Annotated in this window: 39 protein-coding genes (2 of these 39 running past the window's edge); 27 read left to right on the forward strand and 12 right to left on the reverse strand. The window is 65.7% G+C overall.

The features are described from left to right. Positions 1-820, forward strand: partial view of a selenium-binding protein SBP56-related protein gene (locus ACQPYR_RS18455; RefSeq protein WP_433633808.1) — the 3' portion only. It extends 587 nt beyond the left edge of the window; 820 of the gene's 1,407 nt are visible here — the last part of the coding sequence; its start codon lies beyond the left edge, outside the window; its stop codon occupies positions 818-820. Between the two features lie 189 nt (positions 821-1,009). Here ACQPYR_RS18455 and ACQPYR_RS18460 read toward each other — a convergent pair whose 3' ends face one another. Then, positions 1,010-1,783 carry a TIGR03084 family metal-binding protein gene (locus tag ACQPYR_RS18460; RefSeq protein ID WP_433633810.1) on the reverse strand — a complete coding sequence of 258 codons (774 nt, stop codon included), beginning with the start codon at positions 1,781-1,783 and terminating at the stop codon, positions 1,010-1,012. Between the two features lie 353 nt (positions 1,784-2,136). Between ACQPYR_RS18460 and ACQPYR_RS18465 the strand changes: the two genes are divergently transcribed. From ACQPYR_RS18465 to frdD, 7 genes are all read left to right on the forward strand, one after another. After that, positions 2,137-2,754 (forward strand): TetR family transcriptional regulator, encoded by a 618-nt coding sequence (locus tag ACQPYR_RS18465; RefSeq protein ID WP_433633812.1) that lies wholly within the window; start codon positions 2,137-2,139, stop codon positions 2,752-2,754. A gap of 270 nt (positions 2,755-3,024) precedes the next feature. Then, on the forward strand, positions 3,025-4,743 hold the full coding sequence (locus tag ACQPYR_RS18470; RefSeq protein WP_433633814.1) for a CocE/NonD family hydrolase: 1,719 nt from the start codon (positions 3,025-3,027) through the stop codon (positions 4,741-4,743). An 842-nt stretch (positions 4,744-5,585) separates the two neighbouring features. Then, entirely contained in the window at positions 5,586-5,819 is a 234-nt protein-coding gene (locus ACQPYR_RS18475) for a hypothetical protein (protein WP_433633816.1), read from the forward strand. A 23-nt stretch (positions 5,820-5,842) separates the two neighbouring features. Further along, the gene (gene frdA, locus ACQPYR_RS18480; RefSeq protein ID WP_433633818.1) at positions 5,843-7,585 is read left to right on the forward strand and encodes a fumarate reductase (quinol) flavoprotein subunit; all 1,743 of its coding nucleotides are present in this window, start codon (positions 5,843-5,845) and stop codon (positions 7,583-7,585) included. Between the two features lie 5 nt (positions 7,586-7,590). Next, on the forward strand, positions 7,591-8,334 hold the full coding sequence (sdhB, locus tag ACQPYR_RS18485; RefSeq protein WP_433633820.1) for a succinate dehydrogenase iron-sulfur subunit: 744 nt from the start codon (positions 7,591-7,593) through the stop codon (positions 8,332-8,334). Further along, positions 8,331-8,723 carry a fumarate reductase subunit C gene (locus ACQPYR_RS18490; RefSeq protein WP_433633822.1) on the forward strand — a complete coding sequence of 131 codons (393 nt, stop codon included), beginning with the start codon at positions 8,331-8,333 and terminating at the stop codon, positions 8,721-8,723. The genes sdhB and ACQPYR_RS18490 overlap by 4 nt, the downstream gene beginning before the upstream one ends. Beyond that, positions 8,720-9,073: a fumarate reductase subunit FrdD gene (gene frdD / locus ACQPYR_RS18495; protein WP_433633824.1), complete on the forward strand. Its 354-nt coding sequence runs from the start codon at positions 8,720-8,722 to the stop codon at positions 9,071-9,073. The genes ACQPYR_RS18490 and frdD overlap by 4 nt, the downstream gene beginning before the upstream one ends. Here the strand turns inward: frdD and ACQPYR_RS18500 are convergent. The 3 genes from ACQPYR_RS18500 to ACQPYR_RS18510 form a co-directional block, all read right to left on the reverse strand. Next, positions 9,030-10,895 carry a phospholipase D-like domain-containing protein gene (locus tag ACQPYR_RS18500; protein ID WP_433633826.1) on the reverse strand — a complete coding sequence of 622 codons (1,866 nt, stop codon included), beginning with the start codon at positions 10,893-10,895 and terminating at the stop codon, positions 9,030-9,032. The genes frdD and ACQPYR_RS18500 overlap by 44 nt on opposite strands. Positions 10,896-10,994: 99 nt before the next feature. Continuing rightward, positions 10,995-12,353, reverse strand: a complete 1,359-nt coding sequence (locus tag ACQPYR_RS18505) for an alpha/beta fold hydrolase (protein WP_433633828.1) — start codon at positions 12,351-12,353, stop codon at positions 10,995-10,997. Between the two features lie 24 nt (positions 12,354-12,377). After that, positions 12,378-14,252, reverse strand: a complete 1,875-nt coding sequence (locus tag ACQPYR_RS18510) for a S8 family peptidase (RefSeq protein ID WP_433633830.1) — start codon at positions 14,250-14,252, stop codon at positions 12,378-12,380. A gap of 178 nt (positions 14,253-14,430) precedes the next feature. Here ACQPYR_RS18510 and ACQPYR_RS18515 point away from each other — a divergent pair, with 178 nt between their 5' ends. The 3 genes from ACQPYR_RS18515 (at position 14,431) to ACQPYR_RS18525 (ending at position 16,559) form a co-directional block, all read left to right on the forward strand. Further along, on the forward strand, positions 14,431-15,486 hold the full coding sequence (locus ACQPYR_RS18515) for an endonuclease/exonuclease/phosphatase family protein (protein ID WP_433633832.1): 1,056 nt from the start codon (positions 14,431-14,433) through the stop codon (positions 15,484-15,486). Between the two features lie 168 nt (positions 15,487-15,654). Then, positions 15,655-16,116 carry an SRPBCC family protein gene (locus ACQPYR_RS18520; protein WP_387283901.1) on the forward strand — a complete coding sequence of 154 codons (462 nt, stop codon included), beginning with the start codon at positions 15,655-15,657 and terminating at the stop codon, positions 16,114-16,116. A gap of 287 nt (positions 16,117-16,403) precedes the next feature. After that, a complete protein-coding gene (locus ACQPYR_RS18525) occupies positions 16,404-16,559 on the forward strand; it encodes a DUF6131 family protein (RefSeq protein WP_387283899.1) in 156 nt (51 codons plus the stop codon). Positions 16,560-16,631: 72 nt separating this feature from the next. Here ACQPYR_RS18525 and ACQPYR_RS18530 read toward each other — a convergent pair whose 3' ends face one another. The 3 genes from ACQPYR_RS18530 to ACQPYR_RS18540 form a co-directional block, all read right to left on the reverse strand. Continuing rightward, the gene (locus ACQPYR_RS18530; protein WP_433633834.1) at positions 16,632-17,036 is read right to left on the reverse strand and encodes a hypothetical protein; all 405 of its coding nucleotides are present in this window, start codon (positions 17,034-17,036) and stop codon (positions 16,632-16,634) included. A 123-nt stretch (positions 17,037-17,159) separates the two neighbouring features. After that, positions 17,160-18,524, reverse strand: coding sequence for a flavin monoamine oxidase family protein (locus ACQPYR_RS18535; protein WP_433633836.1), 1,365 nt, complete (start codon positions 18,522-18,524; stop codon positions 17,160-17,162). 155 nt (positions 18,525-18,679) lie between these two features. Further along, positions 18,680-19,666 (reverse strand): hypothetical protein, encoded by a 987-nt coding sequence (locus ACQPYR_RS18540; protein WP_433633838.1) that lies wholly within the window; start codon positions 19,664-19,666, stop codon positions 18,680-18,682. Between the two features lie 577 nt (positions 19,667-20,243). On the opposite strand from ACQPYR_RS18540, the gene ACQPYR_RS18545 reads away from it, so the two are divergent. From ACQPYR_RS18545 to ACQPYR_RS18610, 14 genes are all read left to right on the forward strand, one after another. Further along, complete coding sequence (locus ACQPYR_RS18545) at positions 20,244-21,647, forward strand: cellulase family glycosylhydrolase (RefSeq protein ID WP_433633840.1); 1,404 nt, start codon at positions 20,244-20,246, stop codon at positions 21,645-21,647. A 521-nt stretch (positions 21,648-22,168) separates the two neighbouring features. Next, the gene (locus ACQPYR_RS18550; protein WP_433633842.1) at positions 22,169-23,146 is read left to right on the forward strand and encodes an acyl-CoA desaturase; all 978 of its coding nucleotides are present in this window, start codon (positions 22,169-22,171) and stop codon (positions 23,144-23,146) included. 12 nt (positions 23,147-23,158) lie between these two features. Further along, positions 23,159-23,416, forward strand: a complete 258-nt coding sequence (locus ACQPYR_RS18555) for an acyl carrier protein (RefSeq protein WP_433633844.1) — start codon at positions 23,159-23,161, stop codon at positions 23,414-23,416. 2 nt (positions 23,417-23,418) lie between these two features. Further along, positions 23,419-24,318 (forward strand): class I SAM-dependent methyltransferase, encoded by a 900-nt coding sequence (locus ACQPYR_RS18560; RefSeq protein ID WP_433633846.1) that lies wholly within the window; start codon positions 23,419-23,421, stop codon positions 24,316-24,318. After that, the gene (locus ACQPYR_RS18565) at positions 24,315-25,574 is read left to right on the forward strand and encodes a cytochrome P450 (RefSeq protein ID WP_433633848.1); all 1,260 of its coding nucleotides are present in this window, start codon (positions 24,315-24,317) and stop codon (positions 25,572-25,574) included. Before ACQPYR_RS18560 ends, ACQPYR_RS18565 begins: the two co-directional genes overlap by 4 nt. Then, positions 25,571-26,308, forward strand: a complete 738-nt coding sequence (locus ACQPYR_RS18570; RefSeq protein ID WP_433633850.1) for a thioesterase II family protein — start codon at positions 25,571-25,573, stop codon at positions 26,306-26,308. The genes ACQPYR_RS18565 and ACQPYR_RS18570 overlap by 4 nt, the downstream gene beginning before the upstream one ends. An 8-nt stretch (positions 26,309-26,316) precedes the next feature. Next, complete coding sequence (locus tag ACQPYR_RS18575) at positions 26,317-28,044, forward strand: fatty acyl-AMP ligase (protein ID WP_433633852.1); 1,728 nt, start codon at positions 26,317-26,319, stop codon at positions 28,042-28,044. Positions 28,045-28,048: 4 nt separating this feature from the next. Continuing rightward, on the forward strand, positions 28,049-28,504 hold the full coding sequence (locus ACQPYR_RS18580) for a PaaI family thioesterase (RefSeq protein ID WP_433633854.1): 456 nt from the start codon (positions 28,049-28,051) through the stop codon (positions 28,502-28,504). Positions 28,505-28,509: 5 nt separating this feature from the next. Next, a complete protein-coding gene (locus ACQPYR_RS18585) occupies positions 28,510-29,718 on the forward strand; it encodes a cytochrome P450 (protein WP_433633856.1) in 1,209 nt (402 codons plus the stop codon). A gap of 30 nt (positions 29,719-29,748) precedes the next feature. Then, on the forward strand, positions 29,749-30,564 hold the full coding sequence (locus tag ACQPYR_RS18590; protein WP_433633858.1) for an alpha/beta fold hydrolase: 816 nt from the start codon (positions 29,749-29,751) through the stop codon (positions 30,562-30,564). Between the two features lie 141 nt (positions 30,565-30,705). Continuing rightward, a complete protein-coding gene (locus ACQPYR_RS18595) occupies positions 30,706-30,927 on the forward strand; it encodes a hypothetical protein (RefSeq protein WP_433633860.1) in 222 nt (73 codons plus the stop codon). Positions 30,928-31,143: 216 nt separating this feature from the next. Further along, positions 31,144-31,845, forward strand: coding sequence for an SDR family oxidoreductase (locus tag ACQPYR_RS18600; RefSeq protein ID WP_433633862.1), 702 nt, complete (start codon positions 31,144-31,146; stop codon positions 31,843-31,845). A 28-nt stretch (positions 31,846-31,873) separates the two neighbouring features. Continuing rightward, the gene (locus ACQPYR_RS18605; protein ID WP_433633864.1) at positions 31,874-32,296 is read left to right on the forward strand and encodes a tautomerase family protein; all 423 of its coding nucleotides are present in this window, start codon (positions 31,874-31,876) and stop codon (positions 32,294-32,296) included. 262 nt (positions 32,297-32,558) lie between these two features. After that, entirely contained in the window at positions 32,559-33,035 is a 477-nt protein-coding gene (locus ACQPYR_RS18610) for a hypothetical protein (RefSeq protein ID WP_433633868.1), read from the forward strand. A 14-nt stretch (positions 33,036-33,049) separates the two neighbouring features. Here ACQPYR_RS18610 and ACQPYR_RS18615 read toward each other — a convergent pair whose 3' ends face one another. The 3 genes from ACQPYR_RS18615 to ACQPYR_RS18625 all read right to left on the reverse strand — a co-directional run bounded on the left by ACQPYR_RS18615 (position 33,050) and on the right by ACQPYR_RS18625 (position 51,484). After that, positions 33,050-34,117, reverse strand: coding sequence for a serine hydrolase domain-containing protein (locus ACQPYR_RS18615; protein WP_433633870.1), 1,068 nt, complete (start codon positions 34,115-34,117; stop codon positions 33,050-33,052). Positions 34,118-34,382: 265 nt separating this feature from the next. Beyond that, positions 34,383-50,804, reverse strand: a complete 16,422-nt coding sequence (locus tag ACQPYR_RS18620) for an amino acid adenylation domain-containing protein (RefSeq protein ID WP_433633872.1) — start codon at positions 50,802-50,804, stop codon at positions 34,383-34,385. A gap of 269 nt (positions 50,805-51,073) precedes the next feature. Further along, a complete protein-coding gene (locus ACQPYR_RS18625) occupies positions 51,074-51,484 on the reverse strand; it encodes a hypothetical protein (protein ID WP_433633874.1) in 411 nt (136 codons plus the stop codon). Positions 51,485-51,707: 223 nt separating this feature from the next. On the opposite strand from ACQPYR_RS18625, the gene ACQPYR_RS18630 reads away from it, so the two are divergent. Further along, a complete protein-coding gene (locus ACQPYR_RS18630) occupies positions 51,708-53,873 on the forward strand; it encodes an acyltransferase family protein (RefSeq protein WP_433633876.1) in 2,166 nt (721 codons plus the stop codon). A gap of 21 nt (positions 53,874-53,894) precedes the next feature. Here the strand turns inward: ACQPYR_RS18630 and ACQPYR_RS18635 are convergent, their stop codons facing one another. Next, complete coding sequence (locus tag ACQPYR_RS18635; RefSeq protein WP_433633878.1) at positions 53,895-54,797, reverse strand: class I SAM-dependent methyltransferase; 903 nt, start codon at positions 54,795-54,797, stop codon at positions 53,895-53,897. A gap of 47 nt (positions 54,798-54,844) precedes the next feature. Continuing rightward, the gene (locus tag ACQPYR_RS18640) at positions 54,845-57,100 is read right to left on the reverse strand and encodes a serine/threonine-protein kinase (protein ID WP_433633880.1); all 2,256 of its coding nucleotides are present in this window, start codon (positions 57,098-57,100) and stop codon (positions 54,845-54,847) included. Positions 57,101-57,348: 248 nt separating this feature from the next. Between ACQPYR_RS18640 and ACQPYR_RS18645 the strand changes: the two genes are divergently transcribed. Next, positions 57,349-57,671: the start of a protein kinase domain-containing protein gene (locus ACQPYR_RS18645; protein ID WP_433633882.1), read on the forward strand. The gene runs 2,971 nt beyond the window's last position; 323 of the gene's 3,294 nt are visible here — the first part of the coding sequence; its start codon is at positions 57,349-57,351; its stop codon lies beyond the right edge, outside the window.

Here is a 57,671-nt window from a genome sequence, read left to right on the forward strand (position 1 = left end):
CAACCAGAACACCCTGATCAGCAGCGAGTGGGGCACGCCGTCCATGATCGAGGACGGGCTGCAGCCGGAGTTGCTGCTGGCCAACAAGTACGGCCACGCGATCCACTTCTGGGACCTCACCGCCGGTCGGCACCAGCAGCGGGTCGATCTCGGGGAACACAACCAGATGCCACTAGAGCTGCGCCCTGCGCACGATCCGGACGCCACCTGGGGTTTCGTCGGCGTGGTGATCTCGACCGAGGATTTGTCGGCCTCCGTGTGGCGTTGGCACCACGACGGGGGTGTGTGGGCGGTCGACAAGGTGATCACCATCCCGGCCGAGCCGGCTGATCCCGACCTGCTGCCGCCGGCGCTGAAACCGTTCGGCGCGGTGCCGCCGCTGGTCAGCGACATCGACCTGTCGGTTGATGACGCATACCTCTACGTCTCGTGCTGGGGCACCGGGGAGCTCAAGCAGTTCGACGTGCACGATCCGGCCAGCCCGAAAGAGACCGGGTCCGTCCGGCTCGGCGGGATCGTGGGTCGCGCCGCCCACCCGGCCGCGCCGAACCAGCCGCTTGCGGGTGGCCCCCAGATGGTCGAGATCAGCCGTAACGGTCAGCGGGTCTACCTCACCAACTCGCTCTACAGCGCGTGGGACGACCAGTTCTACCCGGATGGGGTCGGCGCCTGGATGGCCGTGATGCACACCGATCCCGACGGCGGCATGACCATCGACGAGTCGTTCTTCCCACACGACGAGGACTTTCGAGGTCTGCGGGTGCACCAGGTGCGCCTCCAGGGCGGCGACGCCTCCTCCGATTCCTACTGCTACCGGTAGTCGGGCGTTCGCCGCACCGTCGGCGCCGATCCCTCCGAGCCTGGCGGTCCACGGGGTCGCCGAGTTGCACGGCGCTTGCGAATGCTCCACTGCTGCAACGCCGTTCGCCCGGTACGGCCCATGGCTTGTCAGCCGGCACCGTGAACGTTTGCGGCACGTTGATCTTTCGCCACCCGCTCGCTGGTCCGGTCAGAGGAATACTCGAGCGATATCGAGCCACTTGTGCGCGTCCTGCCCGACCGCCGTGAGGTCGGTCTCGGCTCGGGACCTGCGTTGGGTGACTCGAAGACAGAAGTCGAGGGCACTGCCTTGAACCCGTTGCACGGCATCTTCTGGGCCCCATACCCAGGTTCGGCCGTCGGGGCCGGTCAGCTCGATACGGAACGGCTCTGCCGGAGTAGGTAATCGGGCGGCATAGAACGACAGCTCCCGTCCTATCACTCCCAACGTGGCCACATGCTGGAGGCGACTCGTCGGACGGCGCGTGACACCCAGTGCATCGAAAATGTCCTGCCCGTGAGCCCACGTTTCCATCAGTCGAAGCGGCACCATGAGCGCTGCGGTCAGCTGCGAGCCGTACCACGGAAACCCATGGCCCAGTGGAACATCACGTAGCGCCGCCGCTACCTCGGTTCGGCCGGCGCGCCATTGTTCCAGCAGTACTGATCGTGGTTTGGCTGCACCCGCGGCGGCGTCGAGATCAGCGTATCGACTGCCTGCGGCTTCTGCCTGCTTCAGCACGGCGTCGAACGCCTCCGGGGTCCGGATAGCGATGAGAACGTTCGCATCAGCTGAGGCAAGGTGCGCGATCTGGTGGGCGATAGTCCACCCCGCTGCCGGCGTGGGCTCCGACCAGTCGGTCTGCGCTGCTACCAGGGCGTCGAGCTCATCTCCTTCAGCCACCAAGTCGGGCAGCGCAAGGTCGCGTTCTACACCGGACATGTCGAGGCCGTAGTCCAGCATCGGTATCACCTTTACGCGCATTGACAGCAACGGGCTTACCCCGTTCGGAGGGGTAGTTGATCTCAGGCCAGGGTACCCGAGCCTGCTTGTCGGCAAGTCGAACTGGTTCTGGCACAAGGTTTTTGGCGGCATCGGGGATCGAGTTGTGCGTTGAAAAGGAGTCGTCGCCGTTCGGCGCAGCGCAATCCGTATCAGGCGTGTCGCGAGCGCCGAGTCCGCGAGCGCCCGGCGTGCGCATGTCGGCCGCCTGGTTGCAATTTCACGGTATGCTGAAAATGTTTCAGTGGGTGCTGAAGCGTCATCGGCGGGCAATCGCGCGCGCCTATGGAATGGGCAGAAGGGGGACAGCGGGCATGGTGACACGAGCAGGGAGGGGTCCGCGTGGGGAACGTGGCGCGCAGGCGGACCGCATCCTGACGGCGGCCCGCAAGTCCTTCGCCGAGCGGGGCTATGCCGGGACCTCATTGCGGTCGGTGGCTCAGGCCGCCGATGTGGATCCCACCCTGGTGAACTACTACTTCTCCAACAAGACGGGACTTCTGAAGGCGGCGCTGGAGCCGCCGGCCGCCTTCGGTGCGGCCATTGCCGAGGCCGCCCAGGTGCCGATGGAGGAGCGCGGGCGAGCCTTCGTGGAGGCGGCGCTGCGCATGTGGGACGACCCGGCCACCTCGGAGGTTCTGCGCTCGATCATCCTCGCGGCAAGTCACGAGCCCTTCGCCATGGAGCGCCTCCGCTCCGTCTTCTCCGCGCTCGTCCTGCAGGTCGTGTCGGCGAGCCTTCCCCGCGACGAGGCCGAACTGCGCGCAAATCTGATCTCCACGCAGATCGTGGGTCTGGCGATGACGCGTTACGTCTGGGCGATCGACCGCATCGCCGACATTCCCTCGGAGCAGGTCATCCGCTTGATCGCGCCGACTGTCCAGCACTACCTCACGGGCGCCATGGGCGGGGACATCCCGGGGAACGCCTGACCGCAAGCAACTGCCTCGGGCGGATCGCCCGTCGGTCCGCCTATCCAAAGCAGACCGCCGGTCGCCATTGCCTCAAATCCTGCCCGCTCCATCGGATGACCGGTGAGGGCGACGGACCCTGGTCCCCCTGGGCGATACACGTACGACCGGGGTCACCGCGCGCCGATCCATCATATTTTCACGACATATGGAAATTACCCTTGTTCACGACGAGCCGGTGCGCGTACGGTGAGGACAGTTAATTTCTGTATACGTGGAAATGAAGGTGCCATGGTCAGAATCAAGGCCGCTGGAGTGGAGCCAGGTCAGCGTCGGCTCAACGGACCGCAGACCACCGGTCGTCAGTACCGCAACCTGTCCCCGGCCCTCCACGGGACGACCCGCGAGGACAACGTGACCGTCCCGGTCCGCGACGGCACCCAACTCCTGGCCGACATTCACCGGCCCGATGCGGAGGGCAGATTCCCCGCGCTCATCGCGGCGGCACCCTATCCCCGCCAACTGCAGGACCTGGGTGCCCCTGCGGCCATCATCGAGGCCGGCACCAGTGACTTCTGGGTGCCCCGCGGTTACGCCCATGTCATTGCCAACCTTCGCGGCACGGTCGGCTCGGGCGGCACCTACACCTTCTTCGACGAGCAGGAGCGCAAGGACCTGTTCGACCTGATCGAGTGGGTCGCCGGGCAGCCGTGGTGCGACGGGAACGTAGGCATGATCGGCATCAGCTACTACGCCATGACCCAGATGGAGGCGGCCACCCAACGCCCGCCGCACCTCAAAGCCCTGTTTCCCTTCAACGTCACTATCGAGGCGTGGGGAGCCAGCTACCACAACGGCCTGTTGAGCGAGTCTTTCATTACCCCTTGGTTCCGTGCGCTGGGCGTCCTGTCCGCCCACGGCGACCGTCTCTACCGCAAGGGCCTGTCCCGTCTGCTGCGCAAAGTTCTCGCCATTCCCGCCGTCCACCGCCGGTTCGATCACACCGACGCCGTTCAGGTGACCGCCGGCCTGCGGCTGGTCAGCCGCTTCCGACACGATGCCCACCCATGGGAGACCCTGCTGAACGCGGTGGCCACCGAGCACCCCATCCGGGACGCGTGGTGGGACGACCGTGACCTGACCGAATTGCTCGCTCGTATCGACATTCCCGTTTACCTCGGCGGCGAGTGGTCCAATGTCGCTCTCCATCTGCCCAGCCTCTTCAAAGCCTGGCAGGCCCTCGCCCACAATCCGCACGTGCGCATGTCCATGCTCGGGGAGCACAGCTTGCCCTGGCCATGGGAAAGCATGCACATCGAGGCCCTCGCCTGGTTCGACCACTGGCTCAAGGGACGAGACACCGGCATTCTCGAAGGCCCCGCCATCCGCTACTGGCTGCCCGGGGCCGAACAGTGGCGCACCGCCGATTCCTGGCCCCCGCCGGCCACTCACACCGCCCTGGCCCTCAATGCCGACGGCTCCCTTGCGGCCGACGAGCGGCCGGGCGAGCGCAGCTACGCCACCGACGGCGCGAACGCGATGCCCGCACAGCTGAGTTGGACCAGCGACCCCCTTCCCTGCGACATCGACATGGTCGGCCACCCCGAACTACGGCTCACCGCCACCAGCAGCGCGACCGACACGGCATGGATCCTGCTCCTGCAAGATATCGGCCCGGACGGTGAGGCCACCGACATCACCCAGGGCTGGCTGCGCGCCGGCATGCGTCACGTCGACGAGGACGCGAGTGAGACGGGCCGACCCGTCCTTCCCGCGCGGGCTCAGGTCCCTATCCCTGCGGGCGAGCCGGTCGACTACCGCATCCCGCTGGTCGCCAACGCCCGCCGGTTCCAGCGCGGGCACCGCATCCGGCTGATCCTCACCAGCGACGACAATCGCAAGGACTTTCGGCCCATGCTGCTGTTCAGTCACGCCCCCGTCGGCACGGTGGGCGTAAACACCGTGCACTCCAGCTCACGCCTGCTCCTTCCGATCCTGGACGGCGAATGAACGGGACGCATACGCGGTCCGCGGCGCCGGGTTCTGGAAACAATCGTGCGGCAAGGCTCGACCGACGGCCGGATGTCAGTGTGCGACAGACGAAATGCCGGATTCTCGATCATCGCAGTACCGAGCGGTCCGCCCCTGACCGCGCCGTAGGACCAAAGTAATGCAGTGCCATGTCACGGTCCGATTCCCGGGTTGGCCGCCGATGCACTACCACGCCGACTCCGTAGCCGCGCACACTTTTGCGAGGGCAGCGTATGAAATGGGACTGGCAACAATTCAGATCGATCACGATATGCGCGAAGCATCGGAGCCCATGCCTTATCAGCGGCTCTGGCGATGAACAAATATTGCTGAGCATCTGATGGGCTCGGTCGCATTCCTTGGCGTGTCCACCAGCTCGAGATCCAGCCGAACTCGATTCGAACTCGACCATGCTGATCGCCAACCGCGCCCTGGGGGGCGCTGGAGTCACGGCACCGTCCGGTAGTCGCATTGTGCTTCGATACCCGAGCAGCGGCGAGTCCCTCGACGAGTAATCGAGGTCGGGTTCGGCGGCTGACCGGACCGTCGCGGCTCTTCGATGCTCCGCATTCGGCCCACTCTCAGCAAACCTGTGATCGGCTCGGCCTGGCACCGAACTCGATCTGACGCTCATGGCGTGCTACCTCGATGACGGGCGTTGAAAGTTTGGATGGTCTTGTCGCGCAAGGAGATTCGACTGACGTGGCGGATAGCTACGTCCGGCGGGCCGAAATGCCTCCTGCGGCCTCGGTGCGATGCGCGTAAACTTATGTGCCTACGCCTATCAATCAGGTGTGCCACCGGGTTGCCGGGAGGTGGAAATGCTCAGCGCCACCGAGCAGTTCAGCAAGGAACGCGCCCCGTGCGGGAAACTGAGGGGCGGGGCTCGCCACCGCGAAGACGACGACGCGGGCTTGGTCATCGACGATATGACTTACGACTGTGGCTGCCGCCGGATTCGGCACGAATTCCACGACGGCAGCGTTCGGATCAGAACGGTCCGCCATGACGGCAAGATCCTGATGGACGAGCAAAGCGCCGACTTCGAGGCCTGACCGACCACATCCCGGGTGGCACCATGACCGCTTTTCACGATGTCGTGATCGTTGGCGGAGGCGGCGCGGGTTTGCGTGCGGCGATCGCCATCGCCGAACACAACCCGCAGTTGAGCATCGCGATCGTTTCCAAGGTCTATCCGATGCGCAGCCATACCGTCTCCGCCGAGGGTGGCGCCGCCGCAGTCGCCGGTCGCGACGACACCCTCGACGAGCACGCATACGACACGATCTCCGGCAGCGATTGGCTCTGCGACCAAGACGCTGTCGAGGCCTTCGTCGAGGAGGCACCGCGGGAGCTGCTCCAACTCGAGCATTGGGGCTGCCCTTGGAGCCGCCGGTCGGATGGACACATCGCGGTACGGGCGTTCGGCGGCATGAAGAATCTCCGCACCTGGTTCGCAGCCGACAAGACCGGTTTTCACTTGCTGCACACTCTGTTCCAGACCACGCTGTCCTATCCGGACATCGTCAGGTACGACGAGTGGTTCGCGACAACATTGCTCGTCGACGACGAAAAGGTGGGCGGCATCGTGGCCATAGAACTGGCCACCGGACGCATCGAAACCATTCACGCCAACGCGGTCATCGTATGCACCGGTGGCTGCGGCCGGGTATATCCGTTCACCACCAACGCCAATATCAAGACCGGCGACGGTATGGCGCTGGCATACCGGGCAGGCGCGCCGCTCAAGGACATGGAGTTCGTCCAGTACCACCCGACCGGGCTTCCGTTCACAGGCATTCTGATCACCGAGGCAACGCGCGCTGAGGGCGGCTGGCTGCTCAATAAAGACGGTTACCGCTACTTGCAGGATTACGACCTCGGGACACCATCACCGGTGCCGGTGTTGCGAAGTATGGAACTGGGGCCACGCGACCGGCTGTCACAGGCCTTCGTGCACGAACTCGACAAGGGCCGGACCATCGCCACGCCGTACGGACCGGTCGTGCATCTCGACATACGCCACCTCGGTGCGGATCTCATCGACACGAAGCTGCCGTTCGTGCGCGAGCTGTGCTCGAAATACCAGAACATCGACCCGGTCCGGGAGCTGATCCCGGTGCGACCCGTCGTCCACTACATGATGGGCGGCGTCCACACCGACATCCATGGCGCGACACCACTGGCGGGGCTGTACGCCGCTGGGGAGGTTGCCTGCGTCAGTATCAACGGCGCGAACCGGCTCGGGTCGAACTCCCTTCCCGAGTTGCTGGTCTTCGGTGCGCGAGCCGGTCGCGCCGCCGCCGAGTACGCCAGCTCGGCCACGGCCACCCGGACGCCGGCGGTCATGGCGCGAGGTCGCGCCGAACAGGACCGGCTGGAACGGGAGCTCACGCGCCACACCGAGGGATCCGAACGCATCGCGCGCATCCGCACCGAGATGCAGGAGACGATGGAGACAAGTGCTGGGATCTACCGCGACGGCGACTCTCTCGCCGCGGCTGTCGACAAACTGCGCGAGCTTCGCGATCGGTTCGGCAGTGCTTGCCTCGATGACCACAGCCGGGCGTTCAACACCGAGTTGGTGGCGATGCTGGAGTTGTCGTGCATGCTCGATGTGGCGGAGTGCATCATCGGCTGCGCGCTGGCGCGGGAGGAATCCCGGGGTGCGCACCAACGAACCGATTTCCCCGCCAGAAACGACCAGCGTTTCCTGGCCCATTCGGTGATCCATCGGGAGCCGGACGGTTCGGGCCGAGTCTCGCACCTCCCGGTAACGATCACCCGCTGGCCTCCTGGCGAACGCGTATATGGGAGGTGATGGCGATGGAGGACCGGATAACCCTGCAGGTCGCGCGCTACCGACCGGATCGAGACGACGAACCGGTACTGCAGTCGTATGAGGTTCCGCTGCGCAGAGATTGGACCGTGCTCGACGGCCTCAATTACATCAAGGACTACCTCGACGGAACGGTGTCCTACCGCTGGTCCTGCCGGATGGGCATCTGCGGTAGTTGCGGCATGACGGTCAACGGCGAGCCACAACTGAGCTGCGCCACCTTCCTGACCGATTACGCACCGGGGCCGGTGCGAGTCGAGCCATTGCGCAACTTCCCGGTGATCCGGGATCTGGTCGTAGAGATCGGCGACTTCATGCACAAGCTGACCGCGGTGAAGCCATGGCTGATCAGGGAGGAACCCGGTCGACTCGAAGACGGCGAGTACCTGCAAACGCCGCTCGAAATGGACGACTACAAGAAGTACAGCATGTGTATCAACTGCATGCTCTGCTACTCGGCTTGTCCCGTCTACGCGCTCGATCCTGTGTTCCTCGGTCCGGCGGCGATCGCACTGGCCCAAAGGTACAACCTCGACTCGCGCGATGAGGGAGCCGGAGATCGGCGCGACGTTCTCGCGTCGGCCGAGGGAGTTTGGTCCTGCACCTTTGTCGGCGAGTGCACTACCGCGTGCCCGAAGGGGGTCGACCCGGCTGGGGCGATCCAACGCTACAAGCTCACCGCGGCAACGCAATCGCTGCGCGACTTCCTCATGCCTTGGCGGGCACGATGACCACGACACCCCGGTTGTATCGAAAGCCGATCTCCAGGTTCTGGTGGCTGCGACGCCGCTCGTACCTGATCTTCGTCCTGCGCGAACTCAGCAGTTTGTTCGTCGCCTGGTTCGTGGTGTATCTCCTGCTTCTGGTCAACGCGGTGAGTTCAGGAAGCGAGCAGTACCAGCGGTTCCTGAACTGGAGTGCCTGCCCGGGGGTGCTCGCGCTGAACCTGATCGCCCTGCTGTTCGTGCTCATGCACACCATCACCTGGTTCAACCTCGCTCCCAAGGCGATGGTGGTGCATGTGCGGAGCCGACCCGTCGCGCCGGTCGTGGTCCTCGGGCTGCACTACCTGCTGTGGGGTCTGCTGACAGTGATCGTGCTGTTGGTGGTACTGCGATGACGAAAAGGAAGTCCCTGGAACCGTTGGGGTGGCTGATGTTCAGCGCCGGCGGGATGGCCTCGGCACTGCTCATACCTGTGCTGCTGTTTCTGTTCGGCCTCGCCTTCCCGCTGGGTTGGCTGCCCGAGCCGGACCACGCACACCTGCTCTCGGTGTTGCGTCATCCTCTCACCCGGCTGGTCCTTTTCGGACTCTGTGTGCTGGCTCTATTCCATTGGGCACACCGCTTCCGGTACATGCTGTACGACGGCTTGCGGCTGAAGCGGTTCAGCGCGTTGATCATCGTGGTCTGCTACGGCGCCGCCGTCATCGGCTCGGTAACGGCCGCTTACCTTCTGCTCCGCGTCTAGCCCGCGTGCGTGTGGCCCTGTGGTGCGGCAATGAGGTTGCCGACTCCGCGTCCGATGTGGGTGTCTGTCGGTCATCGTCGGTGGGGTCACGGCGAGAGAATGTCTTGCGGTCGCGTTCGCGGGGACTGCCGGCGACGTAGAACTTGGCGAACCACGGTTCGGGCTTCTTCGATATCGCGGTTGGCTTTTCGAGCAGCATCGGGTCCGTCGAGCGCTTGACCCGGCTCTTACGCGCCTTCTCCGCCGCGCTCATCCGGTTGCGGAAGTTCAGGTGGTCGAAAACCCGGATCGCTTCGACCGCGTAGGCGACCGCGACGCGCTGATCCTCGATGACGATCAGGTGATCGCCGTTGTTGTGCTCGCCCGATGGTGAGAAGTTGCTCGACCCGGTGTACACCTTGGCCGTTGGTCGGTCGAAATCGATCACGGCGAACTTGTGGTGAATGTTGATGCCCTTGCCGCCGGACCATTCCGCCTTGAACGGTGGCGGTGCGTGTTCGGACAGGAAGTCGAAGTCGACCAAACCTGTTTCGCCGCTGGGCTTTTTGATCTGCATGCCGCTGGATTCGTTGACTACGCCGTAGCTCAGCAGCGGTTTGCGCATCAGCCGGTCCAGGGCCTTGCGCACCGAGCCGGACCGGGTCTGATTCATGAACGCGAACGAATAGAGCACCGATGAGCCGGCTTGGTCGATGGCGCCGCCCACCGGTGCCAGCGCCAATTCCGGGTCGAGGTGCGGGGAGAAGCACAGCCCGACACTCGGGCGCCCGCGCTGGTCGACCGAGTGCCAGACTTTGGCGAATTCGGACGCCGCGAACTCGTCCATGTCGGTGAAGGCCCGCTCGAACATCTCGGCGAACAGCGCGGCGATCGCGTCGTCGGTGAACACGTACATGTTGTTGGCCTGGATGTAGAGGCCGCGGAACGAAAGATTCGTCGACCCGCCCAGCACCCGTACCGGCACACCGTCTTGCTTGGCGATCAGGACTTTATTGTGCTGCAGACCGTCGAAGTGGCCGCGGTGTACTTCGGCGGCGCTGGCCCGCAGGCGCGTGGCCGCCTTGGTTTCAGAGCTGGAGCGTTCGCCGTGCTCGCCGGAGTCGTCGACGATCACGCGCAGCCGTTTCTTCAGCTTCTCCAACCGGGTGAGGATGTCGGGCTCGTTGAGGTCGTAGGCCATCGCGTCGACAGTGATGTGGTGGTCGGCGACGGCCCAGTCCAGGAAATCGAACAGCAGCCGATCGGCTTCGAAACCCAGCCACTCGTAAATGTTTTCTTTTTTGCTCGCGATCGCTGCCTTGCGTTCGGCGAACTCGAGGCCGCGGCTGGCTACGGCGGGAATGATGTCGGCGGGCAGATCGAGTTCCGCGCGCTTTTCCACAAAGGCCTGTGACGAAGCGAAGTTTCGTGCGAAACCGACGTCGAGGAAACCATCGATGGTCACAGGTCCCAAATCGATCGGCAGCTGGATCTGCTCGCCGGCGACGAGTTGGCCGTCGTCGGGCATGTGCATTTTGGTGACGCGGTAGGTATAGGTGCCGGCGCGGGGCTGAAATGGGAAGTGCACCCATCGGTAGGTCTGCAGCGGCGCTTCCAGAGTCGGGTGGGTGCGAAAACCTGTGACCGCATCCTGCGAATCGAAGGACAATCGGTTGTGCAGGTTAAGGAATTTCCGTGCGCCCGGTTCACGGTATTCGACGGCGAAACCGACGAAGTCGGGCTCGGGGTCATCGACGTCGAATCCCATCAAACACATCGATTCGCCGCGCCATAGTTTGACCCGAAATCCGCCGATCTCCTTGAAACTCACCAGGTTGCCCATCGGTATCTCCCCATTGTCTTGCGCACCTCCACTCGGACGATCGCGGTACGGAGTCTGTGTTCTCCACAGCCACGTCGCTCGCCGCGGTCGAACTCGTGGTTAGGGCGTGTCGAGCTTGCTTGCTTTCACGACAACCCAGGCGAGGTTTTCGTGCACTATGTCACTGTGCGCACCGAACGGTGGTTGGCCGTTCACTACGGTTTCGGACGCATCGATATTGATCAGTTCGCCCGCGGTGAACGGATAGTCGTCGCCGACGCCTCGTAATTCGACTTGGGTTACCTCGAACGCGCCGACGGCTCCCATCGCTGTCCACGGATTGTCACCGTGCGCTCCCGCGGCGTTGTCTCCGGCGACCTTCGATGCAAGTGGATAGAAATTGTTCAATGCTCCGTCGTGGCTCGAGAAGCAGACGGAAACGGGCCCGTCTACCCGGTTGGATCGTCCGGCCAGACCGCCACGTCGGTTCCGATCGAACGGTAACGGGTCCGCGAAAGCGAAGCTCGAGAACGCACCCTGCAGCAGCGTGACAGATTTCACCGGGGACGGGGCCAAGCCGTCGGGCAATCCGGCCAGGGCATACGACACGACCCGCGCGCCGAAGCTGTGGCCGATAAGATTGATGCGCAAACTCGGGAATTCCCGATGCAACCGTCCCAGTAGCGGTCCAAGGCCGTTCTCGCCGACGACACCGGCGCGGTTCTTCATCTGCCAGTAGGTCACCGCCCGTAGCGCCTCTTTGGCGCCGTGTAGCACCTTCCCGAATATGTCGCCGATTCCGGCAGTGCCACCCTGCGCCGATTCGAGGTCGACGCCCGATCTCATCAGCTCCATCGCGAAGTCCCGGAACACCTCTGACGCATCGTTGTTCCTACTGAGCATCGCGGGGAACCCGGTGTCGGCGTTGACCTTCGGGCCTTCGCTGTCGGAACTCCCCGGGAAAGTGGCGATGCTGAACTCGCGCATTTGTCGAAACAGCTCGTCAATGGTGCCGGGGTTCGGCCTTTCGGTTCGCAGCAGTTCGGCAATCCGATCGAGCTGTTGCGCTCCGTCCGGAAAGGTCGCCTTCAACATCTGCAAAGTGTCGGCGTCGAGCGTCGGTGATCCAGCGGGAACAGAGTCCCGGCGGCGTGCGGCCGCGGCCCCGGTGGGCGCCACGGCGGGCGCGAAGTCCCCGATCGGTTCATCGGACCAGCGCTCCGACGGCCAAATCGCGCCCGCGTAGCCGATCCGGCGCGTCGCTGCGGACGGCAATGCGTCCAGTTTTCCGAACCATCGCTGGTACAGATCGACAGCCTTGCTGCGGTCGTTGTTCCAGCCGTGCGAGAACACGATCAGGTCGGTGAGCCCCCGCTGGCGTACGCCCGCGACAAGTGCGTCGGCCCCGTCTCGATCGACATCGCCGTCCTTATCGAACGAAACGATCCAAAGTGGCTTATCGCCAACAAATTCCGGCATCTTATAACTCCTTCGTCGCCAGATTCAGACGGATTGGAGGGCGCGCATCAGGTCGACGAGTCCGCCGCCTTCGAGATAACGGTCGCGACCCAGCGGCGTCGCCGACTCGACGAAGATCCGCTTGACCGATTCGGGGTCACTGATGAACTCGCGCCGGACCGACAGGAACGCCGCGATGGCACCTGACACATGCGGGGCGGCCATGCTGGTACCGCTCTGCTCGATATACACTGCCGCGCCTTCCTCGTGTCTGCCCAACGATCGAAAGGCGTCTGCGCCGAGCTCGCCCGCGGCAGCCGATGTGATGCGTTCGCCCGGAGCGACCAGGTCCGGCTTCATCCGCCCGTCGCCCGTCGGTCCCCGCGACGAGAAGTAGGAGATCCCATAGGTATGTGGCGCATCACGGTGCGTGGAACCGACGGTGACCGCACGTTTGGCGTTTCCCGGATCGTTGATCGTCATTCCGGTGCTGAACCGGGTCGGTGCGTTCTGGTCTTCGACGAAGAGGCTGACGTAGGCCGAGTTACCGGCCGCGACGACGACGATGACGCCACTGCGGACGAGGTTGTCGACCGCGATGCACAGCGGGCTGCTCCCGCACGCGTACCACGCCGGGTCGAATCCGTAACCGAGACTGAGGTTTACGCCGTGGATCCGGGGCGCGTTGTCGCCGGCCGCATTGACCCTGCGCACATATGACAGAGCTTGGATCACGCGCCCGACCCGCGCTGTCTCGTTGCCCTTCGCGCCGAGTACCTTGAGGCTCACCAGCCTCGCCCGTGGTGCGATCCCGGACAGGCGCGCAGGCTCGACGACTGTGCGCCTGCGCAGCTCGGCTCCGTCGGCGGTGTTGTACCGATTCTCGGTGACGACAACCTTTTTCGCCCATCCATTCAGTCCGCCGGCGATGATCCCGGCGACATGGGTGCCGTGGCCCTCCTCGTCGAGCAGGGCGCCGTCACGAACGGGAGGTCCGTCTCCGGGGCACGTGCGATGCAGATCGCGCACCGATGGATGGGTGAGGGTTTCGTTGGTGAGGAAATGAGGATGGTTGCGGTCTATGCCCGAATCCACGACGGCCCAGACGATTCCCTCGCCGTACGCGTTGAACGATCGTTGGGCGGCTTCGGCTTTGATCGTCACAAAGGACTGGTCGATCTGACCGTGGATCTCGAAGTCCGGCCAGATGCGCTGCATTGCCCGCGCCGACATGTCAGACGCCACGGCATCCGCCGCCACCAGCCCCTCGATCTGGTCGGGGGCCAGCCGCCCCGTTGCGTACTCGTCGGTGAGGCGGTAAGGGGCACCAGCGGCCGCGGCGAGCTTCCATAGCTCTTTGAGCCGGTTGAACGCGGCATTGAGGCCGCGGCCGTAGCTCGAGTTGAGCTCGACCATGACCGATATCGGATCGTCGGCCCCGGCAGGTAACGCGGTACCCGCCTCCACCGCTCGGGCGAGCCCTGATCTGCGAGTCTCGAGATGCGCGCGCAACGGGGGAGCGATAACGCCCGCGACCGGCAACCTGCCCGGCGCGCCGGTTGCCGTCATCCGCCCCCGCGTCGGAACGTAGGCCGCCGCGCGCGCGATCGCGTCGGGCGCCTCGCTCCGGCCGAGCGCGGTCAGTGCGATCGGTGATCCCGTCACGACGAGTCCGTCGTCACCGAGCTTGCTCAGCGCGTCGGAGACCGCGACCCACCACATCGGCTCACCGGCCATCGAATCGCGTTCGCCTGCCTCGAACTTGGCGGCAAACCGCGCGGCGATCATCGTCAGCAATCTCTTCTGGTTCACCGTCTTGCCCACCGGCACGGTGTCCAGGACCGACAGCACTCTGTCTTTCCAGACCTCGATGTCACCACCCATGGCCCCGGCTCCCGCACGTCGTTCTTCGATGCTCATCGTCAGTTTCCATCCGCCATCGTGCCTGGTCACGGGTAGTTCACTACTCGAATCTCGCGATGCGGCGACTCGCTGTGAATGCGTATCGACCGAGCGGGCGCACGAACGAAGTCGGACGCACCTCGCGAATTCACTCGAGCCCGATCGCCGGCGTGATGTGGGAGGCCATGATGGGTTGATGAGGCGAAGCGACTTGGGGTCGGCAAGGGCAGCGGACGGCGGAGCGCTCGAGGCTGGTTCGGAGATTTCCGCCGCTGCCGCACCCGCGGCACGCGAGATCCGGGTGCTGGCATTGAACACGTGGCACAGCGGTAGCAAGATCTCCACCGGTATTCAGCTGATCACCGATCTCATCATCTCGACACAGGCCTCGATCGTGCTGCTTTCGGAGGCAACCGAAGCGACCACGGCCGTCGCGGCCGAACTGGTGCGGCGGGGGCGCGAGTTCAATGCCATTGCCTCGCACGACACCGGAATTCTGTCGGTGTTTCCGGTCCAGGACAGCACCGACCTGCAATGGATGGTCAAGGTGCGGTTGAACATCGGCGGAAAGCGCCTCACCGTCTACTCCGCGCATCTGGAGTATCGCTGGTACGCCTCCAACCTGCCCCGAGGCTACGGTCCCGGAGTCCCGGCGCCGGGCGAGTTCGCCGCACACGAGTGGAACAAACTGCCCGACGGACCAGTGACCGACCTGGCCGTGATTCAGCGCATCAACGCGGCCTCGGGCCGCCCAGAGGTCATCAGCGACTTTCTCGCCGACGCGAAAGCCGAAATCGCCGACGGGTGTTCGGTCATCATGGGTGGCGATCTGAACGAGCCGTCCCTGTTGGATTGGACGCCCGCCACAGCGAAGTTGTTCGACCACAACGGTGTGGTGTCGGCGTGGGAGACCACTCGGCGCCTGCAAGAAGCCGGTTTCATCGATGCCTATCGATCGATGTATCCAGACCCGGCCACCCATCCGGGACTCACCTGGCCTTCGGACAACATCGATGTGAATGTCTCCGAGCTCGCCTGGGCTCCTGAGGCCGACGAACGCGACCGCGTCGACTACATCTTCGCTCAGGGCGCCGCCCTGTGTCTGTCCGCCGTCGGCATCATCGGCCCGCGCGGGTCCATCGTGCGCGGTGCCCGACTGCAAACGACGACCCAGGACAACTTCGTCGCCTCGCCTGCGCAGTGGGTCAGCGACCACAAAGGCATCTTCGCGACATACCGACTCACCGACTGAACGGCGTTATCTCTGGATACCGCGACAAGTCTGTCCAGCGGCGTTGTTTGGCTGTCGGAATGCGGGTTATCCGCCAGAAGACCGGCAGGAAACAAGCAGGTCGGACATATTCGACCCCGACCGAACGCATAAGCGGCGGCATCGGGACGAGCTCGGAAAGGAACTGAGATGAGCACCGTGGCAGCGACCGTCGATGTCGAAGTACCGGTTCGCACCGCCTACAACCAATGGACACAGTTCGAGACATTCCCGCAGTTCATGGTCGGCGTGGAGGCGGTAGACCAACTCGACGACAAGCACACCCACTGGCGTATCCACGTTGGACCCGCGACCCGGGAATTCGACGCGACCATCACCGAGCAGCATCCCGACGAACGTGTCGCGTGGAAGTCCGACAGTGGTCCCGATCACGCGGGGGTGATCACTTTTCATCGTCTGGACGACACCCATACGCGGATCACCGCGCAAATGGAGATCGATCCGGAGGGATTCGTGGAGAGCGCCGCCGATAAGCTCGGCGTGCTGAAGCACCGCGTCAATGGCGACATGCAGCGCTTCAAGCACTTCATCGAAGGCCGGCAGCAGGAAACCGGCGCGTGGCGCGGTGATATTCCACGCCCTGACGCGTAATTTTCCTCGATCAACTCGGATTGCCGGACGACGCTCGCCGCAATATCCGCGCAAGTCCCGCGAATGGGCCTATCGCCGTTGCCGATCGTGTGTTGGCGAGCAGAACACGATCGAGCTCGATAGGCGGGGTGTGTACATCCTGGATCTCGAGGCGTCTACTGGAATATGCAGCACACGGGTTGATCATCGTGGCTGTTGCTTCCCGTGGCCGTGGCTGGGTAACCGATACCAGCACCGGAGGGTTTCGGAGACCCTTCGAAAACAGCAGCGAAACGAGGTAGCTGGCCATGATCATTCTCGGAATCATTCTTCTTATCGTCGGGTTCATATTCAGCATCCCGATCCTGTGGACCATCGGGATCGTGGTTCTGATTATCGGGCTCGTGTTGTTCCTATTGGGGTCGACGGGCCGCGCCGTCGGCGGCAGACGCCATTACTACTGACCCTTGGATCGTGAGTACCGGCGCCTGCCCTATGTCACCGACCATGACAGCAGCGGCCGCACGGGTGGTTCCCTATTGCATGGCGAATAGCTTCGCCTGTCCGGATACAACCGTGTCATTGCTGTCGACAAGTGCGACGCGCACCTGGACTTGACCCGACCCCAGAGGTGGCTGTCCAGGGGTGTCTGTCATCGCGATGCTCGCATCGTGTTGGGTATTGTCGCAGGTGACGGCGTTCTGCGTGCCCTGGGCGGCCGGGCCGTCGGCGGTGGGTTCGCCCATCATCGCCCGAATGCTGGTCACCCCGTCGGAGTTATCGCAGCTGTAGGTGACTTGAACTATCGTCGGTCCGGCGCGGGAGATATCGATGGTCGCAGCGGCGAGAGCGGGAGCAGCCGATACGACCATGGCTGTCGCCATTGTTGCGAAGACGGTCGCGACGTGGTTGGTGCGCCGATAATTCCGGGTAGTCGTCATGGATCTCGGTTCCTCCTGTGTGGCGGGGATGAATCGCTGAACACAACGGGAAGAGAACGCGGCATTGGCCGCACTGCACGTATCCATGGTGCAGCGTTCGGGACCGAGCGGGTGGGGAAACCGCTAGACCACGATCGCGGTTTCGTGCGCGAGCACTTCACTTGCCACCCGTTCTCCCGAGCGAACGGCTCCGTCTACCCAACCGCACATGACGGCAGAGCTCTCGGTTCCGGCCCAATGGATGCGGCCGCACGGCTCCCGCAGAGCATGGCCGAACTGGGTCAGGACACCGGTGGGGGCGTGACTCAGCATCCCGCCGCCGGAGTAGCGCTCGACAGTCCAGTTGTGCTCGACGTAGTCGACGGGGGAGCCGGCCATGTCGCCGAACCGCTCGACCAGCGCGCCGAGTACCGCCTGCCTTCGTTCGGCCTCGTCGAGTTGTCCGACTTGCCGCGCGATGGGTCCCTCGACGATGACACATAGGATCCCGGGTCGCCCGGTATCCGTGCAGGCATCGATGGTGATGGTCGCGGGTGACCCCGGTGCGGCCGACTGTCCGGACAATCCGTCGCGCCGCCAGAACGGCTCGTCGTACACGGCGGCAATCTTGATGATCGAGCCGCTCGGCATCCGCTGATGCAGAAACGATCGATCGACCGGCAGCATGGGCTCGTACAGAATATGACTCGCGATGGCCAGGGGAACCGCCACGATCGCCCGACGCGCGCGCACCGTCACCTCCTCCGCCCGCACCGTGACACCGGCGGAGTCCTGTTCTATCCGGCGAACCGGCTGCGACAGGTGGATCGAGCCGCCGAGCTCGGCCGCCATCGGCCGGTAGATTGCACCCATGCCGCCGACCGGCCGAGCATCCTGCGCGCCGTCCTTGACGCCGAGAACGAAGTTCGGCCCTCCCGCCGAGGCCATCTGGTACAGCACGAACAGTAGTGACACCTCCGAGGCGGCCGAGGTGTAACAGCCCGCGACGGCGGTCTCGAGCAGATCATGGGCGGGCCTGGACAGCACGTGGTCGTCCAGCCACTGCGCCAGGCTGAGCTGGTCCAATCTGCCTGCCTGCTTCGATGCCCACGGCGCGTCGAGGGGAACCGACTCGCACATATGTCCCAGCTCCAATAACGCAGCACCGAGGTTCAACGCCGCCCACGGGCTCATCGTCCACGGAATCGTGCCCGTGTAGCGGTGCTGCTTGCCCTCGACCACCATGATGGCCTCACCGTCGGTGTACTGCTGGTAACTCGGTACCCCGAACTCGTCCATCAGTGCGTGGATCCGGTCTTGCCCCGGTCCTACCCACGCGCCACCGCGATCGAGCCACGACCCGTCGGCACGCACTTCGGTGAATGTGCGCCCGCCCGGCCGGTCGCGGGCTTCCAGTACCGCTACCGATCGACCCGCCTGTTTCAGCCGCAGTGCCGCTGTCAGTCCTGCGAAGCCTGCACCGATCACGCAATAGTCGACATCTGTCATGGCGAGCTGTCCTCGTATCGCAGTTCTGCGCACGCCGTAGGACCAGCGCACGATCGCGGCACCCTCGACACAACGGGTGCACATCACCTTCGATCAGGTAGACGGGTCGAATATTCAGCAATTCTAGAGCGAATTCCGAGGCAGAATAAGCCGTGTCAACGGTTCGGCGTGAACGGTTCGGTCCCGAGCACCAGGCGCAGACCCGAAATACCGGAATGCGCTCGGGTGTAAGCCAATTCGCGGCTGATGTCACCGACGTTGTTGACTATGGGAACCGAAATGGCGAGCGTTGACAGAGTGCCGAGCGCATTGCCATCGCTGTCGAGGAAGGCGCTGCCGCTATCGCCCGGAATGCCGGGGATGGTCGCGACAAACGCGTGGGTCCAGCCGCTGGCAGCGACATCGTCGATCTTGCTTTCACCGATCTGAGGGGACAGGCCGGCGATTCCGCCACGCAGAATTGAGTTCCAGTAGCTGTAGAGGTGGTCGCCGGCATTCGTGCCGCTGGTGTTGATGCCGACCGGGCCGCCCCAGTGCGGCAGGCTCGGATTGACTTTCCCGATGTCCTCCGGCGCGAGCTTCACCAGCGCCAAGTCGTTGTAGGCGCAGGCATTTCGGTCCTGCTCGCCGTTTTCCTGCATGGTCAGCCAACTGCTGTACGCGAGTTGCCCGGCGGCGGTCGTCGCGCCGGAAACCGGCGAGCCGTTGCGGTTGAAACTCACGGCGGTTCCCAGCGGGAGGCTACCGGCGGTGCAGCCATCGGTGTCGGTGACGAGTCCCGTGGTGCCGCAGTGGGCCGCCTGGCCGATGTACACATGGCCGGTGTCATCGATGAAGACGTAGTTCGCTGTGCATTGGACAGCGCCGTGGGTATAGGTCTGTATCCCCGGGGTGATCGCGGCGGAGGCGGCGGGCGCCCATTGATGTCCGGCCTGGTCGGCGGCAACGGTCGTCCCGTAGCCGGCGCCGAAGGTGAAGGCCTGCCGTTGCGGTGACGCAGACGTCGAGGCCGAAGCATGGTTGTCTGCTGTGCTGTCGGTGCCGGGCTGGTTGCCGCAGCCGGCAGCCAGGTACGTGCCGGTCGCTGCGAGGACGCAGGTCACCGGAATGGCGAACGCGCGGCGAAAACTGGACAGCAGCATCGATGGTCTCCTAGTGGTTGTGAGGTGGACGATCTAGCGCGGGGTGTGGCTGCGGATCGCAAAGCGCCGAGCGCAACGACGTTGCCCAGCGATTGTCATCCGGTTTCCTGCCCACATCGCGTCCTTGGTCGGCTGGCTTCGGCCGTTGCGCAAACTTGTGGCGATGCTCGAACCGGTTTCGGGCTCCGGCGGGCGGCTGCCGTGCAAAACCGGATGACCAGCTAATCTGAACCTCATTCGTTTGCCATCACGTTGTGGTCAGGTATTGCCAACAAAGTCGATCAGACACTGAGATGAAGCCCCGCAAATTCTCAGCATAACTTAGCGGAACCGGCTCGGCGGAAGAGCATTGCGACCTCTCTCTCCGAGGCGATGTTCGAGGCATGCGACGTCGGCGGTGTGCGGCGGAGTGTCGTGATCGAATCCGGTCGGCGGCATATATAGCATTTCCGCATCAGCGCCGTGGTCTAGACCATCTCGTTGGACGGATTTATCCGCGCACGGGGGGCTGCCGTGTATCGGAGCGCTTCGCCAGGTGTCGGTGCCGTAGGCGCATACTCGTCGAAAGGTTTGCGCGATGACCATGATGTCCGCGACAGCGCGGTGTCTCGGGTTGGTGATGTTGCTGCTGGGACTGACCACACCGGCCGAGGCGGCACCCACGGCTCCTGAACTGGGGCACGCGGGCCGCTGGCTCACCGACGAGCAGGGCCGGGTGGTCACCTTGCACGGTGTGAATCTGGTCTACAAGTACCCGCCCTACTTCCCCGCGGCGGGAGGTTTCGGCGACAACGACGCCCAGTTCCTCGCGGACAACGGTTTCAACGCGGTGCGGCTGGGTTTCGCATGGAACGCGGTCGAGCCGCAGCCCGGCGTGTACGACGACAACTACATCGCGCAGCTCGAGCAGACCCAGCAGTTGCTGGCCCGGTACAACATCTACAGCCTTGTCGATTCCCATCAGGACGGGTTCAACGAATCGGTGGGCGCGAGTTGGAGCGGGTTCCCCGACTGGGCGACGTTCACCGACGGGTTCCCATTGCCGCCGAATCCAGGCTTTCCGCTGGTCTACTTCACAAGCCCCGCGCAAAACCAAACGTGGGCGAACCTCTGGCACGACCATGCTGCGCCCGATGGCATCGGGCTGCAGGAACACTATGCGGCCATGTGGGCGCATGTCGCGCAACGCTTCGCAGACGAGCCGTACGTGCTGGGCTACGACCTGATCAACGAGCCGTGGCCCGGTTGGGAATACCCGACGTGCTTTCCCCAGGGCTGTCCCCAGTTCGAGGGCGGTGTGCTCGCGCCGTTCGAAGCAAAAGCTATGAACGCGATCCGACGAGTCGACCCGAACCACCTGCTGTTCTACGAGCCGTCCGTAACCAACGACTTCGGTACGCCGAACTGGATGCCGAATCCAACCGGCGATCCGAACGCGGGGATGAGCTTTCACGACTACTGCGTCGGACCGGTCGACACCTGTGTGAGCAACGGATTGGATCGCGCCGACGCCGAGCGCGTTGTCGGGCTGGTGACCGAGTTCGGCGCGACCAAAGATTCGGCGAAACTGACCGGTCTCACCGATAGATTCGACGACCACATGGCTTCCTGGCTGTTCTGGTCCCGACCGCAGGACCGGACACCTGGTCATCCCCAGGAGCCGCCGACCGGCCCCAACCTGATGGACCCGGCGATCGTCCGGCCATATCCACGTGCGATCGCAGGCACCCCGCAGCAGTGGCACTACGACAGCACGACCGGGACGTTCACCCTCCAATTCAGTACCCGCCGCGCCGATTTCGGTGAACCGTTCGCACCTGGAACCCGGACCGAGGTGTATCTGCCGCAGAGCAACTACCCCAACGGCTACCGGGTCGAAATCGGGGGCGCTGACGTCGTGTCCCTACCCGATGCCCGGCTGCTTCAACTCACCGCCACTCCCGGACAGGACACTGTGCAGGTGACCGTGACGCGACGGTGACCGGCGCCCTGGGCCGGGTTGCGCGCGAGGGCGAGCAGGCCGGTCGCGATGAGATTCATGCGCGCATGCCTTCGAAAAGGCACCGCCCAATTGCCGGCCCGGTTTTATGCCCATGCGGCGCGCTACGTCGATGTGGCGTGGCGGATGTCCACCCGCGCCGACCTGAACCATCCCGCGTGGTCGGGCGGCGAACGCCTCGAATCCGTTTGCTGAATTCCTACGTGACACGCGCACATCGTGCCGCGCACGTCGACCCCACCCTCGCCCGTACGTTCATGCGGGTCGCCAATCTGGTCGACCCGCCCGAAACATTGCTGAAGCCCGCGACAGTTGCGCGGATATTGTGGCGCAGTCGTGGCATTGATCTGCCTGCAGAGTAGTTCGGCACCGGGTCGCGATCAGCGATTTCGATCTTGCGATCGGTAGCACTCGGTCCTGCGATGGCGGTCCGGTCGCCGAGGTTACGGTCGAGGGGTCCCGCTGGCGAAAACGGTCTCGGACCGATGAGGTGTAGTCGAGTGATGGCCGAAGATAATCATCCGAATGGCGACTTGCCCGAGCCGCGTAGGAAAACGATCAGCAGTCCATACATTCATCGGCTGCAGCGTCGGCATTTTCTTCTTTTCGATATTCTGCCGATTCTCGGCACGGCCTGCGCATTCGCGTTTCTCGCGGTACGTCCGTTCGGCGTAATGGAATTCGGGTTGCTGTTCTCGATGTGGCTGGTGACCGGGCTCGGCGTGACCGTCGGCTATCACCGGCTGTTCACCCACCGCACCTTCAAGGCGGTGCCATGGGTCGCCGGGCTACTGGCGATATTCGGGTCGATGGCCGGACAGGGCGGCGTGGTGTCCTGGGTGGCGCTGCATCGGCGGCATCACGAATACAGCGATCGCGAAGGGGATCCGCACTCGCCCAACCTATCCGGCGGTGGTCTACTCGGTTCGCTGCGGGGCCTCGTGCATTCGCATTTCCTGTGGATGCGCCGCCACGAATACCCGAACGTCGTGCATTACGCTCCCGACCTCATCAAGGATCGCGGCTTGGTGCGGATCGCCCGCCTCTACTACTACTGGGTGGGGCTCGGGCTGCTCATCCCCACGGTGATCGGCGGGCTGGTTTCGCTGAGCTGGACCGGGGCGGTGAGCGGTCTGCTGTGGGGCGGTCTGGTGCGGATCTTCGTACTCGAGCACATCGTCTGGGCGATCAATTCTTTCCTGCACATGTTCGGTACCCGCCGCTACGCATCGCGGGAGAACAGCCACAACGGCGGAATATTCGCCCTGGTGACGCTGGGGGAGTCGTGGCACAACAACCATCACGCATTCCCCGAATCGCCTTCCTTCGGTTTGGACTGGTACCGGCTCGATCCCGGTTTCTGGCTCATCAAACTGCTGGAGATATTCGGTCTGGCCTCGGATCTGAAAATGCCGTCCGCGCCGCGGATGGCCGCCAAACGTATTTCCGGAAACACTGAACCCGTCGGTAACGCAGCGTGAGGAATACACCCAGTGGACACAAGTAGAGACGCCATCGTCCGGTGGTGCAGGGAATATCTCGGAAATTTGCTCGAGATTCCGGCGGAAGCGGTGGACCCGGCCGCGGACTTCGACCGGATGGGAGTCGACTCCGCTCTCGCGGTTGCGTTGCTGATCGAAGTCGAGGCGCGCTATGGCGTCGATCTGGCGCCCGAGGATCTCTTCGAGAACCCCAATATCAACGCGGTGGCCGGCTATCTGCACGAGCAGAGCCGGCGGAGCGTGGCGTAGCCGTGTCCGCGACGATCGGCGATGATCGCGCTGATGCGGCGGCGGCCGCGATCCGGCACCACTACGACGCGGGCAACGACTTCTATCGGCTGTGGCTCGATACGTCGTTGAGTTACTCCTGTGCGTTGCGTGAGAGCAGCGCCGACACCTTGGAAGCCGCTCAGGAACGGAAATTGCGGTTCCATCTGGACGCGATCGGCGCCGACAGCGCCGCGGCGGTGCTGGACATCGGGTGCGGGTGGGGTGCGATCCTGCAACGCCTGTCGGAGCAGCGCGCGGTCGCGCGGTCGGTCGGGCTCACCCTCAGCGCCGAGCAGGCCGAGTTCGTGCGGTCGCGCGACTTTCCAGGCATAGAAGTGCGGCTGGAGAACTGGATGCACTACGAGCCGGACATCCGTTTCGACGGCATCATCTCGATCGGCGCCTTCGAACACTTTGCCCGGCCGGATGATTCGCCTGCCGAGAAGATTCGGGTGTACCGGGAGTTCTTCACCCGCTGCCGCAACTGGCTGAACGACGACGGCGTGCTGTCGCTGCAAACGATCGTCTACGCCAATATGGAGCGCGAGCATGCGAACACGTTCATGCAGCGGGAGATCTTCCCCGACGCGGACCTGCCGACGCTCGCCGAGATCGCGGCCGCGGCCGAAGGCGTCTTCGAGATCCGCTGCCTCACCAATGGGCGTCTCGACTATGCGTGGACCTGCGAGGAATGGGCGCGCAGACTTCGGGCGAACCGTGCCGAAGCCGCCGAGATCGTCGGCACCGAGGTGGTCGCTCGCTACGAGCGCTACCTCAAGCTCTCCGCGCTCGGCTTCCGGATGGGCAAGATCGGTCTGCTGCGGCTCGTGCTGGCACCCTATGGCGACGGATTCTTCGGTCGAGGAGTGCGGGCCGGATGACGGTGCGAACACCCGGCCAGGCCGAGCCGATTCGGCCACGTGTCCGGTTCAACCCCTTCAGCGCGGAGTTCCGCCGCGACCCCTACCCGCTCTACCGGCAACTGCGTGAGACCCAGCCGGTGCACAAGACACTGGGGATGTGGGTGCTCACCCGACACAGCGATGTGCGCGGGGTCCTGCACGACCGCTCGTACAGCGCTGGACTGATTCCGCGGCTGGTGGGCGAGCAGGCCGAGCGATTCGGGCAGCACAATGTCGCGCGGATCGAGCGGCTGGGCCGTAAGTCGTTGGTGTTCACCGACAATCCGGACCATGCACGGCTGCGCGGACTGGTGAATCGGGTGTTCACCGCCCGGGCGGTCGCCGAGCTGCGCCCCCTGGTCACCCGGGTCGCCGAGGACCTGATGCGGCGAGCCTGGAACGCGGGCGGCCTGGACGTGATCACCGAGTTGGCCGCGCCCTTGCCGGTGACGGTGCTGTGCGAATGGATGGCCCTTCCCGGCGACCTGCGCGAACGGGTCGGCCCATGGACCCACGACATTCGGTTCCTGCTGGAACCAGGACTGATGAAGGCCGAGGACTTGGCACGCGTCTGTGCTGTGGTCGAAGAGTTCGCTACCGCCCTGGACGGGGTGCTCGCCGAGCGCCGATCCCGGCCCGGCGCCGACCTGATCAGTCGGCTGCTCGCCGCGCGCACGGCGGGTGGCGACATGCTCAGCGACGAGGAGCTGATCTTCGTCTGCATCATGTGTTTCGTCGCGGGCAACGAGACCACGAAATCGTTGATCGGTAACGGTGTGCTGGCACTGCTGCGGCATCCGGATCAGGCCGCGCTGCTGCGGCGCAGGCCCACGTTGGTCAGGGCCGCCGTCGTGGAGGCGCTGCGTTATGACTGTCCGCTCCAGCTGACCAAACGTCTGGCCACCCGCGACGCCGATATCGATGGGAAACGGGTATCGGCAGGCGACCAAGTCCTGGTGTGCCTGGGCGCCGCCAACCGCGACCCCGCCGTCTTCGACCGACCCGACGAGTTCGATCTGACCCGCACCGCAGGCAATCATCTCGCCTTCGGCCACGGCATGCACGGTTGCCTGGGTGGGCTGCTCGCCGAACTGCAGGCGGAGATCGCTTTCGAATACTTGTACCGGCACTCACCGGACCTGGAGTCACCGGATGGCGAGTTGGCATGGCAGGACCACAGTTTCATTGTTCGTGGGTTGAAAAACTTACCGGTCACACTCCGGAGCGTCCGATGACCGTCCTGCGATCGACTAGGACCTGGCTGCGGCAGGAGCGCGCCGAGGCCCCCGTACAGCTGGTTTGCATACCCCACGCTGGTGCGGGCGCGTCATCGTTCAACCGCTGGCTGGACCTGTTCCCGCGGGACATCGCCGCGGTCCGGGTCCAGCTCCCCGGCCGGGAGGATCTGTCCGGCGAGCAGGCGCTGCGCCGCGTCGGTGACGCGGTGGACGGGTTGATGCCGCAGCTCGAGCAGCTGGGCGGTGCGCGAGTGGCGATCTACGGCCACAGCATGGGAGCGCTGGTGGCGTTCGAGCTGGCCCGCGCGCTCGCGGCGGCGGGCAGACCGGCGACGCACCTGTTCGTTTCCGGCCGTCGTGCGCCGCAATTGATTTCGAGCCGCACACCGATTCACCATCTGGCCGAAGACGATTTCGCCGCGGCGCTGACCGCGATGAACGCATGGGGTGCGGCGGGACGCAGCGCCGCCTTCCTGCGCTACGCACTACCACTGACCCGCGCCGACCTGGAGCTCTCCGAGGAATACCACTATCAGCCGCTGCCCAGGCTGGGCTGCCCGATCACGGCGTTCTACGGCACCGAGGACCCGGTGGTCGACCCGGCCGAGATCGCGGCATGGCATGAGCTGACGGGCGGCGGCTTCGCGATCCACGGATTTTCCGGCGATCACTACTTCCACCATCGGCATCGAGTGGCCATCGCGGCGGCGATGACTACCGCATTGTTGTGAGGACCGACGTGCCGCACCCAATCCTGCTTCCCGACATCCTGCAGCGCCGCGCCGTCGACGAGCCCGACCGGACCGCCTATGTGTTCTTGGACGAGAACGGTTCGGAGACAACCACACTGACCTACCGCGCATTGCACGACCGGGCGCTGGCGGTGGCGGCGGAGCTCGAATCCCGGTGCGCGCCGGGGGACCGCGCGCTGCTGGTGTTCCCGCAGAGCCTGGATTTCATCGTCGCGTACTTCGGTTGCCTCTATGCGGGTGTCATCGCGGTGCCGCTGAATCCGCCGCGCCGCGACAAGGTGCAGGAGGCGACGCGAGCCATCACCGTCGACTGCGGGCCAGTCGCGGTGCTGACGCTCGGTGCGATGATCGCGACGCTGCGACCGGCGCTGGCGCCGATCTGTGCGGCCCGGCATTGGCTTGCCGTCGACGAGTTGCCCGTGGCGGGGGCGGGCGTCACGCCCACCGTCGCCGAGCTCGATGCCGTCGCGTTCCTGCAGTACACGTCCGGTTCCACGGCGGCTCCCAAAGGGGTCATGGTCTCGCATCGGAACTTGATGGCGAACGAGGAGATGATTCGGCAGGCGTTCGGCCACGACCGGGACTCGACCGTGGTCGGCTGGGCGCCCTTCTTCCACGACCAGGGTTTGATCGGCAACGTGCTGCAGCCGCTGTATGTGGGGGCGACCAGCGTACTGATGTCGCCGACGACGTTCATTCGCCGACCGCTGCTGTGGCTGGAGGTCATCTCCCGGTATCGCGCGCACACCAGCGGTGGCCCCAACTTCGCCTTCGACGCCTGTGTCGCGCGCGCCGCGGGAGAGGTGCTCGAGTTGGATCTGAGCAGCTGGAAGGTGGCGTTCAACGGAGCCGAGCCGATCCGCGCCGGGACTTTGTCCCGATTCGCGAAAACCTTCGCACCGCACGGGTTCGATGCTCGGGCGCTGTATCCGTGCTACGGCCTCGCCGAGGCCAGCTTGCTCGTCGCGGGCAGCCGGAAAGGGCGCGGTCCGCTGACGCTCGACGTGGATCCCGATGCACTCGGCTGCGGTCGTTACGCCGATGCGGCGGCCGAGCGGGCCCGCACCCTTGTCGGCTCGGGGCGTGTGCTCGCGGAGCAAGAACTGCGCATCGTGGATTCCGAAACCGGGCAGCCCTGCCCGCCGGAACGGATCGGCGAGATCTGGGTGTCGGGAGAGCATGTCGCACAGGGCTATTGGGAGAAGCCAGCGGCGACGGCCGAGACCTTCCACGCGCGATGCGCCGACGATCCCGCCCGAACCTACCTGCGCACCGGCGACCTCGGTGTCGTGGTGGACGGTGAGCTGTATGTGGTGGGCCGGCTCGGGGACCTCGTCATCGTCCGCGGGCGGAACTATTACCCGCACGACATCGAACACACCGTTCAGTCCGCGCATCCCGCGCTCCGGATCGGCGGTGGCGCGGTGTTCTCGGTGCCCGGGCGTGACGGCGAGAAACTCGTTGTGGTGCAAGAGGTCAAGCGTGACGCGCCGGAGGCCGATGTCGCCGACATCGTGGGCGCGGTCAGGACGGCGGTCGTCCGGGAGCACGAACTGGCCATCGGCGAGGTGGTGCTGACCACGGCCGGCCAGGTGCAGAAGACCAGCAGTGGAAAGATCATGCGTTCAGCAGCCAGAAAACGGTATCTGGCAGGCGGATTCGGGACCTGGTCACCACACGGCGAAGAATCCGTAGAACTTCGAGCAAGGAGCTGAGCACATGCAGATCTGGCAAGCGGAAAACCCCGATTTCGAAGCGGCCGTGACGGGCGCGGTGCTCAGCATGCCCGCTGCCCAGCATTTGGGTTTCGAATTCGGTCGGGTGGCTCCCGGCGAAGCCGAGATAGTCCAGCCGCATCGCAAGGAACTCACCCAGCACGACGGGTTCTTCCAGGGCGGCGTGCTCGGCTCCCTGGCAGATTTCGCCGCCGGTTCCGCGGCCGGGACCCTGCTGCAGCCGGGATGGGTGAACATGACGATCGACTACACGGTGAAGATCCTCGCCCCGGCGAAGGGCCCGAAGGTCGTCGCCCGCGGCCGGGTGATCAAGCCGGGCGCGCTCATCACGATCGCCGCGGCAGACGTTTACTCGGTCGACGAAGACGGCGAAACACTCTGTGCCACAGCACTTGTGACCATGCGAAACGTGAAGCTGTTCAAACCGGACCGGGAGTAGTGGCCATGACCTCCGACGCATTCGTGTTCGACCCGTTCGTCGCGGGCTTCGCCGCGGATCCATATCCCCACTATGCCCGGCTGCGCAGCACCGCACCGACGCACGAGCATCCACTCGGGTTCTGGATCGTGTCGAGGTACGAGGATGTCGCCGGGCTGCAGCGCTCGGCGCAGTCCGTCGACGAGCAGTACTTGACCCGGCTGCCGTCGTGGAAGAGCGACAGCAGCAAGCTCGGCAAAGAAAACCGCATGATGCGCGGACTATCCATGCTGGACCGGGATCCGCCCGATCACACCCGGCTGCGCCGCCTGGTCGCCAAGGCGTTCACGACCCGCGCGATCGAGGCGTTGCAGCCGAGGGCCGAGGCACTCGTCGACGCCGCCTTGGACCGCATCGCCGAGGCGGGCACCGCGGATGTCGTTGCGGAACTGGCGTTTCCGGTGCCGTTCGGGATCATCTCGGAGATGCTGGGTGTCCCGGTAGTGGAGCACACCCGGCTGCGCGAACTCACCGCGATTCTGGTGCTGGCATTGGAACCCCTTTCCGATCCGGACCTGCAGGCCAAGGTCCGGTCGGCCAACCAGGAATTGTTCGCGATGGTCGGTGAACTGGTCCGCTGGAAACGCGCCACACCCGGCGACGACCTGCTGACCAGGCTGATCACCGCCGAACACGAGGGCGATGTCTTGAGCGAGGACGAACTGGTCGCCCAGGTCATGCTGCTCTACATCGCGGGCCACGAAACAACCGTGAATCACCTCGCGGGCGGGATCCTTGCCCTGCTGCGACATCCCGACCAGGCTCGACGGCTCCGGGAAGACCCGGGACTTGCCGACAACGCCGTCGCGGAACTGCTCCGATACGACACCCCGGTGCAACTGATGCGCCGGATCACCGTCGACCCCCTGCCCATCGGCGGCGCGGAGATCCCGCCCGGCAGTTTGGTGCTGGCCTGTGTCGCCGCCGCCAATCGCGATGCGGAGTTCTGGGGCGCGGACGGCGACGAATTGCGCCTCGACCGGCCGAACGCGCAGCAGAACCTCTCGTTCGGTGCGGGCATCCACCGCTGCCTGGGTGCGGCGCTGGTTCGGCTCGAGGCCCGAGTCGCCTTCTCACACTTCGTGGCGCGCTTCCCCGACGCCGTCGTCGAGGAACTGCGCTGGAACGGCCGGATCAACGTGCGTGGCCCCGCCGAACTATCGATCTCGGTGTAGCGCAAAGTTTTTCGGGAGACGGACGCAATCGTGCCGACAATAACGATCGATGGCGCACAGATCGCCTACACCGACACCGGAGCCCCGGCCGACCGGCCGGAGGCGGCTACCGTGGTATTCGGTCACGGACTGCTGTTCGGCGGCTGGATGTTCCAGCCGCAGATCGAGGTCTTGCGCGCGCACTACCGCTGCATCACGATCGACTGGCGAGGGCAGGGCGCGAGTCCGGCAACCACCCGCGGCTATGACATGGACACCCTCACCGGCGACGCCGTCGCGCTGCTCCGGCGCCTCGAGGTTGCTCCGGTGCACTGGGTCGGTCTGTCCATGGGCGGCTTCATCGGGCAGCGAATCGCGGCGCGCCACGCCGCGCTGCTACGCACACTGACGTTGTTGGACAGCAGCGCCGAGCCAGAGGATCCGAACAAGATCGGCGAGTACAAGCGGCTGGCGCTGGCATTGCGACTGTTCGGTGCCCGACCGATTCTCGGCAAGATCGAACCCCACCTCTTCGGTCCGAGTTTCCTCGCGAACCCCGCCAACAGACCCGCGATCGACAAGTGGGCCGCCGGCCTGGGGCGCTGCGATCGTGCGGCCGTGCGCAAGGCGGTGCTCGGTGTTGCCGATCGTGCGTCGGTCGAGCACGAGATCACCGCCATCACGGCGCCGACGCTCGTGGTCGTCGGCATCGACGACACAGCGACGCCGCCTGCGCGATCCGAGCGCATCGCCGAGTTGATCCCGGGCGCTCGACTGCACACCATCGCCGATTGTGGCCACACCAGCAGTTTGGAACAGCCGACCGCGATCACGGCACTGCTCCAGGATTTCCTCGGCAACCATTGACCGATCCTGATCGCCGGCCATGAGCCGACCGATTGACCAGCAGGCAGACACCGGACAATATGAATCATGGGTGTCTGTCAGATGTACGAATGTCGAACTGCTCGATGCCTGTCGGAACGGACAGCCTGACGCGAGCATCGAGTGCGTGACGAATCCGATGTGGCCCAGGCGCGCGTCTTCTACAGATTGCTCGAAGCCGAGGCCACTGCCCTTGATGCAATGCTGCGAACCCAGCTGACCCGGCGCGGGGCGCCGCGGGCGACCACCGAGGCCCGGTTGCTGGATCGGGACATGCGCGAGGTGCGCCGCTGTCTGGCTCAGTTGCTCGACCGATTCCCGGAGCTGGGCTCGAACGAGCGCTGAGATCCGCGCGCCGACTTGCTCCGCACGATTCGAATACCCAGCCGGCTCGGGCCTCGATATCAGAGCGTGGCAGTGATGCTTCAGCCGCGCCCCGCCACCCTCTGCCGCTGACCCGACGTGTCGAATGCCGCGCTGGGGGTCGGCGTTGTCGTGTGAGCGGAACGTTGGCTATAGTTTTATATAGTCAGCTACAGCGAACGAATCAGGAAGGCAGACATGACCAGAATCGAAGGTGCTATCGCCCTGGTGACCGGCGGGCAACGCGGCCTCGGCCGAGCATTCACCGAGGAACTCCTGGCGCGTGGCGCGGCCAAGGTCTACGCAACCGCTCGCAAGCCCGAGGCGGGCGATGATGCTCGCGTCGTCCCGCTCGAACTGGAGGTCACCGACCCGGATTCGGTTGCGGCGGTGGCAGAACGGGCCGGTGATGTGAACATCGTTATCAACAACGCCGGTGTACTGCGCCCCGCGCCGCTGCTGCATGCCGAAATGGCCGATGTGGTCGAAACATTCGAGACCAACGTCTTCGGTCCCCTGCGCATCGCCCAGGCATTCGCTCCCATCCTCGCCGCCAATGGTGGTGGCGCACTGGTGGATATCCACTCCGTGCTGTCCTGGAGCTCGGGGGCCGCGGCCTACGGTGCGTCGAAGGCCGCCCTGTGGTCTCTGACCAATTCCCTGCGCATCGAACTGGCGGCGCAGGGCACCCAGGTCGTCGGTGTCCACCTCGCCTTCGCCGAGACCGACATGGTGAAGGCCATAGACGCCGTCAAGCTCAGTCCCGCCGTGGTCGCCGCCGCACTCGCCGATGGCTTGGAGCAGGGTGCGCACGAAGTCCTCGTCGATGAGTTCACCCGGCAGGTGAAGGCATCCCTGTCCGGTCCCGTCGAAAACCTCGTCCTGCCCTTCCGTCGCTGAGACGCCGCTTCGCCCAAAGGAATTCGCCATGCCGCTCTGGCACATCTACCACCCCGCGAACACCTACACCCCGCAGGACAAGCAAAACCTCGCCCGGGACATCACCGCCTACTACGCCCGCGTCGGCCTGCCGGAGTTCTACGCCGTAGCCCTCTTCCACGAGGTCTCTGCCGACTCCTTCTACGTGGGCGGCAAACCCACCGCCGCCTCGGTGCGCGTCACCATCGACCACCTCGCCCGGCAACTCGACGACCCCGAAATGCGAAAGCGCATGACCCGCGGCCTCGACACCCTCATGGCCCCCTATACCCACGACCGCGGTCTGTACCTGGAATTCAATATCAACGAGGTCGCCCGCGACACCTGGATGATCGCCGGGCTCTTCCCGCCGCCGATCGGCAGCGATATCGAGCAGTCCTGGGCCGAGGAGAACAAGCCCATCCCGTACTGAAGTCGGCGGCGGCCCCCGGACCGGCGTACTTGTCCCCGCAGCGCGTCCTGCACATCATCGGCGCCGCCGCTCGCGGTCTCGATCACGCGCATCGGGCAGGCATGCTGCACCGTGACGTCAAACCGGCCAGTATTCTGGTCGAATCGATTGCAGGACAACCGGATCGGCTGTCTTGGCGATCGCGAGTATTTTTGTGCTGAACCGTAATTCGACCCAGCCTCCGGCGTCGTCGCCGACGGACGTGCTGTCGAGCGTGCCGTCCGTGACCGAACCGGTCGACCCGAATTCCTGGGCGGCGCACGAGCGGGTGATCAAGGCCTTCCCGCAACTGCTTCCGAAAACGCAGACCGACAGTGGTTTTCAGGGTCTGCGATGCGTCGCGATCGATGGCGATCAGCGGCCGATCGACGCGAGACAGACGCGGGATTCGATGAACTCGTTGGCCTGCAACGGAAACCGAGATCCGGTTGCCCGCATCCTGGTGCGGTGCGGGATCGACAAACCGGCCGACGAATTCGTGCCGTCGCAGGGCGGATCCTTCGTCGGTGCGGAAAGCTGGGAGCGGCCAACGGGAAAGGGTCATGCCAGCTGGTACGACACCATCGGCGTGACCGGGCCCACCGGAGAGCTACTGGTCCGATTCGACGACCCCGCGCGGACGAACTGCACCATGGGGGTGTCCGGCGGCACCTCGGGCCAGGACCTCTACGAGCGCTGGTGGCGCGACGCACCCGTGTGAGATGGTGGTCGCCGTCAGGTGGTCAGTGCATCGTAGGCGGCGATCACGATGCTCAGGGCTCGCATATTGTCGTCGGTCCACAGCACCTGGTTCATCACATACGACACTGTCATGCGGTGCTCGAAATCGACGAGCACCAGGGAGCCGCCCCATCCGCCCCAGGAGCAGGTGCGACCCTCGAGGCGGTAGCCCATGCCCCAGCGGATCGGCCGTTCCAGCACACGATCCCGGCCGTGGAATTGTGCTTCGAATACGCGATCACAGCCTGGCTGCGACAGCAGGCGAACACCGCCGACACTGCCGCCGCAAGCGAGTATCGACTGGACCGCGGCGACCGAGCGTGCGTTGCCGTGCCCGTTGATGGCCGGGATCTCCGCGCGCCGCCACGCCGAGGTGTTGGCGTCCGACACTCCGACCGAGAATCCCTCGGGGCGGTCCCCCTCGGGCGCGGGGACGAGCGCGGCAACGCGATGGTCGTGCTCGGGGGATAGCCCTATGTGGAAGTCCGCGCCCAACGGCGCGGCCACTTCCTCGGCGAAAAATGTGCCCACGCTGCGTCCGGTCACCCGGGCGATGACCTCACCGACGAGGAAGCCGAAGGTGATCGAGTGGTAACCCCCCTCGGTGCCCGGTTCCCATTGGGCAGGCTGTTCGGCAAGACGCGCGGTGGCGGTCGGCCACGAGTACAGGTCGGCGGCCGCGATGGGGTCGTCCCATACCGGCAGACCCGCGGTGTGACCGAGTAGATGCCGTACCAGCACAGCGTGTTTGCCCGCTGCCGCGAACTCCGGCCAGTACCTGGCGACCGGCGCGTTCAGATCGAGTTCGCCACGGTCGGCCAATATCAGCGCGCACAATGCAACCATCGTCTTGGTCGTCGACCAGACGTTGACGATGGTGTCCGCCTCCCACAGCACGGTGCGATCCGCGTCGGCGTAGCCGCCCCAGATGTCGACCACGGGTTCGCCGTCTACGTACACCGCCGCCGACGCGCCGACATCGTCGGCGTTCAGCGATGCTGCGAGTGCCTCGGCGACACCGGCGAACCGCGCATCGTAGGAACCCCGCACATCGGTAGTCACGGGCCCACCGTAGACCGCGTTCACCGGACGGCACCAATGATTTTCACTGCCGCCCCTCTTGATGTGGCCGGTGGAACCCGGGGCTTGTCGGGTGCTCACGGCCCATGTTGTCGTGGTCCGCGAGGGCGCACGGCCGTTCGCCAGCGGGATGACGTCGAGAGATGAGGGTGACCGTACTGCCGTATCAATGGAATTCGACCCGGCCCTACTGTTCGCCGGCGAACTCGACACCCTCATCACACACTGACCACGCCGCAGCCGCGAGTCACAACCACTCGCGCAGAACCTCCGCGATGCTCCGGAGCGCCGCATCAGTGGTCATCCGCCAGTGTGTGGTGGCCACCGGGTGGTTGTGCACGGAACCCGCCACTGCTGCCGTCCAGGTCGCGGCGCCGACGGAACCCGTCGGATCGTCGTGGGCCGCAGTGAAATAGACGAGGTCGCCATCGAAGGGCCGCGCTCGATATGCCGCGTCGAGAGCCGCCGAATCGATCGCCGCGGCCACGACCCGTTCGATCCGCGCGGCCCCGAAGGATGCGAACGGCTCGGGGAGCGCGCTCAATCGCTGTGCCAGCTCGGACAATTCCACCGTTTCGTCCAGGCCGAATTCCGCGGCCCGAGCGCCGAGCAGTCCACCGAGCAGGTCCGGCGCCGTAACCTTGATCCCCGCGAGTTTGGATCCGGCGCCGATGTCGAGTAGTCGACTGTCCATCATGCCCAGCAGCGCCACCTGCGCGCCTTCGTCCTGGAGTTGGACGGCCATGGCATGGGCGAGCACACCGCCTAGTGACCAGCCGAGCAGGTGGTAGGGCCCCTCCGGTTGCACCTCACGAATGTATTTGACGTAGTGCCGCGCCCAATCCTCGATCGAATCCGGCAGTGGGTCCGCCGAACTCAGCGCGGGTGACTGGAGTCCGTAAATGGGCCGATCCGCATCGAGATGGGCTGCCAGCCCGGCGAACGACCACGCGATGCCCCCGATCGGATGGATGCAGAACAGCGGCTCGGCGGTGCCGAAAACCCGCAGCGGCAACAGCACATCGAATGCCGCGTCGGCACCGGCGCCCGCCGCGCCGCGCGCGCGCAACTCCGCGAGGATGCCCGCGGGGGTGGGGGCGGTGAACGCCCACATCACCGGAATCGTTTCGGCCATCGCCTCGCTCAACCGAGCCGTCAGCTTGGTCGCGATCAGTGAATTGCCGCCGAGTTCGAAGAAGTTGTCATCCAATCCGATGCGATCCAGACCCAGTACCTCCGCGAAAATCTCGCAGACCATGGTCTCGAGCGCTGTCGTCGGTGCGCGGTAGACGCGGGTCCCGAACTCCGGTTCGGGCAGCGCCGCGCGATCGAGCTTGCCGACCTGGGTCAACGGGACGTCGTCGAGGACGACGATCGCCGAGGGCACCATATGCGACGGCAAGGTCCGTGCGGCCCAGCGGATCAGCCGATCCGCATCGATCACCTGGTCCTGGGCGGCCACCACGTACGACACCAGAACCGTTGCCCCAGCGGAATTCTCCCTGCCGATCGTGACGGCGAAATCCACTTCGGCATGGGCGGCCAGTACCGCATCGATCTCGCCGAGTTCGATGCGGAAGCCACGAATCTTCACCTGGAAATCGGTACGGCCCCGATAGTCGAGCTCGCCCTCGGCATTCCATGCCACCAGATCGCCGGTGCGATACATCCGGGCACCCGGCTGGAACGGGTTGGCGACGAAACGATCCGCCGTCAGGTCAGCGCGACCGAAGTAGCCACGCGCCAACTGTCCTCCGGCCAAGTACAACTCACCCGCGACGCCGGCCGGAACCGGGCGCAACCGCGAATCCAGCACGTATACCCGACTGTTCCACGCCGGTCTGCCGATCGGCACGGCCGGTTCATCGAACCTGTCCACCTTGTGGCTGGTGATCGACACCGCCGCCTCGGTCGGACCGTACAGGTTGTACAGCGACGCATCGGGCGCCGCCGCAGCGAATCGGCGCGCCAGCGCGGCAGGCAGGGTCTCACCGATCGCCAGCACCTGGCGCAACGAGTCCGGCAGCCGACTCGTCAGCAATGCGTCCAGCATCGACGGCACCGCGTGCAGCGTGGTCACGCCCGCACGTGTCATCAGCTCGTTCAGGTATCCCGGGTCGCGGTGGCCATCCGGCGCGGCGATTACCAGGCGGCCGCCGCAGGCCGCGGCCGACCAGAATTCCCACACCGACAAATCGAACGTCGCCGCCGTCTTCAGCAACACCGCGTCATCGGCGGTCAATCCGAATTGCGCTGTCTTCCATAGCAACTGGTTGACAATCGCACCGTGTGTGATCGCGACCCCTTTCGGGCGACCGGTGGAACCCGACGTGAAGATCACATAGGCCGCGTGCTCGGCGCGCAACGGCGCGATCCGCTCCGCGTCGGTGATCGAGGTCGCCTCCACCGAGGACAGGTCCAGTCGATCCATCAGCACCACCGGCGCAGCGGAGGTTCCGAAATCCGCATCGGTATTCGTCAGCACACAAACCGGTGCCGCCGTCTCGAGCATGTAGTCGGTTCGCTGCGCGGGTTGATCCGGATCGACCGGCATGTACACACCGCCGGCCTTGCTGACCGCGTACATCGCGACGACCAGATCCACCGAACGCCGAATAGCCAACGCCACCCGTGACTCCGGGCCCACACCCGACGAAATCAAGTATCGCGCAACCTTGTTCACGCGTCCATCCAGCTCACCGTAGGTGATCCGGGTACCATCGGCGGCGACCAGCGCCGTGGACTCCGGTGTGGCAGCGACAGTCTCGTCGAACAGCGACGCCAAGGTGGCGGCCGTATTCACCTGGTGCGCGGTGTCGTTCCATGCCGTGAGGATCCGTGTGCGTTCGTCGGTCGCGAGCAGATCGAGGGCACCGACCGGCACCTGCGGATCCGCGATCACGGCATCGAGAACACGCGCGAACCGGTCCACGAAACTCCGCACCGTCGCCTCGTCGAACAGATCCGCGGCATAGGTGAAGAAGCCGCCGATTCCCGTCGGCGCACCGTCCTCGTCGTAGCTGTCGGCCATGATCACATGCAGATCGAACTGCGACAGCTGTCGATCCTGTGCCAACGCCGTGACGGTCAAGCCCAGCAACTCCATCCTGGCCGGAGCCAGATTCTGGAACGACAGCCCCACCTGGAACAGCGGATGCCGCGCCGTCGAGCGCACCGGATTGAGCACTTCGACCAATTGCTCGAACGGCACATCGGCATGGGCGAACGCTTGGATATCGATATCGCGCTGCCGCGCAAGCAACTCCGTGAAACCGGCCTCCGCATCCACCCGGGTACGGAACACCAGGGTGTTGACGAACATGCCGATCAGATCGTCCAGCACCGCCTCGCCCCGGCCCGCTATCGGTGTACCGATCGCGATATCGTCGGTGCCGGACAAGCGAGCCAGCAACACCGCCAGCGCGGTATGCACAACCATGAACAGCGTCGCGCCCTCGGCTCGTGCCAGACCCGCCAACGCCGCATGCGCACGCGCATCGATGTGCAGCTCCACTCGGCCGCCTGCGAACGACTGCACCGCCGGCCGGGGCCGGTCTGTCGGTAACTCCAGCTGATCCGGCAGGTCGGCAAGGGCTCGCCGCCAGTATGCGATCTGCTCGGCCGCCATCGACCCCGGCTGGTCCGCACTGCCGAGCAGCGCACGGTGCCACAGCGTGTAATCCGCGTACTGCACGGCCAGCGGCGACCAATCCGGGGCCCGGCCCAGTGCGCGAGCCGCGTATGCCGACGCCAGATCACGAGTGAGCGGGCCACCGGAGTAGCCGTCACCCGCGATGTGGTCGACGACCATGGCCAGCACGAATTCGGTGTCCGCGACCCGGAACAGCACGGCGCGGACGGGCACCTCGGCGGTCACGTCGAAGGTCGTCGTCGAAACAAGTTCCAGCACAGCCGATTCCACCTCGGCGGCATCGACGGTCCGAACCTCCAGCCGCGGCACCTGGGAGTGGCCGGGAGGCAGGATCACCTGCACCGGATCCGCTGCGTCCCCTGGCTGCGGATATATGGTTCGCAGGATCTCATGTCGCACAACGACATCGGTGAATGCCTGCCCCAGCGCGGCGATATCCAGTTCGCCGGTCAGGCGGATGGCGACAGGAATGTTGTATGCGGTCGACTCGATATCGAACCTGTTGAGAAACCACATCCGTTGCTGTGCGGGCGAGAGCGGAACTCGTTCCGGCCGTGGGCCCGCCACCAGGGCGCGGCGACTCCCGGTACCGGTGAGCTTCGCCACCTCCCGCGCACAACCGGCGACGGTGGGCGCGGCGAACAACACACGCACCGGAACCCGGGCGTCCATCGTCATGCCGAGGCGAGCGGTCACCCGCGTGGCGAGCAGCGAATTGCCGCCCAGCTCGAAGAAATCGTCGTCTGCGCCGATCCGCTCGACGCCGAGTACCTCGGCGAAGACACCGGCCACGGCCCGTTCGGCCACCGTCGACGGTTCCCGGTAGGTGCGCGCCGCGAACTGCGGTTCGGGGAGCGCATTTCGGTCGAGCTTGCCGACCGCGGTCAGTGGGATCTCGTCGAGTACCACGACCGACGCGGGAACCATATGTGACGGCAGGCTTCGCGCAGCCCACCGCGTCAGTTGCTCCGGATCCAGCGACCGGCCCATTACATACGACACCAGAATCGTGTCCCCGCTGGGATTTTCGCGCCCGAGGGTCACCGCGTAGTCGACGTCGGGGTGCGCGGTGAGCACCGCGTCGATCTCCCCGAGCTCGATGCGGAAGCCGCGGATCTTCACCTGGAAGTCCGTGCGGCCCAGGTACTCCAACTCCCAACCGGTTGCCGTGGCATTCGGTACCTCGACCCATCGAACCAGATCACCGGTCCGGTACATCCGGTCACCCGGGCGACCCCACGGATTCGCGACGAAACGTTGCGACGTCGCACCGGAACGCCCGTGATAGCCGCGGGCCAGTGCCGGGCCCGCCAGATACAGCTCACCGGTGACGCCCGCGGGCACCGGGTGCAACCGCTCATCGAGCACCGCCGCCCACCCGCCGGGGACCGGACGGCCGATCGTCACCCGTTGTCCCGCAAGCAGAGTCGTATAGGTTGCGCCGATCGTCGCCTCGGTCGGACCGTATCCGTTGACGAAGCGGCGACCCGGCTGCCACCTGGCAAGCAGTTCGGGAGTGGTGGCCTCGCCGCCTGCGGACACCACCGCCAAATCGTCCAGGCCGGCGGGATCGACGGTGCCGAGCAGCGCCGGGGTGATGATCGTATGCGTCACCCGTTCGCCACGCAGCAGGTCACGAAGTTCGGTGCCGCCGACGATATCCGGCGCGGCGATCACCAGGGTGGCGCCGCTGTAGAACGCGCTGGACCACTCCTCGACCGATTGGTCGAAACTCGGCGAACAGACATGCAGCATCCGATGTTGCGGCTCGAGTCCGAGCATATCGACCGTGTGGCCGACGAGTCCACCCAACCCGGCATGGGTGACGGCGACCCCCTTGGGCAATCCGGTAGACCCCGACGTGTAGATCACATAGGCCGGATGCGACATGCGCAGCGGGGCACGACGGTCCGCGTCGGTCACCGCGGCCGCCGAGTGGGCGGCGCAGCGTGCGAGCACCGCGGGATCGTCGAACACCAGCCAGTCCACCGTGTCGTGGAGATCCGCGTGCTCGGCGACCGTAATGCCTACCACCGCACCGGAATCGGCCACCATGTGCCGCACCCGTTGCGCCGGATAGCTCGGATCGACCGGCAGATACGCGCCACCCGCCTTGGCGACCGCCCATACCGCGGCGATCATCTCGTACGAACGTCGCATCGCCAGCGCCACCACCGTCTCCGGCGCGACACCTCGATCGATCAGTACGCGCGCCAGACGTGACGACAGTTCGTCGAGTTCACCGTAGGTGTATGCCCGCCCCGCGTCGCGCACCGCGACCCGATCACGCCCGAACCCGACTCCCCGGGTCAGCAGATCCGGCAGCATCCCGACGGTAGCCGGGGCGCCGCCGCCCATCCGGGTCAGCCACTCGTACTCGTCGCCGACCAATAGCGGCAGATCGCGCACCCGCGTCGCGGGCTCGTCCACGACCGCCGCCAGTACCCGAACGAACCGCCGGGTGAACATCTGCGCCGTACGGTCATCGAAAAGATCACGCACGAAAGACATTTCGCCGCGCATCCGGTCCGAGTCGCCATCCGCGGCCGAGATCGCCAATGCCAGATCCCCGACCGCATCCGGCGGACTCTGGAACGACAGGGCCACCTGGAACAGGGGATGCCGATCCGGCGACCGCCGCGCACCCAACAGATCCACCAACTCGTCGAACGGAATACCCGCGTGCCTGAACCCTTGCAGTTCATGCTCGTGTGCCTCCGGTAGGAGGTCGGTGAAGCGCGCGGCCCGATCCACGCGGGTACGCAGCACCAGTTCGGCACGGCGAGCGCCTGGCATCGGAGTGCCGATCGCGATGTCGCCGGAGCCGGACAGCCGCGCGAGCACTACCGCCAATGCCGTGCGCACCACCGCGGTCCATGTGACGCCCGCCGTGTGCGCGAGCTGTCGGAGACCCAGGTGTACCTGGTTCGGCACCGAGAACTCCACCTGCCCACGGACATTGGACTGCACTGCGGTGCGCGGCCGGTCCGTCGGCAGCGCCAGCCGATCGGACAGGCCCGCCAATGCGGTGCGCCAGTAGCGAGACCTGGTGATCGGGTCGTCCGATTCGGTGCTGCACAGCAGCGCGATATCGGCCGCGGTACGGTCCGTTGTCGCGGGCAGATCGCTGAGCACGCGGCGAAGCCGATCGGCCACGGCCTGTGCCGTCTCGTCGGCGACGACATCGCGCCGGTACTTCACCTGCACCAGCGTCCGGGCATCCAGGAAGACCACAACGGTGATCGGATAGTGCGTGAAGTCGGCTCCGCGCATCTGCTCGATCCGCAGCCCGTCGATGGCGCCGCCGGCCTGCTGTAGCCCCTCGGCGTCGACCGGGTAGGACTCGAAGACCAGCATCGTGTCGAACAGCTCGTCATTGGGGACGCCGGCCGATGGAGCTTGCGGAGTCGGCGCGGGTGAGTTCAGCCCGGCGACGCGTTGGATGGCGCCGAGTCCGAGGTGGTGATGATCCAACAGCGATGCTTGCTCGCCCTGTAAACCCGCCAGCAGAGCCCGTACCGTTGTGCCGCGATCGAACCGGATCCGTACCGGGATGGCATCCACGAACAGGCCGATCATGTCGCCGATACCGTCGAGTTGCGGCGGTCTGCCCGAGACGGTCGCGCCGAAGACGACATCGTCGCGTCCGGTGCTACCGGCGATGACCAGACCCCATGCCGCCTGTATCACCGTATTGGCGGTGACCTCGGCCGTAGCCGCGTACGCCGTGAGCGCCGAGGTCTGTGCGGTCGACAGATCGAATTCAACGACGCCGAACCCGTCACCGGTCGCCGTGGGCCAGACCAGTTCAGGGGCGAGCATGGTCGCGGTGGCGCCGGTCAACACGTCCGACCAGGCGCGTACCGCGGCCTCCCGGTCTTGTTGCCCGAGCCACCGCAGGTAGTCGCGGTAGGGCCGGACCGGTGCGAGCAGTGACGTGTCGCCGCCGGTCGCGTACAGGACCAGGAGCTCCTTCATCAACAGCGGCATCGACCAGCCGTCGAGCAGGATGTGGTGTCCGGTCAACACGAGATGGCTGTGTTTACCCACGTTGGTGTACACCGTGAATCGCAGCAGCGGCGCCAGCGCCGGATCGAATCCGCGTCGCCGCTCGGCGACCAGCAGGTCCGGCAGCTCGGCCTCGGACACGCCCTCGACAACCTGCCACGGCACCTCGACCCCGTCCACCACCAGCTGCACCGACGTCCCGTCGGCCGTGGGTACGAAGGCCGACCGCAGGTTCGCGTGCCGGTCCAGAATGGTCTGCGCGGCTCGGCGCAACCGGCCCATATCCAGCTCGCCGGTCAGCTGCGCCGCCAGCTGGATTATGTAGGCGTCGACCGATCCGTCCAGTAGCTCGATGAGCACCCGCAGCGAATTCTGCAGCGGTGACAGTGGCAGCACATCCGACAGTCCAGGATGGTTCCGCCGCCACTGGTCCAACTCGACCTGAGAGACCTGCACCAGCGACACATCCGACGGAGTCAGACCGCCGGCGGCCGGATCCTTCGTGTGGTCGGCGATCGCGGTGAGCGCGGTCAGCCAGTCCTCGGCCAGCTCCCGCACCGCCGCCTCGTCGAGGATCGCGGCGGCAAAGGCGAACGACGCCACCATCCGCGGGCCATCCGCGGTATCGCTGACGATCGTGTTGATGTCGATCGCGGCGGACAGCGGCAGGTCCGGATTCGGCTCTGCGGCAATGGTTCCCAGTTCGCCGGTAGGCAGCCAGTCGGAGCGGCCGTCGGGCACCGCACCCGCCGAGACGCGGCCGAGGTAGTTGAAGCTGATCTGCCCGGGATCACCGGCCAGCGCGTCGGCGGTATCCGGATTCAGATGTCGCAGCATGCCGAAACCGATGCCTCGATCGGGCACGGAAAGCAGTTGCTCCTTCACCGATTTCAGCACCGCGGCGGTCGCCTCGCCACCGGCGAGGGCGGCTTCGGTGTCGATTCCGGACAGGTCGATGGCCACCGGACTGATGCTGGTGAACCAACCCACGGTGCGAGTCAGGTCAGCGCCGGGCACCGCGTCTTCCTCACGACCGTGGCCCTCGAGCCGCAGCCGAGTGACCGGAGCATCGATGCCGCGCCGCGCGCGCCAGGAACGCACCGCCATCGCGAGCGCGGCGAGCAGGCTGTCGTTGGCGCCGCCCTGGTACAGCGCCGGAACCTTGGCGAGCACCGCGTCGGCGACTTCGACCGGAACCCGGATATCGAATACGCCCCGGGTCTGGAAGGTATCGGCGACCGGGTCCAGGGCACGCGCGCCGAACAGTGGATCCGGTGTGGCCAACACCCGCTGCCAATAGCCGAGTTCCTCGGCACGGTCCGGTGCGGCGGCCGCCTCCACCAAGGCGTGCGCCCAGCGCCGGAAGGAGGTGCCGACGGCGGGCAACGCCACCGGCTGCCCGGCGCCGCGCTGCGCCCACGCGAGTACGAGGTCGGGAATGAGAATGCGCCACGACACACCATCGATCGCATAGTGATGGACCGCGACGGCGACAGCATCGCGCGCATCGGGTCTGCGCAGCCACGTGCACGCGATCATCCGGCCCGCAGCGGGATCCAGCGTGGCCAACGCGGAATCCATGGCCGCGTTGGCAATTCGGTTCAACTCGACCTCGTCGACACCCGCGGGCACCTCGACCTCGGCGACCAGCGCGTCGGCCTCGACGGTGTTACGCGCCAACACCTCGAACCGCCACGACCCGTCCGCCTGCCACACGCGCGAACGCAGCACATCATGATGTTCGAGCACCGCGCCGACAGTGGCCACCACACCCGCGCGGTCGATCTGCTCCGGCAATCCGAGCACCATGCTCTGCGCGAATCGGCCGAACGAGCCGTTGTCGAGGAACCAGGCAAGTACCGGAGTCAACGGAACCGCGCCGACACCGCCGCCGGGCAACTCCGCAAGAATCGCCGCCGACTCCGCACCGACCAGGGCAACGCGAGCCAATCCCGCGACTGTCTTCTGCTCGAACACATCCCGCGCGGTGAACACCATCCCCGCCGCCTTGGCCCGCGACACCAACTGGATCGACATGATGCTGTCACCGCCGACCGCGAAGAACGAATCGTCCACCCCGACCCGCTCCATACCCAGCACCTGCGCGAAGAGCTCGGCGAGCCGCGACTCCACCGCGCCGACCGGAGCACGCGACACCGCCGTCGGGAACACCGGCTCCGGCAGCGCTTTACGGTCCAGTTTTCCGTTCGAAGTCAACGGAACCCGGTCCAGCACCACAATCGCCGCGGGCACCATATGCGACGGCAGGATCCCGGCCGCATACTCCCGCAGGCCGGCCGGATCTACAACCCGCCCCGGCGCCGCCCGCACATACGACACCAATGCCGTTGCACCACCGGGCATCTCACGGCCCAGCGTGACCACGAAATCGATATCGGCATGTCGGCCGAGCACGGTATCGATCTCGCCGAGCTCGATACGGAAACCACGGACCTTCACCTGGAAATCAGCGCGACCGACATAGTCGAGCTGCCAATCCGCCGACGGAACGGCGAGATTCCCCGCCCGCCGCTCCGGTGCCGCGTACCAGCGCACGAGGTCGCCGGTGCGATACATCCGCGAACCCGGCCCAGCCCAGGGATTGGCGACAAACCGCTGCGCCGACAACCCGGCGCGGTTCCAGTAGCCACGAGCCAGCGCGGTGCCCGCCAGATACAGCTCACCCGTAACACCGGGCGGTACCGGATTCAACCGCGAATCCAGCACGAACGCCGAACTACCCAGAATCGGCCTGCCGATCGTGATATGTTGCCCCGCAACCAGTTCCACATTCGACGCCATGACTGTCGCCTCGGTCGGGCCGTACGCGTTGAACAACCGGCGGCCCGGCTGCCACCTTGCCAACAGCTCCGGGGTCAGGACATCCCCACCCACGAACAGCACTTCCATCCGGTCCACACCGGCCGGATCGACCGTGCCGAGCACCGCCGGGGTGATGATCGTGTGTGTCACCCCCTCGGTCCGCAGCAACTCACCGAGTTCCGGTCCGCCCATGACATCCGACGGCACGACCACCAACGTCGCCCCGACCGAGAACGCGCACATCCATTCCATCACCGACGGATCGAAACTCGGCGAACAGATGTGCAGATACCGGTGGTGTGGCTCGAGACAGTACTGGCCGACCGAATGATCGACCAGATCGCTCAACCCGGCATGGGTTACGGCAACCCCCTTGGGCACGCCTGTCGAGCCCGAGGTGTAGATCACGTAGGCCGGATGTTGCGTCCGTAACGGCGCGATCCGATCGGCATCGGTGATCGCGTCGGCGGACTTGCCTGCACACAACACCGCCGTCGCCGGTGCATCGAGCTCCAGCCAATCCACCGCATCGGGTAGCCGATCGACCTGGTCGGATCCGGTAATGCCCAGGGCCGCACCGGAATCGGTCAACATATGCCGCACCCGATGCGCGGGATGAGCTGGGTCGATCGGCAGGTGCGCACCACCGGCCTTGGCAATCGCGATGGCTGCCAGCACCATCTCGTAGGAACGGGGCAGTGACACGGCAACCGGCAGTTCGGGACCCACACCTCGATCGATCAGGACCCTGGCCAACCGCGACGACTGTTCGTCGAGTTCGCCGTAACTGATCGACCGCCCCCGGTATCGCACCGCAATCCGGTCCCGGCCCAACGCGACTCCACGAGTCAGCAGATCAGGCAGTAACCGGGGCGCCCGCACGTCATTGTCCTGGACCCGGGTCAGCAGGGCCAGTTCGTCGTCGCCGAGCAACGGCAGGTCACCGATCGGGTCCCCGGGTCGGCGTACCGCGGCCGCCAGCAGCCGCAGGAATCGCTCGGCGAAAATCTCGACGGTGCGCCGGTCGAACAGATCGGGCGCGAAGGAGAGGTCAGCGACGATGCGGGTGCTGTCTCGGTTCTCCCGAATGTGCAGGGACAGATCGAACGGGCCGTGTGCGACGGGAGTCCGATCACCGGCGGACAGCATCACCTGTACCAGTGGGTGACGTGCGTCCGACCGAACCGGATCCAGCAGTGCCACCAACTCGTCGAAGGGCAGTTCTGCTCGTGTGAATGCCTGCAGGGCAATGTCTTTCGCCTGCGTGAGCAGATCGTCGAAGGAGATTTCACCCGGCACCCTGGTGCGCAGGACGACCGTGTTGACCGATCCGCCCGTTTCGGTGGGGGTGCCGATCGCGATGTCATCGGTGCCCGATAGTCGCGCAAGCAGTGCCGCGAAGATCGCGTGTACGACGGTGAACACCGTGGTGTCGTGCGCGACTCGATGAAGCCGGTGCCGCAGGTCCGCACCGATCTCGAACTCGACGCACGAGTCCGCGAGCGAGGGGATCGCGGGCCGTGGACGATCCGTGGGCAGGTTCAGCTCATCCGGCAGGCCCTGCAGCGCGGTGCGCCAGTAGCGCGTCTGCGAGATCAGATCGCCGCGATCATCGAAGATCCGATTGATTTCCGCCGGTGTGCGCTCCGGCGTCGCGACGAATTCACCGATCAGCACCCGCAACCGCGCGGCGAGCGCCTGCGCGGCGGCGGCGGTGATCATGTCGCGCCGGTACTGCACCTGCACATGCAGTCGAGTGCCCAGCTCGACCACCACAGCCACCGGATAGTGCGTGAAGTTGCGACCTTGGAGATCGACGACTTCCAGCCCGTCGATCGTCGCGTGGGCCTGCCGCAAACCATCGGTGTCGACCGGATACGACTCGAAGGCCACGAGAGAATCGAACAACTCACCCGCACCAGCTGCGCGCTGAATATCGGCCAGCCCGATGTGATGAGAGTCGAGCAGCGAAACCTGTTCGGACTGCAGCCGAATCAGCAGTTGCCGCACCGGCGCATCGGAGTCGAACCGAACCCGGACCGGGACGGTATTGGCGAACAGGCCGACCATTTCGTCGACCCCGTCGACCTGCGGCGGCCGCCCGGAAACCACCGCGCCGAACACGACATCATCGCCTCCGACACTGGCCGCGAGCACCAGGCCCCACGCCGCTTGGACCACCGTATTGACGGTGACCTCGGTTGCCGCGGCGAACTTCAGCAGCTCCGCAGTCTCGGCAGGTGACAGGTCGGCGGCACAAACACCGTGGCCCTCGGCGGGCGTCGCGGGCGGCGGCAGGGTCATGGCCAGCCGAGTCGGCGTCGGATCTGCCAGCGCCGCGCGCCACGTCCGCAGGGTGGCGTCCCGGTCGTAGCGGGCCAACCAGGCGAGATAGTCCCGATACGGCCGGACTCGCGGCAGCGACGTCGAATCGCCGTCGGCCGCATAGGAAACCAGTAGTTCCTTCATCAGCAACGGCATCGACCAGCCATCCAACAGGATGTGATGCGCGGTCAAAACCAGATGTACGCGTCCGGAGTTCGTGCGATACACCGTGAATCGCAGCAGCGGCGCCGCCGTCGGATCGAACCCGAGACGTGCCTCGGCGGCCAGGAGCGCCGCCGGATCGGTGTCCGAGGTTTCGACGATCCGCCACGGGACCTCGAGACCCTCCGCGACGATCTGGACCGGGGCGCCCTCGACCGAAGTTCTGAACGCGGCCCGCAGGATCGCATGCCGATCCAACACCGCTTGCGCCGCCCGCCGTAGGCGATCCAGATCGATCACGCCGGACAACTCCACCGCCAACTGCAGCAGATAGGGATCCGCCGCATCGTCGGAAAGCTGTGTCAGGAAAAGCAATCCGAGCTGTAGGGGCGACAGCGGCAGGACATCGACCAGGCCCGGGTGCTCCCGCTGCCAGATATCGAGTTCACCCTGGATGGTCGGCACCAGCGGGACATCCGCCGGGGTCAGGCCGCCGGCCGCCGGATCGTGTACATGTCCGGCAAGCATGGTCAGTGCGGCCGCCCAGTACTCGGCCAGCTCCCGCACGGCGGCCTCGTCGAGGATCTCGGACGCGTAAGCGAACGACGCACTCATCTGCGCGCCCGCGTCGGTATCGGTGACGATCGCGTTGATATCCACCACGGCGGCCGCGGGCATCGCCCGATCCTGGTCGGCTGCCGGGGAGCCCCAGTCGGCGGTCGGCAGCCAACTGTGATCCGTCAGTCCCTCCGGCACGTCGCCTGCGGAAATCCGACCGAGATAGTTGAATCCGATCTGGCCGAGCGCACCGTCGAGTTCGCCAGCGGTGCCGGTGTCGAGATGACGCAGCATGCCGAAACCGATGCCTTTATCCGGCACCGCGAGCAGCTGCTCCTTCACCGTCTTGAGCATCGCCGCGGTCGCGTCGGCGGTGTTCCATGCGGCATCGGCGTCGATGCCGGACAGATCGAGCGCCACCGGATACATACTGGTGAACCAGCCGACAGTGCGGCTCAGGTCGGCACCGGCGACGGCGGTTTCCTCACGACCGTGTCCTTCGAGCCGGATTCGCGTTGCCGCGGCATCGACCCCCCTTTTCGCCCGCCACAAGCGCACCGCGAGCGCCAATGCCGCGAGCAGACCGTCGTTGACGCCGCTCCGATACAGCCTCGGCAACTCGGTCAACACCGCATGGGTGACCTCGGTCGGCACCGTGACGGTGAAATGCCGCACCGTGGCCGCTGTATCGATGACCGGGTCGAGTGCCCGCGCCCCCAACAGTGGATCAGCGACGGTCAGCACCTGCCGCCAGTACGGCAATTCGCTGGTACGGTCCGCGGCGGTCGCCGCCTCGACCAGACCGTGCGCCCACCGCCGGAACGACGTGCCGACACCGGGCAGGTCGATCCGGTGCCCACCGTTGCGTTGCATCCACGCGGTCACCAAGTCCGAGATCAGAATTCGCCACGACACGCCATCGATCACGTAGTGATGCGCGGCGATGATCAGCGCGTCCCGGCCGTCCGGTCGAGACAGCCAGGTGCAGGCGATCATCCGGGCCGACGCCGGGTCGAGCGTGTCGAGAGCGGAATCCATTGCTGCACTGGCTGTTCCGCGCAACTTATCGAGGTCCAGTCCGGCGGGCACGTCGATACGAGTGAGCAGCGCGTCCGCGTCCACGGCACCCGGCGGCAGAGTGTGCAGCTGCCATCGCCCGTCGGCGGACCACAGTCGTGCGCGCAGCATGTCGTGGTGGTCCAGCACCGCGGCGAGCGTGGCGACCAAATCCGCCCGGTCGATGTGCTCGGGTAGGGCAAGCACCATGTGCTGGGTGAACCGGCCGAACGACCGCCCCCCGACGAGGTGGGCGGCCAGCACCGGTGTCAGCGGAATCTCCCCGATACCGCCACCGGGCAACTCCGCGAGCCTCGGCGTGGGTTCGGCACCGACAACCGCGACCCGCGCCAACCCGGCCACGGTGCGCTGCTCGAACACATCCTGGGGGGTGAACACTATCCCTGCCGCGCGGGCCCGCGAGACCAGTTGGATCGATAGGATGCTGTCTCCACCGGCGGCGAAGAACGAATCCTCCGCCCCGACGCGCACACCGAGCACTTGGGCATACAACTCGGCTAGCCGGGACTCGACGGCGCCTACGGGGGCACGCGCCGCCGCCGCCTCGAACACCGGCTCGGGCAATGCCTGCCGATCGAGCTTTCCGTTGGCGGACAAGGGGATCGCGTCGAGCACGACGATCGCGGAGGGCACCATATGGCCGGGCAACGCGGCGCCGGCGAAGCGCAGGATTTCTCCGCCATCAATGGAAATGCCGTTGCGCGGCAGCACATAGGAGACCAGTACGGTCGCGCCGGAGGGCGCGAGCTTGCCGAGAGTCGCCGCGTATTCGATATCGGGGTGATCGGTCAGTGCTGCGTCGATTTCACCCAGTTCGATACGGAAGCCGCGAATCTTGATCTGGAAATCCGAGCGTCCCAGATATTCGATTGCGCCGTCGACGCTGCGGCGCCGCACCAGATCGCCGGTGCGATACATCCGTGCGCCGGGGTTGCCTGCTTCCCCGCCGAACGGATTCGCCACGAATCGTTCCGCCGTGAGCGCCGCCCGTCCCAGGTAGCCCTGCGCGAGCGCGGGGCCGGAAACGTAGAGTTCGCCGATCACTTCGGCGGGTACCGGCCGCAACCGCGAATCGAGCACCACCGCGCCGACACCCGGCAGGGCGGTACCGATGGTGATCGGCTGACCGGGCACCAACTCGGCGCTGCCAGTGGCAAGAATGGTGGCCTCGGTGGGCCCGTAGGCGTTGTAGAAAGACCGCCCGGCGACCGCCCATCGTTCGACCAGCCGTGGGCCGAACGCATCACCCGCGACGACCACGACCCGCAACGTGTCGAGTCCGACCGGATGGACCGACTCCAGGGCCGCAGGCGTGATCAGCAGGTGCGTGACACGCTCACGGCGTAACAGGTCGGCGAGCTCGGCGCCGCCGAACACCGTCGGCGGGGCCACCACGAGCGTCGCGCCGGAACTGAAGGCCAGCAGCAGCTCGAGCACCGACACGTCGAAGTTCGGCGAACAAACGTGCAGCACCCGCGAATCGCCATCGACCGCGTAGTGCTCTCGCTGAGCGTTCACCAGCATCGCAAGACCTGCGTGCGTCACCACAACGCCCTTCGGGCGACCGGTGGAGCCGGAGGTGTAGATGACATAGGCCGGATGCTGTTCGGTTGGTGTGCCCACCCGGTCGACATAGGAGATCGGATGTGCGGGTCGTGCCGCGATCCGCTCCCGGTGCAGCGGGTCATCGATGTCGAGCCAGTAGATCTCGGTGCCGAACCGCGAGCGATGCGTCGAATCGGTGAGCCCCAGCACCGCCCGGGAGTCGGCGACGATGTATGCGCTGCGCTCCGGCGGAAGGGTGGGGTCGACCGGCACGTACGCCGCGCCGGTCTTGGCGATGGCCCATACGGCCAGTACGGATTCGATCGAGCGAGTGAAGCCGACGGCAACGACGTCGCCGGGGCCCACGCCCCGCTCGATCAGTTCCCGTGCCAGTCGCGAGGACGACTCGTCCAGCTCCATGTACGTGAGTTCGCGCTGATCAGCGGATTCGCCGGTCGGGTTGTAGCGGATCGCGATCGAGCCGGCCGCGGATTCGACCGCGGCGCCCAACAACTGCATGAAGAGCGGACTACTCGATTTGCGGCGAATTCGACTCCGAACAGTGCGACGAACCCTATCCATTCGAGTACTACAGTCCTCTCGCGTCGAGCCCTACAGGTCTTGCCGAAACCCACGAACCCGGCCGGATCCCGGCACACCGTTGGCGGACCAGTGTCGAACAAAGCGAGAAGGTATCGATTTTGGAGTATTTGTGCCCTATCAAATCACAGGCACCGGCGCCATGACGTCACATGGGTTGCATCCGGGGCAGGGCGCTCACCGTTTGCTCAGAGCGCTGCGAGAGCCAGTGCGGCGACCCACAGCTCTCGATCGATCGGATCGTCGGGCACACCGTGATCGGCCGACCGGAAAGTTTCCACGACATCGGCGCCGGTGCGCTCCCGCGACGCCGACCAGAGATTGCCCCGTGCGTCGGCGGTCCGCATCAGGGCCGCTTCCGCGTGGAATCCGAACCCCCACAGCGTCTTACGGGGCGCCCGCGAGAAGACCAGCGTCGCCAAATCCTGGAACGGCGGGTCAGCGGATGTCGGCAGCGTGAGAACGCCGATCTGATCCGGACCCGCGAGGGTGAGGCCGAAGAAGAGGGGAGTCGAGTCCGACTGCTCATTGGCTCCGAGCAGGGTGGCGGTCACGGTGCGGATCAACTCGTCGGATGGGTAGAGGATCGTTCGCGACATATTGCCATGCGCCTTCCCGGGATGGACCGCGCTTCCCCCACGCGGTAGTCGGCCTCGATTGTGGGCTGGACCACAGTAGCGTCGAAGACGGCCGCGCGCTCGGCGCACAGTGAGATCCCGAACCGAACTCGATCTGCCTGTGGTGCCGAAAGATCGAGGTCGGGCGCTCGGCGCGCGGTGAGTTGCCGTGACTTAGCCAGCGATACCGATAACAATGCCGCGCATGACGGTGGCGGCGAGCGGCGGTTTGCTAGATCGGCGGATTGATCAGGCGCCCGATGCGACACCGCACGGGAGATTTCGGCCCGACATCGAGGGGTTGCGAGCAGTCGCCGTACTTGCCGTTGTGCTTTTTCATGCGGACACGCCCGGGCTCGCGGGCGGATTCATCGGTGTCGACGTCTTTTTCGTCATTTCCGGATTCCTCGTCACCGGAATCCTTTGGCGGGAAGCGGCTTCCGCCGATACTGTCGGGCTGCTCCGATTCTACGGCGCGCGGGCCCGCCGCCTGCTGCCCGCGGCTGGTGTGGTGGTCGTTGCCACGGCTATCGGCGCGGCGGTTCTGCTGCCGCCGCTGCAGGCTCGCCAAGTCCTCGGTGACGGAATCGCCAGCGCCTTGTACGCCGGTAATTATCGGCTAGCGCTGCACGGCACCGACTACCTTGCCGCCGGTACGCTTCCGTCGCCGTTTCAGCACTTCTGGTCGCTCGGTGTGGAGGAGCAGTTCTATCTGTTGTGGCCCGCACTGATCGCCGGCACGGCGTGGTTCGCGCGGCGGCGCGTAATCGGATCGGCCGCTGTTTTCCCGTACCTGGTCGTTCTCGCGGTTGTCGCCGTGTTCTCCTTCGCGATCTCGCTGACCTGGACCCACACGCTGCCACCGTGGGCGTTCTTCTCGCTGCCGACGCGGGCCTGGGAACTGGGCGCAGGCGGCATGATCGCGCTGTCGGCCGGTGCGTGGTCCCGGTTGCCGAAATCGGTCGCCGTCCCTGCCGGATGGATCGGTCTGACCCTGATCGTCGCGGCGTGCACCCAGCTGAACGGGAAGACACCGTATCCGGGCACTGCCGCCCTGCTGCCCGTTCTCGGTACCGCCCTGGTGATCGTATCGGGTTGTGTGGAAACACGATTCGGGGTCGGCCGCAGACTGGAGGTGCCGGTGCTGCGGGCGATCGGACGCGTGTCGTACTCCTGGTATCTGTGGCACTGGCCGGTACTGCTGCTGGCGCCGTGCGTGCTCGGTCACCAACTCGGTCGAGGCGGCTCGATGGGCGCGGTCATCACGGCGGGCGGACTCGCCATGCTCACGTTGTGGCTGGTCGAGAACCCGGTTCGCTTCGCCGCCGCGTTGCGCGGGTCGGCCGCACGCAGCCTCGCCTGCGGCGGCGCGATCACCGCGGTCGCCGGCGGTGTGGCACTGATGCTGCTCGTGCTCACTCCCGTCCCGGTCGGCCGCGGCGCAGCGGCCGCGGCTCTCACGCTCGCCACACCGGCCGCACCGGCCACCTCCAGCGCGGACGCGCACGACGCGAACGTTCGGCGGCTCACCGCGCAGACGCAGGCCGCAGTCGCCGCCTCGGCCGAAATCCGCGCTGTCCCTTCGAATCTCACACCCTCGCTGGCCGACGCGCCCGGCGACAAGGCGGGCGTGTTCGTCGACGGCTGCGTGCGATCGTGGCGTGACGTGGGACAGGCCGAGTGCGCCTCCGGCGATCCGGACTCGTTCACGACAGTGGCGCTGGTCGGCGATTCACACGCAGCGATGTGGCATCCCGCATTCGAGTCGATCGCCGCGCAGCGGCACTGGCGGCTGGAAACCATGGCCAAGGTCACCTGTCCGTTGCTCGGCTTGCCCATCACCAGCCCTTATCTGGGCCGGGAGTACACCGAATGCGAGCAGTGGCGCGGCCAGATCTTGGCCAGGTTGCAGGCCGAACGCCCCCACTTGATCGTGGTGAGCATGTCCCGGCGCTACGGCGCCGACTTCGGCTTCGTCTCTTACGACCAGGCCTGGATCGACAGCCTGCACCGCCTGGTCGGCCAGCTGCGAGCGACCGGGGCGGCGGTCCTCGTGCTCGGGTCGATTCCCGATCCGCACACCACCGTGCCCGCGTGCCTGTCCGAACATATAGACAATGCCGCGGCATGCGCGCCTGCGCGGCCGGAAGCGGTCGACGACGCGGGTATAGCGGCTGAGCAGGCGGCAGCTACCACCGGCGGCGGCCAGTACGCCGATCTGACCTCGCTGTTCTGTACTGCCGCCAGCTGCCCGCTCATCATCGGTGACAACCTGGTGTACCGCGACGACAACCATCTCACCGTCAGTTACGCCAGAACACTCGGACCGGTCATCGTCGCACTCGCCGACCGTGCACTCGCCAACGGCTGAGCCGGCCACGCAGGTCCGGGTTCACCGGTGCTTCTCGGCGGATATGTAGGCCGCCTGCTGCAGCCGGTCGAGCAGTTCGGCAGGCAGGTCGCTGGGCAAGTCGGTGATCGGGCGGCCGTAGGTGGCGGCCAGATCGAAGGGGCTGACCCGGTGGACCGACCAGTCGTGCCGAGACAGCCAGTCGCCGGGCTCGGCGCGCGCGTCGTCGTACCACAGGTCGTGCACGTTCAAGTTGCCGAACGGGTTGGGGCCGAAGAACTTTTCCTCCATGTCGAAGTGGCGCTGGTCCATGCCGCGGCCGAAGTCGTCGGCGGCCACGCAGCTGCCGGGTTCGGACAGGCCGTCGATGCGTTCGAACAACGCGTCATGTGCCGAACCCGGCAGGAACGGCAACAGCCCCTCGGCCGACCACGCCGCCGGCCGCCCCGGATCGAAACCGGCAGTAGTCAGCGCGGCGGGCCAGTCCTCGCGCAGATCGACCGCCAGCGCCCGCCGATCGGTCGTGGCGACGGCACCGTGTTCGGTGAGCACCCGGTCCTTGAAATCCAGCACACGGGGCTGATCGATCTCGTAGACGACCATGCCCGCGGGCCAATCCAGCCGATAGGCCCGCGCATCCAGACCGGATGCCAGGATCACCGCCTGGCGCACACCCTGCTGCCACGCCGCGGCGAAGAACTCGTCGAAGAATCTTGTCCGAACCCCCATGAACCGCCCGAACAATCCGCCTGAGCCCGCCGACGCCGGTTCTTCCAGTATCTGCAGAAAGTGCGGTTCACCCGCCGCCTCCACGAACCACGCCGCGAAGTCGTCGTGGATCATCGGCTCGGGATCGAGCGTTTCGAGTGCGCGAAATGTGGCGACGCCCAAGGCAGTCAGACCCACGCTCGTCACGATGTCCCAGCTGTCTCCGTCCGTTCGCATAAATATCACCCCATGGTGTCAGCGATCAATGGCAGGTCGTTCAGCGGTCAGGTGTGGGTACGGTAATGCGGGTTCACGATGCGCTCCAGGGCCGCCAGATCCGATTGCAGGGCATAGAAGGTGCGCAAAGCGACGGCGAACGCGAGGAGCCCACCTATGCAGAGGGCTACTATCGAGCCGATCACTGTGTGCTGCTGATGCGGCGTCAGGAATATCAGCCCCAACGACACGCCGATCAGCGGAACCGATGCTGCCACACCGAGATACACGCGGCTGCGCCGGATCAGCCGATGCAGTCTGTGGGCGTCGTCGGGGCAGATGTGACCGGCCGCGACCAAACCCGGGTAGTACCAGCGCAAGACGAAAAACGTGGCCGGAAAGTAGGTGTACACGACCGCCACCGCGGCCGCGACGAGGCTCGAGGCAATCAGATTCGTCAGCAGCCCGGCCGGTATCGGCCCCAGCGACAGCAGCTTCACCGCGAAGATTCCCATGGCCAGGATCCATCCGATAAACGCGACCGCCGCGATCCGGTCGCCGCAGGCCAGGGTATCCGCGCGCGCCCGTGCGAGGGTGGCCTCGTCGAATTGCTTGCCCCGGCGCAGGCCGTCGGGCACCAGAAAGACGTTGCGGCACCAATACAGCAGGCCGGCGATGGCGACCGGATAGGAGATCGCGATCACCACGTACCCCAGGTGGGTCAGCCGCCCAGCAGCCTCGGAGCCCAGTTGGAGTTGGATCAGCCGGACGTTGTGCGCCGAAAGGTACAGTCCGGCCGCGACCTGGCCGAACATACTCGCCGGAATCACGACCGGGATCGGCCGCATGCGCAGCCGTGCCCGCAGGCTGTGTGCGGGCGGGTCGACCAGGTCGCGGGCGGCCCGGTCCTGGCTCAATTCCAGCTGTTGGGCCAGTTCGGCGCCGCCCGGGTAACGGTCGGCAGGGTCGGGCGAAAGGCAGGTGAGCAGTGCGTGACGCAGTAGGGCCGGGCAGTCCGGGGGCAGGTCGGCCTCCAGGTTCGCATCGACGAGCCGACGTCGTCGATCGATCATCGCCTGCAACGATTGCTCCGATTCGCCTGCTCCGAACCCGTCGTCGAACGGTCGCCGTCCGGTGAGCAATTCCCACAGGACCACAGCCAGCGAGTAGAGGTCGCTGCGGGTATCGAGATCGGCGGCAGTGGTGGCCAGGGCGGGGTGGCAGGCCTCGAGTTGTTCGGGGGACATGTAGGCCAGTGAGCCGCCGAAGTAGGCGACGGGGTTCGCGCCGGGCAGGTGGCGGCTGAAGCTGATGTTGAAGTCGGCCAGTTTGGGCTGACCATCGGCGGTCAGCAGCACATTCGCGGGTTTCATGTCGCGGTGCAGCACACCATGGCGATTGGCGTAATCGAGCGCGGTCGCCAGCCGGGCACCCAACCAGGCTACGGTCTCCGGCCAGGTGAGCTGTTCGAGTTCCGCGCGCGCGGGCGAGTGCTGCGGCTCGAGCACGCCGCCGCTCGTGGTGGCGGCGTCGATGGCCTGCAGCAGCAGTTTGCCGCTGCGTCGTACCGGTGGGGTGCTGTGCAGTTGCCGCAGCACACCCAGCAGTGTGCCGCCGGGCACGTACTGCATGTACATCAGCTTCAGATGCTGTTCGGCGAGCTGACGCTGATCGAAGACGCGGACGATGTAATCGTGGTCGAGCTGGGCCAGCGTCTGCGGCTCGGTGCCGCGGTCGCGGGAGATCTTCACCGCCACCAGCCGGCTCATCGAGCGTTGCCGAGCCAGGAATACGCGCGCGAAGGCGCCGCGGCCCAGCGGCAGCAGCAGATCGAAATCGTCGACGGCGGTGCCCGTACCGATGGCCTCGAGGGCGTCGAGTGCGCTGGGGTCGGCCAGCAGCGTGCTGCGCAGGCCGCCGGCATCGAAAGTCTCGGTGATGCAGGCCATTTGGGCCGGATAGTCGTGCTCGTACTCGGTGAGGTCGACATCGTTGCGGCAGCTGCGGGCACTGATCTCCTCGTAGATGAGGTCCGGCGGCAACGGGGCAGCGCCCAATTCCGGAAACTGTTCGCGATAGTCGGCAAGGCGCAGCGCGTCGTCGCTGCGCTGCCACCGTTCGTGCAGATCCACTTTGATCAGCTCGATCAACGTGGTCCGCCGCAGCGCGGGCTCGACGGGCAGGTGGGCCGACAGATCGGGCGGTTCGCTCGATGCTTTCCAGTCTCCGGCGAACTGGGCAACCAGGGTCGTCAACGCGGTCTGCGTTGCCGTCGCGCGGGCGACACCGGCGCCGGGTGTGCTCGCTCCGAGGTTCTGATCCATCGTCGCTCGCTTCGAAGTGGTCGAGCCCGGGTCCCGCACCGAGGGGTATCGGATCCCTCCGGCGAGTAGCTGGCACTTCACCAACAGCCTTTCGCCCTTGTGCCCATTTGTCCACCCCCGACCTCGTTTGGTGAAGCGGGCCTCGGAACTCGCGACGGGAACCGGCGGACCGTTCGCCTTTGTTGGCGATACGCTGGGCATTGTCGGAAGGGTGAGCAGATGGTGCCCGGTATCGGTGCGCATGCCGAGTGGATCGCACGCCGCTGATGGTCGGCGATGATGCGCCGCAGACCCAACGTGACGTGAGCGTGCCCGTCGCGGTGGAGTTGAGCGCGTCCGGGTTCGAGGACGCCGCGGAGATCGGCCGCGGTGGTTTCGGTGTGGTGTATCGCTGTACGCAGCTGGCGCTGGATCGCACGGTTGCGGTGAAGGTGCTGACCGATGTGCTGGACGAGGACAATCGGGAGCGGTTCTTCCGCGAGCAGCAGGCGATGGGCCGGCTGACCGGACATCCGAACATCGTGACGGTGCTGCAGGTCGGAGTCACTTCGAGTGACCATCCCTATCTGGT

Origin of the sequence: Nocardia sp. CA-120079, assembly GCF_050955745.1 — a bacterium.
GTDB lineage: Bacteria > Actinomycetota > Actinomycetes > Mycobacteriales > Mycobacteriaceae > Nocardia.

Coding starts and splice junctions, on each gene's coding strand:
- ACQPYR_RS18490 (WP_433633822.1), top strand. CDS start 8,331: ATGACCACGACACCCCGGTTGTATCGAAAGCCGATCTCCAGGTTCTGG.
- ACQPYR_RS18640 (WP_433633880.1), bottom strand. CDS start 57,100: ATGGATCAGAACCTCGGAGCGAGCACACCCGGCGCCGGTGTCGCCCGC.
- ACQPYR_RS18600 (WP_433633862.1), top strand. CDS start 31,144: ATGACCAGAATCGAAGGTGCTATCGCCCTGGTGACCGGCGGGCAACGC.
- sdhB (WP_433633820.1), top strand. CDS start 7,591: ATGGAGGACCGGATAACCCTGCAGGTCGCGCGCTACCGACCGGATCGA.
- ACQPYR_RS18530 (WP_433633834.1), bottom strand. CDS start 17,036: ATGACGACTACCCGGAATTATCGGCGCACCAACCACGTCGCGACCGTC.
- ACQPYR_RS18505 (WP_433633828.1), bottom strand. CDS start 12,353: ATGCCGGAATTTGTTGGCGATAAGCCACTTTGGATCGTTTCGTTCGAT.
- ACQPYR_RS18605 (WP_433633864.1), top strand. CDS start 31,874: ATGCCGCTCTGGCACATCTACCACCCCGCGAACACCTACACCCCGCAG.
- ACQPYR_RS18625 (WP_433633874.1), bottom strand. CDS start 51,484: ATGTCGCGAACGATCCTCTACCCATCCGACGAGTTGATCCGCACCGTG.
- frdA (WP_433633818.1), top strand. CDS start 5,843: ATGACCGCTTTTCACGATGTCGTGATCGTTGGCGGAGGCGGCGCGGGT.
- ACQPYR_RS18635 (WP_433633878.1), bottom strand. CDS start 54,797: ATGCGAACGGACGGAGACAGCTGGGACATCGTGACGAGCGTGGGTCTG.
- ACQPYR_RS18525 (WP_387283899.1), top strand. CDS start 16,404: ATGATCATTCTCGGAATCATTCTTCTTATCGTCGGGTTCATATTCAGC.
- ACQPYR_RS18465 (WP_433633812.1), top strand. CDS start 2,137: ATGGTGACACGAGCAGGGAGGGGTCCGCGTGGGGAACGTGGCGCGCAG.
- ACQPYR_RS18585 (WP_433633856.1), top strand. CDS start 28,510: ATGACCTCCGACGCATTCGTGTTCGACCCGTTCGTCGCGGGCTTCGCC.
- ACQPYR_RS18500 (WP_433633826.1), bottom strand. CDS start 10,895: ATGGGCAACCTGGTGAGTTTCAAGGAGATCGGCGGATTTCGGGTCAAA.
- ACQPYR_RS18620 (WP_433633872.1), bottom strand. CDS start 50,804: ATGCAGTTGTTGGGCGCCGCGGTCGAATCCGCGGCCGGCTCGATCGCG.
- ACQPYR_RS18545 (WP_433633840.1), top strand. CDS start 20,244: ATGACCATGATGTCCGCGACAGCGCGGTGTCTCGGGTTGGTGATGTTG.
- ACQPYR_RS18515 (WP_433633832.1), top strand. CDS start 14,431: ATGAGGCGAAGCGACTTGGGGTCGGCAAGGGCAGCGGACGGCGGAGCG.
- ACQPYR_RS18520 (WP_387283901.1), top strand. CDS start 15,655: ATGAGCACCGTGGCAGCGACCGTCGATGTCGAAGTACCGGTTCGCACC.
- ACQPYR_RS18510 (WP_433633830.1), bottom strand. CDS start 14,252: ATGAGCATCGAAGAACGACGTGCGGGAGCCGGGGCCATGGGTGGTGAC.
- ACQPYR_RS18460 (WP_433633810.1), bottom strand. CDS start 1,783: ATGCTGGACTACGGCCTCGACATGTCCGGTGTAGAACGCGACCTTGCG.
- ACQPYR_RS18535 (WP_433633836.1), bottom strand. CDS start 18,524: ATGACAGATGTCGACTATTGCGTGATCGGTGCAGGCTTCGCAGGACTG.
- ACQPYR_RS18550 (WP_433633842.1), top strand. CDS start 22,169: ATGGCCGAAGATAATCATCCGAATGGCGACTTGCCCGAGCCGCGTAGG.
- ACQPYR_RS18540 (WP_433633838.1), bottom strand. CDS start 19,666: ATGCTGCTGTCCAGTTTTCGCCGCGCGTTCGCCATTCCGGTGACCTGC.
- ACQPYR_RS18470 (WP_433633814.1), top strand. CDS start 3,025: ATGGTCAGAATCAAGGCCGCTGGAGTGGAGCCAGGTCAGCGTCGGCTC.
- ACQPYR_RS18580 (WP_433633854.1), top strand. CDS start 28,049: ATGCAGATCTGGCAAGCGGAAAACCCCGATTTCGAAGCGGCCGTGACG.
- ACQPYR_RS18630 (WP_433633876.1), top strand. CDS start 51,708: ATGACGGTGGCGGCGAGCGGCGGTTTGCTAGATCGGCGGATTGATCAG.
- frdD (WP_433633824.1), top strand. CDS start 8,720: ATGACGAAAAGGAAGTCCCTGGAACCGTTGGGGTGGCTGATGTTCAGC.
- ACQPYR_RS18475 (WP_433633816.1), top strand. CDS start 5,586: ATGCTCAGCGCCACCGAGCAGTTCAGCAAGGAACGCGCCCCGTGCGGG.
- ACQPYR_RS18565 (WP_433633848.1), top strand. CDS start 24,315: ATGACGGTGCGAACACCCGGCCAGGCCGAGCCGATTCGGCCACGTGTC.
- ACQPYR_RS18570 (WP_433633850.1), top strand. CDS start 25,571: ATGACCGTCCTGCGATCGACTAGGACCTGGCTGCGGCAGGAGCGCGCC.